Here is a 47,893-nt window from a genome sequence, read left to right on the forward strand (position 1 = left end):
GTGCGTGCGGTCGTGGATCAGGTCCCACATGACAAAAGTTTCCTGCGTCAACTGCTGGTCATCGAGCAGGGCCGCAGCTTCTTCCGGCAGGTCCAGCGAGGTGATGTCGGCCGCGGCGCGGACCACCGTGCGGAACCGGGCCGCCTCGCGGTCGGCGAAGATGGCGCCCCAGGTGAAGGCGGGGGTTTCCCGCACGGCCACGGTCTCCGGGAAGAGCACGGCCGAGTTGGTGTCGTAGCCGGCCGTGAAGTCCAGGAAGCGGATGGGCACGAACAGCTTGTTGGAGTAGGAGCCCGATTCCAGTTCGCCGATGAAGTCCGGCCAGATGACCTCGATCAGCACGGCTTCGACCAACCGGTCGCTGCTGCCGTTCTGCGTGTACATCGGGAAGACCACCAGGTGCCGCAGGCCGTTGATCCGGTGCTGCTGCGGCTGGAACGCCAGCAGCGAGTCCAGGAAGTCCGGGACGCCGAATCCGCCGTCGCGCCAGCGGCGGAAGTCCACCACCAGTTTCTCCAGGTAGTCGGCGTCGTGTTCGAACAGCGGGGCCAGCTGGCCGATGGCGTCGATGATCACGTCCGTGTGCCCGGCGGCAGCGGGTTTGTTGCCGTCGTCCGGTACCGAGCCGTCGTGGACCTGGAGTCCGCGCAGTGCGGTGGCCGCCTCTTTCAGGCGCAGCCATGCCGGGTGCTGCGCCGGGTTGCCGTGCACGGCGGCACTGGAGTTGCTGCGGGTGGGGGTGATGGTCATCGTCGCCTCGCCTTTCCGTCGGGCCGGGTCTCCCGGCGCCTCACGTCGAATATGCAGCGAGCGTAGCAAGGCAACAGCACTACTTATGTCAAAAGCGGCCGGAGGTTAGGAAGTGTAATGCTCAGCCCCTCGGCGGGCGGGAATGATTAAGCCCGGCTCGTGCTGGCCGGGCTTGAATCAGATGAAACGTGGAAGCGCCGAAGGCGCCCGGGGAGGCGCGGTACGAAAAGCTACTGCGTGTCCTTCAGCGTCAGTGACACCGAGTTGATGCAGTAGCGCTGATCCGTGGGGGTCCCGTAGCCCTCGCCCTCGAACACGTGCCCGAGGTGCGAGTCGCAGCTGGCGCAGCGGACTTCGATCCGCTCCATCCCCATAGTCGAATCCCGCAGGTAGCGCACCGTGCCCTCGGCCAGCGGCGACCAGAAGGACGGCCAGCCGCAGTGGGAGTCGAACTTCTCCTTGCTGGTGAACAATTCGGCTCCGCAGGCGCGGCAGCTGTAGACCCCCTCGGTATGGGTGTCCCAGTATTCGCCGGTGTAGGGCCGCTCCGTGCCGGCCTCGCGGAGCACATGGTATTCCTCCGGGCTCAGCTCCTGCCGCCATTCATCATCGGTCTTGGTCACCGGGAACTGTCCGGCCTCTGTGTTGCTCATAGTCTCTCCAACGTTCACGAGTCGCCAATGTATCCCGAGCCCGAGTACAGGTGCAGGACCGGAATGCCCAGCTTGTCCTGTGCCCGGTTGGCCCAGTCGGTATGGAAGGTATCGGAAATGGAATGCGGCCGGGTGATGACAACGGCCCGGTCGGCGGGATGTTCCGCGACGTACTTGACCAGGGCGGACACGCCGTCGTCCTCGACGATGTCCACGGTGGCGTTGAAGCCCGCTTCCGCCAGCAGCCTGGCGGAGATGCGCCTGGCTTCGTCGGCCTCGTGCCGGGCCTCTTCCGGAGTCGGCTGGCCGTGCGCCAGCTCGCGGAATGCGGTGCCGACCTCCAGCAGGCTCAGCCGCTCGACGAAATCGAGCAGCAGGTTCCGCTTGGTGTCCTCCGGAATCAGCACCCGGAAGGTGGTCTGCCCGGCGGCGGTCTGCTCGCCGGCCAGCCAGCCGAAATTCTGCAGGTCGGCGTCGTTGAGCGGTTCCTCGGTCAGCACGACGATGGTTTCGGTCATGCGCCCAGCCTAATCAGCAGCACAAGCGGGGGACAACAACGCGGCGCGCCGACGGCCGCGCCGGTTAGCGGTCGGCACCGGCACCGGCAAGAATGGACCCATGGCTGTGTTCGAACGCTCAGACCGGTCCGGCCGGAACACCTCCGCCGGCGACGGCCAGCTGCCCCGTGCCCGCTGGCTGCTGCTCGGTGCCTTGGCAGGAGCCGGAGCCGGATCGGTGCTGGCCGGAGCGACGTCGGGACTGGCCTCCTATTTCGCCCGCCAGGTGCTCACCCCGGTCCGCGAGCACGTCCAGGACCTGGAAATCCTGGCCGTGGTCGGAACCGGCCCGCAGCAGGAAATCATCCTGCCGGCCACCCCGGACACCACGGCGCCGGGCGTCTACAGCGTCTATTTCGACGGCGGACGATCCGTGGCGCGGGTGGGCGAGGTGACGTCCTACTCGCCGCGGGAAGGCACGGTCCAGCGCAGGGTCGAGCAGGTGTATGCCGGCGACCTCGCCGCCGCCACGCGCGGCTGGTGGGGCGGTGCGGCCTACCCGGACCCGGCCGCCGTCGGGCTGGCCAACGAGGAAGTCGACATCGAGGTGGAAGGCGGCATTGCGCCGGCCTGGCTGGTCCGCGCCGAGGCGGAGGCGAAAACCTGGGCCATCATGGTGCACGGCCGGGGTGCGTCCCGGGCAGAGGGCATCCGCGCCGTCCGGTCGGTCCGCGGGCTGGGCATGGCGTCGCTGCTGATCTCCTACCGGAACGACGGCGAAGCCCCCTCCGCCCCGGACCGCCGCTACGGGCTGGGCATGACCGAATGGCGCGACGTCGAGGCGGCGATCGGGTTCGCCCTGGCGAACGGGGCGGAGGATGTGGTGCTGTTCGGCTGGTCGATGGGCGGGGCGATCAGCCTGCAGGCAGCCGACCAGTCCCGCTACCGGAGCCGGATCCGTGCGCTGGTGCTGGACGCCCCGGTGATTGACTGGACCGACGTGCTGGCCCACCAGGCGAAGCTGAACCGGATACCGGATGCCGTGGGGCAGTTCTCGCAGTGGCTGATCTCGAACAAGGCCGGACGGCTGCTGACCGGCCTCGCCGCCCCGCTGGACCTGAAGATGATGAACTGGGTGGCCCGGGCCGACGAGCTGCAGGTGCCGACGCTGATCGTGCACAGCGAGGAGGACGACTTCGTGCCGCACGGCCCGTCGGCGGCGCTGGCCGAGAAGAACCCGCTGGTCACGTTCGAGCCCTTCAGCGGGGCCGGTCACACCCGCGAATGGAACGTGGACCCCGAACGCTGGGAGCGCGTCGTCACGTCCTGGTTGACGCGGGTGCTCCGTCCGGTCGGCTAGGGCCCTCATCCGGCCTTCAGCGGGGAAAAGGACGCGCCCCTCCGCTCGGCCAGGTCCTTATCCGGCCTTCAGCGGGGCGAAGGACGCGCCCGTCAGCGCGGCCAGGTGCGCCGGGGCGATCTCGATATCCAGCCCGCGGCGGCCGCCCGAGACCAGGATGGCGCCGAAGTCCCGGGCGGTGGAATCCAGCACCGTGGGGCTGGCGTGTTTCTGCCCCAGCGGCGATATCCCGCCCAGCACATACCCGGTGCGCCGCCGGGCTACCTGCGGGTCTGCCATGGCTGCGCGCTTCCCGCCCAACGCTGCGGCCAGTTTCTTCAGGTCCAGGCTGGAACTGACCGGCACGACGGCGACCGTCAGCGATTCGTCCACGACGGCCATCAGGGTCTTGAATACGCGGGCGGGATCCATCCCCAGCGCCTCCGCGGCCTCAAGGCCGAAGCTGGGCGCCGCGGGGTCGTGGGCATAGGTGTGCAGCACGTGCGGAACCCCCGCCCGCTGCAGCAGCGTGGTGGCGGGGGTTCCGGCGGATGGTTTGTGCCTGGCCACCGTCAGGCCGAGGCGGCGCGCAGTTGCCGTGCCTCGGTGATCAGGCGCTTGATGCGGTACAGCATGGCGGACATGCCGCGGATCCGCAGCGGGGTGATGGCACGGGTCAGGCCCAGGTGCTCGGCGATATCGTCGGGAACGGCCAGGATCTGCTCTGCCGGCAGCCCGTTGAGCCCCTCGTGCAGCACGGAGGCGAAGCCACGCGTGGTGGGGGCTTCCGGCGGAGCCGAAAAGTAGATCTGCACGTCCTGGTCCGGGTCGTCGCCCAGCTCCAGGGTCAGGAAGAGAGGAGACTGGCATTCCACCACCTGCTCCAGCAGTTCCGGATGCCCGGCGAAGCGTTCCGGCAGCTCGGGCAGCTCCCGGGAGAACTCCAGCAGCAGCTGCAGCCGCTCGGCCTCGCTGACCGCCTGGAAGTCGTCGATGATTTCTGCCAGCGGTTCGGGAATCGCCTGCTCGGTCACGGTCATACTTGCGCTCTCTCTTGCAGTTTCGGGCTCGTTACGTCAACGTTGCGTGCCCGCCGGCTATTCCTCAGCGGGCCGAGGCGGGGATTTCGCCGGGCTCGGCGCCCCTGACGATCGGCACGCGCACGGCATTGCCCCATTCCGTCCACGAGCCGTCGTAGTTGCGGACCGTGTCGAAGCCCAGCAGGTACTTGAGCACGAACCACGTGTGGCTGGACCGCTCGCCGATCCGGCAGTACGCCACCACGTCGTCGCCCGGCTTCAGCCCGGCCTCGTCCAGGTAGATGGCCTCGAGCTCTTCGCGGGAACGGAACGTCCCGTCCTCGGCCGCCGCCCGCGCCCACGGCACGGACGCCGCCGTCGGAATGTGGCCCCCGCGCAGGGCCCCTTCCTCGGGGTAGGCGGGCATGGTGGTGCGCACGCCGGTGTATTCCTCCGGGGAGCGGACGTCCACCAGCGGCTTGCCGAAGTGGTCCAGCACGTCGGTGAGGAAGGCCCGGATGGGCGCGTCGTTGCGCTCGACGACGGGGTAGTCAACCGCCTCGGGCCGCGGCACCTCGGTGGTCAGCTCCCTGCCCTCCGCGATCCACTTGTCACGGCCGCCGTCCAACAACCGCACGTCTTCGTGGCCAAACAGGGTGAAGACCCAGAGCGCGTAGGCCGCCCACCAGTTGCTCTTGTCCCCGTAGAGCACCACGGTGGTGTCCCGGCTGATGCCCTTGGAACCGAGCAGCGCGGCGAAGCCCTCGCCGTCCACGTAGTCGCGGGTGTCCGGATCATTCAGGTCGGTGTGCCAGTCGATCTTCACCGCGCCCGGAATATGGCCGGTCTCGTACAGCAGGATGTCTTCGTCGGACTCCACGACCACCAGCCCGTCCGCGCCCAGGTTTTCAGCCAGCCACTGCGTGGAGACCAGGCGGTCGGGGTTGGCGTAGGCGGCAAACTTCTCGTTGTGCTCGGCGGCAATGGGCATGGCAAACCTTTCCTTGACGTGCAGCTTTCCATAGCGTGCAGACGGCCGTGCAAAACGGCCGGGGACTTCTGTTTAGCCTAACCACCGGAGCAGGCAAAAGCTTCCGGGGCCTCACCCCGCGTCACATCGTGGCCGGGCGGAGCGCCTGGGCCCGCAGGGAGGAGCGCCTGGGTGCGCCGGCCGGAGCACCGTGGCCCGCCGGCCCCGCTGTGGCCTGGCTTACACCGGCTGCCGCCGGCGGGCGGGGTAGCGTATCGTTTTGCTGGCGGCATTCCGGCCGCTGTGCATTCTCCGAGCCCATGTCAGGAAGGCAGCGGTTAGCCTACGTGCCCCAGATTGAACAGCTTTCACGCCGGACGCCGAAGGTGTCCGTGGACGAACTGCTGGCGGGCCTGCACCCGTCGCCGCGCTTCGGCGAAGTATCCTTCGCCAGCTACCGCCCGGACCCGGCCCAGCCGTCCCAGAGCGAGGCCGTGACTGCGCTGCAGCGTTTTGCGGTTGTGGTCGACCGGCCCAAGCCCAAGGGCTTGAAGAAGCTGTTTGGCGGCGGCAAGCCGGAGGGCCACTCCGGCATTTACCTCGACGGCGGGTTCGGCGTGGGCAAGACCCACCTGCTCGCCTCGCTGTGGCACGCCGTCGACGGCCCGAAGGCCTTCGGCACCTTTGTGGAGTACACCAACCTGGTCGGCGCCTTGTCGTTCCGCAAAACCGTGGAAGCGCTCAGCAGCTACCGCCTCGTGTGCATCGACGAGTTTGAACTGGATGATCCCGGTGACACCGTGCTGATGTCGCGGCTGATGCGCGAGCTCGCCGACGCCGGGGTCAAGCTTGCGGCAACCTCCAACACCCTGCCGGGTTCGCTGGGGGAGGGACGCTTTGCCGCCGTCGATTTCCAACGGGAAATCCAGGTGCTGTCCGACCAGTTCGAGGTCATCCGGGTGGACGGCGAGGATTACCGGCACCGGGGGCTTCCGGCCGCCCCCGAGCCGCTCAGCGACCACGAACTTAAGCGGCGGCTGCATGACTTCGATGGCAAGGTGGTGGCCGCCGACGAATTCTCCGATCTCGTCAACCACCTGGCCGGGGTGCATCCCAGCCGGTACAAGCAGTTTCTCGACGGCGTGGACGCGGTGGCCTGGCATAACGTGCACACGATCACCGAGCAGGCCGTGGCCCTGCGGTTCGTGGTGCTGGCCGACCGGCTCTACGACAAGGACGTGCCGATCATCGCCAGCGGCGTGCCGTTCGATGAGCTTTTCACCCCGGAAATGATGTCCGGCGGCTACATGAAGAAGTATTTCCGGGCGGTATCCCGCCTGACCGCGCTGGCCCGCGAGGGCCAGGCCGGCGAACCAGCGGCCTAGCTCCCGCAGCCGGGCGCGCACATGCCGCCACTGTGCAGGAGTAATGCCCTGCGCCTGATGACGATACGACCGGGCAACCGACGCGACCGACGCGGTGTTCAACTACGCGACCCCGCCGAATGGCCGAGACCGGGCGCCCCTACTCCGTGATGCCAAGCATGGTGCAGATGTTCGGCATGCTGTTGGCCGTGCACAGCCGGTACGTTCCGGGGCGAATGCTGTCCGGAATGATGAGGGTGTCTGGGCCAGGTCCCTCGACGCCAATATCCTTCCAGGTTTGGCCCTTGGGGTCGTTCGCAGGCCACCATGTTGGGGAACCAGAGCCGCCGTCGTCATCGGTCGTGGCAATGAGGTAGTAGCGGACAAGCCAGCTGTTGCCGTCCTGTTCTTCCAGAACCCAGGGGATTCCCCGGGAAGTTTCCTCGGGGAATCGGACCTTGATGGTCTGCCCTGGTTTAGTAGGAGAAGGCGAGACTTTGAGCAGTTCGGGATGCATCTGCGCGTCTGGATCGTTCACCCCTGCCGTGCCGGCTGGTTCTTGGACGGCGGTTCCTCCGGATGTTGAACTTCCACAGCCGGACAACGCCAGCAGTACGACAACCCCAGTCGTCAGTTTGGCTGTCGCATGCATGACCGCCCCTTGTTTGATGTACAACGGTCTGCGTCACGGTAGCGGCGGAACAGCATGGAGAGGAAGGGTGGGACGCTGCGAAGCATAACTTCATGTTGATGCGGCCAGATGACCAGGGCCTGGCCGAGGCAGTCGATTTCTTGGGGACAGAGGATGTGGAGGATCTGGAGCTTGGTGAGAAGTAGGTGCAGGAGGCACTGTGCGGTTCTGTGCCGGTCCTATGGTGGGACACTTACCTGACCGAGCTGGAGCGGACGAGGAATCAAAATCTCGAAAGGGAATTCATGAGATCCAATCAGCCCCGGCCAGATAACCCCTGGCCGCAGGACATGGTCATCTCTGTAAAAGTCGCGCCGAACCACCTATCGCTCCTGCTCTTCATCCGTAGCGTTTGGAATATTGCCCCGGATGTCGCCATTCCCGAGTTGAACCCGGCACCGAAGCCCGGTGCCTCGCGACTGCCTGCCACTGCAGACAGGACTGAGTGGGGCGCCCGTTGGCAGCAGGCTTGGGAACGAGCTTGGGCCTGGTACGACACGGGGGACCAGAAGAACCAGCATCCAACGCCGGAAATCCGCTCCGATCAGGAGAGACACGTGGCCTTCCCGCCGGGCTGGACTACCGAATACGGCTGGGATGGCGTGGACATCGACGGCTTCAACCATTGGCAAATCCAGCTGCAGCCCAACCACATGCTCCCTGTTGAACTACACCCCGAACGCCGCTGTCTGCCGGCTCTGATTGCCGCTTGGAAAACAGGTTTGGACACCGTCCTGGTCATGCCTTATCAGGGGGACTACGCCAAGCGCATCAGCCCAAGGCATCTCGTCGTCTCGGCGCAGACCCATGACGATCCCGAGAGCTACACTCGCGCCTTGGCCTCCAGGCTCCCACCCGGTTAGCTATCAGTTGCCGAGCAGCGGCGCAGGAATGGGACGGGCTGACGGGTCCGCCGGACCGCAAGGCACGCACGGGCGAATAAGCGGCCTCACGACAAAGGGTGCCGGCTCGCCTCCCGGCGGTCCGGCACCCTCCTTGGCGTGCCCAGGACTAGGCGGACGGAGTGTTCCCGTCGGACGGTGCCTGGCCATCCCTGTCACCGAACGTGTCGACGAAACGGGATGCCTTGGCCTGCAGGCCGCCTACCTGCTTGGAATACTTACCGCCGGTCTTGGCGTCGATGTAGTCACCGGTGCTGCCGACGGCACCCTTGATCTTGCCAGAGTGTTCTCCCACGAGACCGGCTGCCTTGTCCTTGAGTCCTCCGGCCTTGCCCTTGAGCTCGTCAAATACAGACACAGCCACCTCCTTTCCGACGGGGGGCCTTTCGCCCCTGCACATCCATCGTAGGCACCGCGCCGCGGGCGCTCAACGGAGTAGACGGCTTAAACAAGGAGGGCTCCCGCCGGGGGAGCCGTGGAGTGGTGGGCGATACTGGGATCGAACCAGTGACCTCTTCCGTGTCAGGGAAGCGCGCTACCGCTGCGCCAATCGCCCCGGTGTGCCCGAGGCGGGCCGCTGGAGAAAACGCTGAAAAAGAGAGCGGACGACGGGATTCGAACCCGCGACATCCACCTTGGCAAGGTGGTGCTCTAGCCAGCTGAGCTACGTCCGCGCGAAACGGTTTCCGGATCACTCCGGACTGCGTTCCAGTGGGCGATACTGGGATCGAACCAGTGACCTCTTCCGTGTCAGGGAAGCGCGCTACCGCTGCGCCAATCGCCCGTGATCTCTCACGAGATGTTTGCTGTGTCGCCGCAAACGAGGTGGGGACGGGATTCGAACCCGCGTATACGGCTTTGCAGGCCGCTGCCTCGCCTCTCGGCCACCCCACCGTGCCTATTCGCAGTTGCGCTAGGACCGGCCAGCGACGCTGGCACGTTACAGTGACTTGCGAGCGGACGACGGGATTCGAACCCGCGACATCCACCTTGGCAAGGTGGTGCTCTAGCCAGCTGAGCTACGTCCGCAAAAGTTTTCCATCACTTTTTCCGCGATCCTTCATCGAACGGCTCGCGGCGTCGCTGTGATTTCCAACGAGTAAAAACTCTATAGGACGATTCCCGCTTCGTCCAATCGACGCTGTGGCGGGTGAAACGACGCGGGCCGGTCGGCCCGGAGGCTATCGACGCGGCGGCGGGCCCGCCGACCCGTTCCGTGGCCCACCCGCGGTCCCGTTCCTCGCCCGCCCCAAAGACCACACAGGTAACAACTGCCCAGGCGCAGTGGCCGGGCGATTTTTGTTTCAGCGCCTCGGTGGGCTAGCATTTCTAGACGTTGCAGGAAGCGCCCGGCGCATCCGGCAGCAAGCCCGGGCGATTGGCGCAGTGGTAGCGCGCTTCGTTCACACCGAAGAGGTCACTGGTTCGAACCCAGTATCGCCCACCACGGAAAACATCCCCGGCCAGGCAGCATCGCCTGGCCGGGGATGTTTCGTTAACGGGCGCGGGGCCGGCCGCCGTCGCGCCGGCCCTGTGCCTTGCGGACCGGAACGGTCAGTGGAACCTGAGAAGATTTCCTTATGACTGCACCACTTCTTGCGCATGCCACCGCCAACGGCCGCATGTACGCGCGCTCCACCTCGGAGCCGCCGTCGGTTCCCTCCATCACCACCGTGATCGCGCAGGAGCCGACCACGCTGGACGGTTGGTTCGCCCACATGGCAGCCACCTCCCTGGCCTCCGATGCCAGGCTGGCCGAGGCCGCCGGAGACCCGGGGCGGCTGCGGTCGCTGGCGAAGGAAGCGACCCTGGCCGCCGACCGCTACCGGGATGCCGCCGCGCTGCGCGGGGACCGCGTCCACGCTTACTGCGAACAGGTGGCACTGCGGGCGCTGGACAGGGAGCACGACGTTGCGGGTGCCCGGGAGGCGCTCAAGGCCAACGGCGAAGAGGCTTTCGCCGCCAGGTTCGACGAATGGTGGCAGCTCTACGGGGTGGAGCCGATAGCCCCGGAGATCACCGTCTGGAACCAGGAAGTCGGATACGCCGGCACCCTGGATCTCGTGGCCCGGATTGCGGGGCGCACCTGCCTGATTGACTTCAAGACCAAGGGCACGGACCGCAACGGTCAGGTCAAGGCGCTCAACGACAAGGTGGTCATGCAGTTGGTGGCCGGCATGAAGGCACAGGAGTCGCTGGTCGACGCCGCGACGGGGAGCTGGGAGCCGTGGGCGCACGGTGACGATCCGCTGCTGCTGGGCGTGGCGATCGGTGAGACGGAAGTCCGGCCGATGCGCGCCAACCCCGAGGTGCTTCGATGGCACTGGTACCGCTTCTGCTCGCTGCGCCGGGCGTGGGAAACGCATCTGCAGGTAGCCGAGGCGGGCCGGGCGCTGCTGCCGATAGCGCCGCCCCCTGCGGCGGCCCTGCAGGCGGTCCAGCAGGCCCACTAAACTGGATCGGAACCCAACGGCAGCGTACTGAAGCGGCAACAGTGAGGACAAGAACTACATGGCGATCCTGAGCATCCGGATTATCGGCGACCCCGTGCTGCGGACCAAGGCGGAAACGGTCACCGCGTTCGGGCCGGAGCTGGCCAAGCTGGTGGCGGACATGGACGAAACCATGGAGGACGTCGACGGCGCCGGGCTGGCCGCCCCGCAGGTTGGCGTGAGCCTGCGCGTCTTCACCTTCCGCGTGGACGGCCGGCGCGGCCACGTGGTCAACCCGGTGCTCGAGCTCAGCGACGACTTCCAGGACGACGTCGCCGAAGGATGCCTGTCGATCCCCGCGCTCGGCTACCCGGTGCGCCGGCGCCGCTGGACACGAGTCACCGGCCAGGACCTGCACGGCAACCCGGTCGAGTACGAGGGCGAAGGGATGCTGGCCCGCTGTTTCCAGCATGAGGCCGACCACCTGGACGGAATCCTCTACATCGACCACCTCACCGGCGAGAACCGGAAGAACGCGCTGCGCTCCATCCGCAACGCGGGATACAACGGAGTGGCCGGCGAGACCCAGGCCCAGCGCGCGGCCCACGTCGGCTCCGGCTTCAGCCGCGGGCCCGCCCCGGCGGGCACGGGTTCCTTCGGGCAGCCGCTGGCATGACGGAAGGCGGCAGGCGCTTGCGGGTCCTCTTCGCCGGCACTCCCGGCGTGGCCGTGCCCTCCCTCGACCGGCTCGTCGGGGATGGCTTCGAGATCGTTGCCGTGCTCACCCGGGAGGACGCGCCGGTAGGGCGTAAACGCGTCCTGACCGCCTCGCCGGTGGCGGCCCGCGCCGCGGAACTCGGCGTGCCGGTGATCCGGGCCAACCGGATCGGATCGGCCGCGGCCGATGCCATCCGGGCAGCCGCCCCGGATGTGGCGGCCATCGTGGCCTACGGCGGCCTCGTCCCGGAGGCCGCGCTCGGCATACCCGAACACGGCTGGATCAACCTGCACTTCTCACTCCTGCCCGCGTGGCGCGGCGCCGCGCCGGTGCAGCACGCCATCATCAACGGCGACGACGTCGTCGGCGCCTCCACCTTCCAACTGGAGAAGGGGCTGGATACGGGCCCGGTGTACGGCACCCTGACCGAGGCGTTGCGCCCCGCGGACACCAGCGGCGAGGTGCTGGAGCGGCTCTCCCACAGCGGCGCCGTGCTGCTGTCGCAAACCCTGGCGGCCGTTGGCGCGGGCACAGCAGTGGCGGTGGCGCAGTCCGGCGACGTCAGCCTCGCGCCCAAGCTGTCCCTGGAGGACGGTCACATTGATTGGCGGCAGCCGGCGCTGGCCATCCGCCGCCGCATCAACGGCGTCACTCCCGAACCCGGTGCCTGGACCATGCTCGACGGGCAGCGCTTCAAGCTGGGCCCGGTACGCCTGCGGCCGGAGCACCGCGGGCTGCCGCCCGGGGCCGTGAGGCTGTCCGGCGGCTCGTCGGCCTCGGCGCTCGTGGGCACCGGTTCCCATGCCGTGGAGCTGGACAGGGTCCAGCCGGCGGGCAAGAAAATGATGGATGCAGCAGATTGGGCCCGCGGGCTCGGACAGCGTGAGGACGTGCACTTCGAATGAGCGGCCGGAATGAAGGCAGCCGGAACAGCGGACGCCAAGGCGGCGGCGGCCAGGGGGCCGGCCGCCGTGATGCTGCGGGGCGGGAGCGAAACCGCGGCGGCACCAGGCAGTACTCCCGGTCGGCTCCGTCGCAGCGGACGCGGGCGGCCGACCCGGCCCGGCTGGCGGCCTTCGAGGTGCTCCGCGCGGTGGAACGGGACGACGCGTACGCGAACCTGGTGCTGCCTGCGAGCATCCGCAAACACCGGCTGGACAAGCGCGACGCCGGCTTCGCCACCGAGCTGGCCTACGGCGCCCTCCGCGGTTTGGGCACATACGATGCCATCCTGGCCCGCTGCGTGGACCGGCCGCTTGACCAGCTGGACCCCGCGATCCTCGATGCGCTCCGGCTCGGTGCCCACCAGCTGCTGGCCATGCGGGTGCCGGCCCACGCCGCCCTGGACCAGACCGTCGGCCTGGCCCGCGCGGTGATCGGCGCTGGCCCCGGCTCGCTGATCAACGCCGTCCTGCGCAAGGTCACCGCCCGGGACCTGCACGGCTGGACCGCCGAGCTGACCGCCGGTGAGACCGACCCGGTCAAGGCGGCGGCTCTGGAACACAGCCATCCGGAATGGGTCGTGCGGGCACTGCGGCAGTCCCTGGCGGGGCACGGACGCCGCGTGGACGAATTGGAAGACCTGCTGGCGGCCGACAACGCCGCGCCGGTCGTAAATCTGGTGGCGCTGCCCGGGCTGGGCTCGCTGGACGAGGCGATCGACGCCGGCGCGGAGCCCGGGGAACTGGTCGCGGGTTCCGCCCTGTATGCGGGCGGAGACCTCGGCCGGCTGGCCAGCGTGCGGGCCGGAACCACCCGTGTCCAGGACGCCGGATCCCAACTCGTGGCGCTGGCCCTGGCCGCCGCCGCGCCGGTGACGCCGGGCGAGCGCTGGCTGGATCTGTGCGCCGGTCCCGGCGGCAAGGCCGCCCTGCTGGGCGCGCTGGCCGCCGAGCGGGGCGCCACGCTGCTGGCAAACGAGGTGGCCGAACACCGTGCCGAGCTGGTCCGGAAGGCCCTGGCGCCGGTACCGGCCGGGGTGTGGGAGATCCGCACCGGCGACGGCCGCGACGTGGGCGAGCTGTATGCCGGACAGTTCGACCGGATCATGGTGGACGCGCCCTGCACCGGGTTGGGGGCCCTGCGCCGCCGCCCGGAGTCGCGGTGGCGCCGGAAGCCCTCCGACGTGGCCCAGTTGGGGCCGCTGCAGCGCGAACTGCTCGGCGCGGCCGTGGCCGCCGCAAAGCCGGGGGGCCTGATCGCCTACGTGACGTGCTCCCCGCACCCGGCGGAGACGACGGCGGTGGTCGCCGACCTGCTGCGCCGGAATCCCGGGCTGGAACTGCTGGACACCTCCTCCGTCCTCGACGGGGTCAGCCTCCCCGGGCATTTGGAAGCAGGACAACCCGGCGGCGACGCCGTGGGCCGGGCCGGCGGGACGACGGCGCAGCTGTGGCCGCACCGGCACGGCACCGATGCCATGTTCATGGCGCTGCTCCGCCGAACCAACTAGGCCAACACCGGTTCCGACATCCCTCGACACACAGACAGGCAGGCAAGCAACCGATGGCACAGTGCTGCATCAACCCCAGCATCCTCTCGGCCGATTTCGTCAACCTCGAAGCCGAACTGCGGCGCATCAGTACCGCCGATGCCGTGCACGTGGACGTGATGGACAACCATTTCGTGCCGAACCTGACCATCGGGCTGCCGGTGGTGCAGCGGATCCGGGAAGTCAGCACCCTGCCCCTGGACGCGCACCTGATGATCGCCGACCCGGACCGCTGGGCGCCGGCGTATGCCGAGGCGGGGATCGAATCCGTGACCTTCCATGTGGAAGCGGCGGCGGCCCCGGTCCGGCTGGCCAGGGAGCTGAGGTCCCGCGGGGCCAAGGCGGGCATGGCGCTGAAGCCGGCCACCGCCGTCGAGCCTTATCTGGATTTGCTCCCGGAGATGGACCTCCTGCTGATCATGACGGTCGAGCCGGGCTTCGGCGGGCAGTCTTTCCTGGACGTGACCCTGCCCAAGATCCGCAAGGCCGCGCGCGCCGTGGCAGGTTCGGGGCTCCCGGTTGCGATCCAGGTGGACGGGGGCGTCACCGAAGAGACCATCGTGCGGGCCGCCGAGGCCGGCGCCACCGTCTTCGTGGCCGGATCCGCCGTGTACGGCAAGGACGATCCGGAGCAGGCCATCGCCTCGCTGCGGGCCGCGGCCGGCCGGCAACCCCAATCCTGAGGCTCCTGTGACCGGTGTTACAGGTTGTGACGGAATGGAACGTGCCACAAGGCAGTTGTGAGAGCATAGTTACGCAAACACAAACGTGCTCCGGGGTCGGTGTAAGTCCGAACCGGCGGTTATAGTCCGCGACCCGCTGCCGAGAGTTCCGCCCGGAACTTCACGCAGCGGTTGAACCGGTGAAATTCCGGTACCGACAGTTAAAGTCTGGATGGGAGAAGCACGTACAGGTGGCAGCCATGGGGCCACCGGGTACGGTCGATGACCGCGACCCGGAGACCCCGAAGCTTCCGCTCTGTCGTTCCCCGGAGCCGCCGCGGCTCGAAAGGAACGGCATGGATTTTCTGCGGTGGCTCTTTGAAGCCCAGATTCCCGTAGCCGGCAGCGCTCTGCTGCTGCGCGAAGTTCTGGGCAACGTCTTCGGCCTGCTCAGCGCGCTCGGCGGAATGCGCCGGAAGGTGTGGGCCTGGCCCGTCGGCATCATCGGCAACGTGCTGCTGCTGACCGTATTCCTCGGGTCGCTCTTCGGCTCCGCCAATACCGCCAACCTCCTGGGCCAGGCCGGCCGGCAGGTCATGTTCATCGCCGTGGCCGTCTACGGCTGGATGCGTTGGCGCTCCGCACGCAGCGGCGAGGGCCACGCCATCACCCCGCAGTGGGCCGGCGGCAAGGCGCGCCTGGGCCTGGTCGCCGCCTTGCTCCTGGGCACCGTCGCCCTGACCCCGATCTTCGCGGCCCTCGGCTCCTACGAGCCGGTCTGGGCCGATGCCTGGACCTTCGTCGGTTCATTGCTGGCCACCTACGGCATGGCACGCGGCTGGGTCGAATTCTGGCTGATCTGGGTGGCCGTCGACATTGTGGGCGTGCCGCTGCTGTTTAGCGCCGGCTACTACGCCAGCGCCTTTATGTACCTCTTCTACGGAGGCTTCACGCTGGTTGGATTCTTCGTCTGGTGGCGGGCCAACGCGCAGGCCAAGCCCGGCGTCGAAACCCTGCATCCCGATCCGCGCATCGGGCGCCCGGCCGGCGAGCAGGTGCAGGCGTGATGGGCCAGGCGGCAGTCGGCACGGCCAGGGATTTCGCGCCGGCCGAGCAGCGCGCCATGGAGCTTGCGCTGGATGCCGCGCGGCAGGGCGTGCGCGGAGCAAACCCCCTCGTGGGCGCCGCCATCATCGCCCCGCGGGGCGAGGTGGTCAGCATCGGTTACCACCGGGGCGCCGGCACACCCCACGCCGAAGTCGATGCGCTGGCGAACGTGTCCCCGGAGCGCGCCGCGGACCTGGCGGACTGCACCATGCTGGTGACCCTGGAGCCGTGCAACCACCGCGGCCGCACCGGCCCCTGTTCCGGCGCCATCCTGGACGCGGGCATCGGCTCGCTGGTCTACGCCACGGCCGACCCCACCGAGGCGGCCGCCGGCGGGGCGCAGCGGCTGGCCGAGTCCGGCGTCGCCGTGCGCACGGGACTGCTGCGGGAGCAGGCGCTGGACCTGAACCATCGCTGGTTCGAGGCCCGGCGGGAAGCGCGGCCGTTCACCACCCTGCACGTCGCGCAGACCGTGGACGGCCTGATTGCCGCGGCAGACGGCACCAGCCAATGGATCACCGGGGAAGAGGCGCGGGCGGACAGCCACGGCATCCGCGCCCGCGCGGACGCCATCATCGCCGGCAACGGAACCATCGCGGCCGACAACCCGAGGCTCACCGCCCGCGACCGGGCCGGACACGAAACTCCGGGCCAGCCGCTGCGCGTGGTGATGGGGCGCCGAAAGGTCGCGGCAGACGCCGCGGTCCGCGGCACCGATGGCCGCTTCCTGCAACTGGCGACCCACGACCCGGCCGAAGTCCTGGCCGAACTGGCACGGCGCGGCATCGGCCACGCGATGATCGAGGGCGGAGCTACCGTCGCCTCGGCTTTCCTTCGCGCCGACCTGGTCGACGAACTCGTGCTCTACCTGGCACCCCTGATGCTCGGCGCCGGCACCCGTGCGGTGGCCGACCTCGGCATCGGGACGCTGTCCGAGGCCGGCCGCTGGCGTTGGGACACGGCCGGCGGCAGCACCCGAATCCTGGGCGCGGACCTGCGCCTGCACCTGGAACCCCTGCCGTCCCACGGCACTCAGAAAGGCAAATGAATGTTTACCGGAATCATCGCGGAACAAGGGCGCGTTGAATCGCTGGACCTGAGTCCGGCCACTGACAGCGCAGTGCTGACCTTCACCGCCCCCGAAACGGCTGCCGGGCTCGGGCTCGGCGGATCGATCGCCGTCAACGGCGTGTGCCTGACCGCAGTCGCGCTGGACGGCAGCCGGGTCAGCGTGGACGTGATGGGGGAGACCCTCACACGCACCACCACCGGTTCGCTCCGTCCGGGGCAGCCGGTCAACCTGGAACGCTGCGTCCCGGCCGGCGGACGGCTGGACGGACATGTGGTTCAGGGGCACGTGGACGGTGTCGGCACGCTGGCCGAACGCGAGGACCTGGGCGACTGGGAGCGGCTGCGCTTCACCGTTCCCGTGGAGCTGGCCCGTTACATCGCGGAGAAGGGCTCCATCGCCGTCGACGGCGTCTCGCTGACGGTCACGAACGTCAGCGATGCCGGTGCCGCGACGCAGTTCTTCGAAGTCGGCCTGATTCCCACCACGCTGGCCGACACCGGCCTGGGCGCGAAACAGCCCGGCGACAGCGTCAACCTGGAAGTGGACGTCCTCGCCAAGTACGCCGAACGGCTCCTGGCCTTCACCACCGGAGCCAGGGCATGAGCGCCGCGGTGGAGCCGCGGATCGCGCTCGACACGATCGAAGCCGCTGTGGCGGCGGTCGCCGCCGGCCGCCCCGTCGTCGTCGTTGATGACGAGGACCGGGAAAACGAAGGCGACATCATCTTTGCCGCCGACGCCGCGACCCCCGAACTGATGGGCTGGACCATCCGCTATACCTCGGGCGTCATCTGCGTGCCACTGCCGGCGGCGCGAGCCGACGAACTGGGGCTGCCGCCCATGGTCGAAGTCAACCAGGATGCCAAGGGAACGGCCTACACGGTTTCCTGCGACGCGGCCGACGGCGTGACCACCGGCATCAGTTCCGCCGACCGTGCGCGCACCGCCGTGGTGCTGGCGGCGGCGGACAGCACTGCCGCCGACCTGACCCGGCCCGGGCATGTCTTCCCGCTGCGGGCGGTCGACGGCGGCGTGCTCGCGCGGCGCGGACACACCGAAGCCGCCGTGGACCTGTGCCGGCTGGGCGGGCGTGCGCCGGTGGGCGTCATCGCGGAACTGGTGCACGATGAAGGGGACATGATGCGCCTGCCGGCGCTGCGCGCCTTTGCCGACGAGCACGGCTGCCCGCTGGTTTCGATCGAGGACCTCGCGAACCACCTGGCCGGGAACGCGGACACCGCCGGCCTGCCGAAGGCGGCGAACCATGGACGGTAAGGACATCCGCGAAAAGACTCCGGCCGCCACGGTCGAGGGCGGGCCCGCGGTCCAGCTGCCCACGGCCTTCGGCAGCTTCACCGCCCAGGCGTGGACCGATGCCGCCACCGGCGTGGAGCACCTGAGCATCACCTCGCAGGTCAGTCCGGCGGCCGAACCTCTGGTCCGGCTGCACTCCGAATGCCTGACCGGCGACGTGTTCGCCTCCTACCGCTGCGACTGCGGCGAGCAATTGGAGCAGGCGCTGGCCATGATCGGAGAGCACGGCGGGACGGTCCTGTACCTGCGCGGCCAGGAGGGGCGCGGCATCGGGCTGGCCAACAAGATGCGGGCCTACGCGCTGCAGGAAGCCGGCGCCGATACGGTGGAGGCCAACGAGCAGCTGGGCCTGCCCGTGGACGCGCGGGACTACTCCGCCGCCGCCGCCATCCTGCGGGCGATGGGCATCGGCGCCATCCGGCTGCTGAGCAACAATCCGGCCAAGAGCAGCATGCTGGCGGCGCTGGGCATCGATGTGGTCGAGATGGTGGCCGCGGAGGTTCCCTTCCGGGAGCAGAACCGCCGCTACCTGGAGACCAAGCGGGACCGCATGGACCACCGGCTGGCCGTCCTGCAGACAACGCCCGTGCAGCAGAGCTGACGCCTGCGCCAGGCAAGCACCCACCAACAACCACCGACGAGAGTTTCACGAAGGAAGAACATGAGCGGACACGGAGCACCCACCATCGACATCACCGGCCTGCAGGCGGAGACCGGCGCGCTAAAGCTCGCCATAGTCGCCGCCAGTTGGCACACCGAGATCATGGACGGGCTGGTCGACGGCGCGCTGCGGGCGGCAACCGAGGCGGGCATCGGGGAACCGGCCCTGGTCCGGGTGCCGGGGGCTTTCGAGCTGCCCGTCGCCGCCGCCCGGCTGGCGCCCCACTATGACGCCGTGGTGGCGCTCGGCGTCGTGATCCGCGGCGGGACGCCGCACTTCGAGTACGTCTGCCAGGCCGCCACCGAGGGCCTGACCAGCGTCAGCGTGCAGACCGGCACCCCGGTGGGATTCGGGGTGCTTACCTGCGACACCGAGCAGCAAGGCCTGGACCGCGCCGGTTTGGCGGGCTCCAGCGAGGACAAGGGCCACGAAGCGGTGACCGCCGCCCTGGCGACCGCGGCCACGCTCCGAGGCCTCGGCGTCTAAGGCGGGCAGCGGCACGGCGCGGCGTCCGAGGCGGACCGTCGCGCGGCGCCGCATCTGAAACGGACCGCCGCGCGGCGCCGGAGGCATTCGTCACAATGGGAACGGCGGTTTGCCGCCCCCACGCGCTCCTGACGTAGTCTAAAGGGCGTGAAATCCTTCGAATCCCTGTTTGCGGAACTGAGCGAAAAGGCGCAGCAGCGCCCGGAGGGCTCCCGTACGGTAGCCGAGCTGGATTCCGGCATCCACGGAATCGGGAAGAAGGTCGTCGAAGAGGCCGCCGAAGTCTGGATGGCAGCCGAACACGAATCCGACGAAGCCGCCGCCGAGGAAATCTCCCAGCTCCTCTACCACCTGCAGGTCCTGATGATCGCCAAGGGCCTGCGGCTGGAAGACGTCTACAAGCATCTGTAGCGGGACGCCGCCCCTGCGCGGCGCCCGCCCAGACCCAGGCCTGTTCCACACTTGCGAGGCCCTGCTGCGGCCGAGACGATCCCAGAAAGACCCCCACATGCTGCGTGTAGCTGTTCCCAACAAAGGTTCCCTGTCCGAAGCCGCCTCCGCCATGCTGGGCGAGGCCGGCTACCTCCAGCGCCGCGACAGCCGCGAACTGGTCATGACCGATGCCGACAACGACATTGAGTTTTTTTTCCTCCGCCCGCGCGACATCGCCGTCTACGTAGGCTCCGGCACCCTTGACGTCGGCATCACCGGACGTGACCTGTTTCTGGACGCACAGGTGGACGCCGTCGAGCTGATGAACCTCGGCTTCGCGGCGTCCACGTTCCGGTTCGCCGGTCCGCTCGGCGAGTTCACCAGTGCCGCGCAACTGAACGGCAAGCGCCTGGCCACCAGCTATGACGGGCTGCTGCGCAGCTACCTGGCCGAGCACGGGATCGACGCCTCCGTCGTCCGGCTGGACGGCGCGGTGGAGTCCTCCGTGCGCCTCGGCGTTGCCGACGCGATTGCAGACGTCGTGGAGACCGGCAACACGCTCCGGGCCGCCGGGATGGAAATCTTCGGGGACCCCATCCTGAAGTCCGAGGCCGTGCTGATCGGCCGCGCGGGGGAGACCCCGGCCAATGGGCTGGACGTGCTGATGCGCCGGCTGCGCGGCGTGATTGTTGCCCGCGAGTACGTCATGATGGACTACGACATCCGCAAGGACCTCGTGGACGCCGCCGCGGCGCTGACCCCGGGGCTGGAGTCACCGACCATCTCGCCGCTGCGCGATACCGGCTGGGTGGCCGTGCGCTCGATGGTCCGCCGCACGCAGACCAACCGCATCATGGACGAGCTCTACGATCTCGGTGCCCGGGCCATCCTGGTCAGCACCATCCACGCCTGCCGCATCTGACTGCCCCGGAGTAAGCCATGACTGTTGCCATCCGTGTGATCCCCTGCCTGGACGTCGACGCCGGACGCGTAGTCAAGGGAATTAATTTCGAAGGCCTGCGCGACGCCGGTGACCCGGTGGAACTGGCGCACCGGTACGACCGTGCCGGAGCCGACGAGTTGACCTTTCTGGACGTCACCGCCTCCTCCGGCAACCGCGAAACGACGTTCGACGTCGTGGCCCGCACCGCGGAGGAAGTCTTCATCCCGCTGACCGTGGGCGGCGGCGTGCGCGAGGTCGCCGACGTCGACAAACTGCTGCGCTTCGGGGCGGACAAGGCCGCCATCAACACCGCCGCGGTCGCCCGGCCCGATGTGATCGACGAAATCACCCGCCATTTCGGTTCCCAGGTGCTGGTGCTCTCGCTGGATGCCCGCCGGACCGATGACCCCTCGGTGGCCTCCGGATTCGAAGTCACCACGCACGGCGGCCGCAAGGGCACGGGGATCGACGCGGTGCAGTGGGCCCGCGAGGCGGCCGACCGGGGAGTGGGGGAGTTGTTGCTCAACTCCATCGATGCTGACGGAACGAAGGACGGGTTCGACCTGGAGATGATCCGGGCCGTACGGGCGGCGGTGAAGGTCCCGCTGATTGCTTCCGGCGGTGCCGGGAAGCCCGCGCATTTCCCCCCGGCCGTCGCCGCGGGGGCGGACGCGGTGCTGGCCGCCTCGGTCTTCCATTTCGGGCCCGACGACGCCATCGCGCAGGTCAAGCAGGCGATCCGGGACGCGGGCTACCCGGTCCGGTGAGTCCCGGAGCCGGGGAAGCGGAAGGGTCAGAGGCCGATTTCGGCGCTGTCCAGCAGGGCCACGGCATCGGCCTGGCCCTCGAAGGTGACCAGCGCATGCCTGGTCCGGCCGGACGCATGCATCAGCAGTTCGCCCGGTTCTCCGCCGATGGCCACCGAGACGGGTGCCCGCTTGGCCACGTGCCGCGGGCCGTCCGGACGCACGAGCACGATGCCCAGGTCCACTCCCCGGTACAGCAAGGCCGCCCGCTTAACCAGTTCGTCCCACAGTGCCGCCGAATAGTCCTCGTCCAGCGCCCGCGGCGCCCAGCGGTCGGTGGCCCGGCGGATGTCTTCGGTGTGGACGAAGAATTCCACCAGGTTGGCCACCGTGTCCACGGCCGGCACCCTGAACGGGGACCAGGCCGGCGGGCCCGCGCGGAAGGCTTCCACCAGCTTGGCGTAGCCGGCCGGTTCCCGGGCTGTGTCCGCCACCTTGCGGGTGGCCTCGTCCGAAACCCTGGCCAGCGGCTTAAAGGCCAGGCCGAGGGCGGCACCCACTCGATGTTCACGGATGTACAGGTGGGCGGCCAGTTCGGCGGTCTTCCACCCCTCGCACAGGGTGGGTGAGTCCGGCCCGGCAGCCAGCAAGGTCTCGGCCAGGACTTCACGGGACGGATTTACGTAATGCATCACTCTGAACCTAGCACGAAGGAGGCGCTTGCGGGCCGATAAATGTGTACGTGCGCCCGCGCCCGCGCGGGCGGGAGCCTCCGGGACTTGGCACTAGACTTGTAGGGATGCCTTCCGAGTCTGATTCCCCCACAACAGTGCCGTCCGGGGCCGGCGCAACGGCCCTCGACCCAGCCGTCGCCGACCGGCTCAAGCGCGACTCCGCCGGCCTGGTCGCCGCGATCGTCCAGCAGTTCGACTCCGGTGAGGTGCTGATGCTGGGCTGGATGGATGACGAGGCGCTGCACCGCACCTTGACCAGCGGCCGCGTGACCTTCTACTCGCGCTCGCGCCGGGAGTACTGGCGCAAGGGCGACACCTCCGGCCACGTGCAGTTCGTCAAGTCGGTGGCCCTGGACTGCGACGGCGACGCCCTGTTGGTCCGGGTAGACCAGGTCGGCGCCGCCTGCCACACCGGCACCCGCACCTGCTTTGACGGCCGGGGGCTCGACGCCGTCGCCGGCCACAGCGCCGACCCGGACGCCAGCCAAGGAGCATCCGGCACCTGAACCGGCCCCCTGACCACCGCAGTATCAGCCACTGAAGCGAAAGACAGATAACGCATGCAGGACCTTGGCGTCATCAGCCCCAGCCTGGAGGAATTCCGCGCGCTTGCCCGCGACCGCAGGGTCATCCCGGTCTCCATCAAGGTGCTCGCCGATGACCAGACCCCCATTTCCATCTACCGCAGGCTGGCCGATTCCCGGCCGGGAACCTTCCTGTTGGAGTCGGCCGCCGTCGGCGGAGTCTGGTCCCGCTATTCCTTCATTGGTGCCAACTCGCGCGCCACGCTCACGACCAGGGACGGGCAGGCGCACTGGCTGGGGGAGCCGCCGGTGGGCGTGCCGCGCACCGGCAACCCGGTGGAGGCCCTGCGCGGCACGGTGGAGGCGCTGCGGACCGAACGGTTCGACTCGCTCCCGCCGCTGACGTCCGGGCTGGTGGGATTCGTCGGCTGGGAGGCCGTGCGGCACTGGGAGAAGCTGACGTCCCCGCCGGAAGACGACCTGAACCTGCCGGAACTGGCCATGAACCTTGTCACCGACCTCGCCGTGCACGACAACGCCGAAGGCACGGTCACGCTGATCGCCAACGCCATCAACTTCGACAACCGCGACGAGCGCGTGGACGAGGCATGGCTGGACGCCGTGAAACGCGCCAAACACCTGCTGGCGCAGCTCGCTGAACCGCTCGCGCAGCAGGTGTCGGTGCTGGAAGACGCCGCCCTGGAAACAGCCGACCTGATGAACAGCGTGACCCACCGCTGGGCCCGGGAGAAGTATTTGGCGGCCGTGGACCGCGGCAAGGAAGCAATCGTCGACGGCGAAGTGTTCCAGGTGGTGATCTCGCGCCGGTTCGAGGCCGAATGTTCGGCCGAGGCCCTCGACGTCTACCGTGTGCTGCGGAACCTGAACCCCAGCCCCTACATGTACCTGTTCAGCCTGGAAGACGCCGACGGCGTGGGCTACTCGATCGTGGGGTCCTCCCCGGAGGCACTGGTCACGCTGACCGGCGACGAGGTCATCACCCACCCGATCGCCGGATCCAGGCCCCGCGGGCACAGCGTGGAGCATGACAAGGAACTGGCGGAGGAGCTGCTGGCCGACCAGAAGGAACGCGCGGAGCACCTGATGCTCGTGGACCTGGCCCGCAACGACATCTCCAAGGTCTGCACGCCCGGCAGCGTCGACGTCACGCAGTTCATGGAGGTGGAGAAATTCAGCCACATCATGCATCTGGTCTCCACCGTGGTCGGCCGTCTGTCGCCGGACAAGAGCGCCTACGACGTGCTGGCCGCGACGTTCCCGGCGGGCACGCTCTCCGGTGCGCCCAAACCCCGCGCCCTGAGGCTGTTGGACGAACTGGAACCGCACCGCCGCGGCATCTACGGCGGCGTGGTGGGCTACCTGGACTTTGCCGGGGACATGGACATGGCCATCGCCATCCGCTCGGCGCTGCTGCGCGGCGGCGTCGCCTACGTCCAGTCCGGCGGCGGGATCGTGGCCGACTCCCAGCCGGAGGCCGAGGCGCTGGAGACCGTGAACAAGGCGGCGGCGCCGCTGCGGGCAGTGACCCTGGCATCGCGGCTCCACCCGGCCAACCCGGCACACGTACCGGTCAAGGGGCAGCAATGAGCGAAGAGAACACCTCCCCGGCCCGGGACGCGGCACCGGCGCCACGGCCTGCCGCCGCGCGTTGGCGGCGCAAGGGCACGGTGGTGCTCGCCGCCGTCGTGATGTCGCTGGCCGCCTTTGGCACCACGACGCAAACCTGGCTCACGGCCCGGTTCCCGGGGACCCGGGTGCAGACCCCCGACGTGAGCGTGCCCGGCAGCGACGCCGCTACCGCGGTGACGGCCCTGGCGCTGGTGGCACTGGCCGCCGCCTTGGCCGCTTCCATCGCCGGCCGGATCGCCCGCATCGTGATCGCCGTGCTGCTGGCCGCGGCCGGCATCGGCATCTGTGCCGCAAGCCTCACGGTGATCGCCAACCCGGCCGGGGCCGCTTCGGCGGCGATCGGGGAGGCGACCGGGCAGATCGGGGGAGAGGCCGCCGTCGGCATCACGGTCTTCCCGTACCTGGGCGCCGCCGCCGGTGTCCTGCTGTTGCTGACGGCCGTCTGGCTGCTGGCGGCCGGGCGTTCCTGGGCCGCGTCGAAGAAGTACGTGCCGGCAACCGAGCGGCAGGCCGACGGCATGCCGTCCGACCGGGCCGGCAGCGTGGATGAAATCGACAGCTGGGACCAGCTCAGCCGGGGCAACGACCCGACCGACTGAACCGCCGGCCGCCCGGCACCGGGCAGCGGGGCCGCCGGCAGCCGTGTCACACTGGCCTGCCGGGCCCGCAAACAATGGCAGAATGAAGTAGCAGAACCGTTTTTAGAGGGAGATACACCATGGGCAACCAGGCCACCGCCACCGAAACCGCGATGAAGACGGATCCGGCAGGCAGCATCCACGACGAGGTCATCGGCCACGGCAACAGCCCCGCCGCCTGGACCTGCGTGCTCATCATGATCTTGGGCTCCATCGTGGGAGGCATCGGCTTCGCCATGGCCTCGTCCCCGGTCTTCTGGGCCGGCGTGGCAATCATGTTCATTGGCCTGATCGTCGGCTGGATCATGAAGAAGGTCGGCTACGGCGTGGACGGCAGCAAGATCCAGGGCAGCGGACACTGAACGTGACCGTTCTCGACGACATCATCGTTGGAGTCCGCGAAGACCTCGAGTCCCGGCGCGCCCAGGTTCCGTTGGCGCAGATCCAGCGGCTGGCCGCGGCCGCGCCGGCCCCGCGTGATGCTTACGCGGCCCTGGGCGGCAACGATTCGCCGCGAACCGCGCTCAAGGTGATCGCCGAGGTCAAGCGCAAGAGCCCCTCCAAAGGCGACCTGGCGTCCATCGCCGATCCCGCCGAACTGGCCGCCGGTTACGAACGCGGCGGTGCCGCCGTGATCAGCGTGTTGACGGAGCAGCGCCGGTTCAACGGCTCGCTGGCCGACTTCGACGCGGTGCGCGCCGCGGTGGACGTTCCGCTGCTGCGCAAGGACTTCAACGTCGACGAATACCAGATCTTCGAGGCACGCGCCCACGGCGCCGACCTGGTGCTGCTGATCGTCGCCGCACTGGACGACGAACGGCTGAAGGCCTTGCTGGCGCTGACCCACGAACTGGGCATGGAGGCCCTGGTGGAGACGCATACCGCCGAAGAAATCGACCGCGCCGTCGCCGTGGACGCACGCATCATCGGCGTGAACGTCCGCAACCTGAAGACCCTGGATGTGGACCGCTCGGTGTTCGCCGGATTGGCGGGCCGGATCCCCACCGGCGCCGTGGTGGTGGCCGAATCCGGAGTCCGCGGAGTGGACGACGTGCGCGACTACGCCACGCAGGGCGCCGACGCCGTCCTGGTGGGCGAGGCGCTGGTCATCACGGGCGATCCGGAAGCCGCCGTCGCCGAATTCGGCGCGGCGGGCGCCGAGGCCATTGCCGCGCGCGGCTGAACCAACGCGCCACACAACTTAAGAATCCCCAGGGGCAGGCAGGCCGGTTGCGGCTGGCCGTCCTGCCTCCAGTAACAGACAGGACGGCCATGACGCAGAGCCCCGATACCCCGGCGGAGCCCGGAAACACCCAGGAACCGGCCGATGCCTTCCTGGCCGGCGGCAGCCTCCGCCATGCCCCCGGCCCGTATTTCGGTGCCTTCGGCGGGCGCTGGATGCCGGAATCCCTGATTGCTGCGCTGGACGAACTGGAAGACACCTTCGACAAGGCCAAGGCAGACCCGGAGTTCATTGCCCAGGTCGCCGAGCTGAACAAGAACTATTCGGGCCGGCCCTCGCTGCTGACCGAAGCCAAGCGCTTCTCCCGGCATGCCGGCGGCGCCCGGATCTTCCTCAAGCGCGAGGACCTGAACCATACCGGCTCCCACAAGATCAACAACGTGCTGGGCCAGGCCCTGCTGGCCCAGCGGATGGGCAAGACGCGCATCATTGCGGAGACCGGTGCCGGCCAGCACGGCGTGGCCAGCGCCACCGCCGCCGCACTGCTCGGCATGGAGTGCGTGGTCTACATGGGTGCCGAGGACACGCGCCGGCAGGCCCTGAACGTGGCCCGGATGGAGCTGCTCGGAGCCACCGTCGTGCCCGTCACCGCCGGGTCGCAGACGCTCAAGGACGCCATCAACGAGGCCCTGCGCGACTGGGTGGCCAACGTGCACAACACCCACTACCTGCTGGGCACCGCCGCCGGCGCCCACCCCTTCCCGGCGCTCGTCCGCTATTTCCACGAAGTCATCGGCGAGGAAGCCCGCGCGCAGATCCTGGACCAGACCGGCCGGCTTCCGGACGCCGTCTGCGCCTGCATCGGGGGCGGTTCGAACGCCATCGGCATCTTCCACGGCTTCCTCGACGACCGGAACGTCGCGCTGTACGGCTTTGAGGCCGGCGGCGACGGCGTCGACACCGGCCGCCATGCCGCAACCATCACGCTGGGCCGGCCCGGCGTGCTGCACGGCGCGCGCTCCTACCTCATGCAGGATGAAGACGGCCAGACCATCGAGTCGCATTCGATCTCGGCCGGGCTGGACTATCCCGGTGTCGGGCCCGAGCATTCCTACCTGTCGGACATCGGCCGGGCCAGCTACGAGCCGGTCACCGACAGCGAGGCGATGGACGCTTTCCGGCTGCTCTGCCGCACCGAGGGCATCATCCCGGCCATCGAGTCGTCGCACGCCCTGGCCGGGGCGCTGCGGGTGGGCAAGCGCCTGACCGAGGGCAAGGATCATCCGCAGGACGTCATCATCGTCGTGAATCTTTCCGGCCGGGGCGACAAGGACGTCGCCACCGCGGCGGAGTGGTTCGGCCTGCTGCCGGACGAATCGCCCGAGGCCGAAATCGGCTCCGAAGGAGAGCAGCTGTGAACAATACCGCCACCGCCAGCAAATCGGCCGCGGCCATCGACCGGGCCCTGGCCGACGGCCGGACCGCCCTGATCGGCTATCTGCCGGCCGGCTACCCCGACGTCCAGACCACCATCGACGCCGCCGTTGCGCTGGCGGAGAACGGCGTCGACGTCATTGAGATCGGCATCCCGTACTCCGACCCGGTGATGGACGGCGCCGTCATCCAGGCCGCCACCGTGCAGGCGCTGAAGGACGGCTTCCGGGTCAGCCAGGTGTTCGACATCGTCGCCGGCATCACCGCCCGCTGCGACGCCGCCGTGCTGGTGATGACGTACTGGAATCCGGTGCTGCGGATGGGCGTAGACGAGTTCTCCCGCCGGCTGGCCGAGGCCGGCGGCGCCGGGCTGATCACCCCGGACCTGATTCCGGACGAGGCGGCCGAATGGTTCGAAGCTTCGGACAAGTACGGGCTGGACCGCGTGTTCCTGGTCGCCCCGTCCTCCTCCCCGGAGCGGATGGCGATGACGGTCAAGGCCAGCCGCGGTTTTGTCTACGCGGTGTCGATCATGGGCGTCACCGGCGCCCGCGAGAGCGTTTCCGGCGCCGCCGAGCGCGTGGTCCGGTCGGCGCACGAGGCCGGAGCCGAACGGGTCTGCGTCGGCCTGGGCGTCTCCAGCCCCGAGCACGTGCGCGAGATCGGCGCGTATGCCGAGGGCGCCATCGTGGGCACCGCGCTGGTGGCCGAACTCGGCAACGCCGGCGTGCCGGCACTGGGCAAGCTCGCGGCGCGGCTAAGCGAAGGCACAGCCCGGGCCTGACAGAATAACCGGTGGCCAGCGGTTTGCCGCGGGCCGCGCCCGACCCGCAACTTTCGGCCAAGAGGACTCACCTGGTGTACAGCACGACTATCGCAACGGCCGTACCGGCCTCCATCCCCAGCCCCGGCTGGTCCGGATTCAGCATCGGCCCGCTCACCATCCATGCGTACGCGCTGTGCATCCTGCTGGGCATCGTCGCGGCCATCTGGCTCACCCACCGCCGTTGGAAGGCCCGCGGCGGGCCGGAAGAATTCATCTGGGACGTGGCCATCTGGGCCATCCCGTTCGGCATCGTCGGCGGCCGTCTCTACCACGTGTTCTCCTCGCCCGACGCCTACTTCGGGCCGAACGGCGACCTCGGCCTGATCCCGCAGATCTGGCGCGGCGGGCTCGGAATCTGGGGAGCGGTGGCACTGGGCCTGGTCGGTGCCTGGATCGGCTGCCGCCGGGCCGGCTTCAAGCTGCCGGCCTTCATGGATGCCGCCGCACCCGGCGTGCTGCTGGCACAGGCGATCGGCCGCTGGGGCAACTGGTTTAACCAGGAACTCTTCGGCGCCCCCACCACGCTGCCCTGGGGCCTGGAGATCGACGCCGACAACCCCAACTTCCCGGCCGACGCGGAACCGGGCACGCTGTTCCACCCCACCTTCCTCTATGAGTCCCTGTGGAACCTGGCGGGCGTGGCGCTGCTGCTGCTCCTGGACCGGCGCTTCAAGTTCCGCCGCGGCATGCTGTTCTGGCTGTACGTCGCGTTCTATACCCTCGGCCGGGTTTGGATCGAAATGCTGCGCATCGACGATGCCGAAATGATCACGATCTTCGGCATCACCCAGCGGTTGAACGTCTGGACGTCGCTGCTGCTGCTGGTCGCCGCCGTCGTGATCTTCATCGTGCTGGCGCGCCGTCCGCGGACCGTGGAGACCGACTCCCTGTACCTGCCGGGCCGTGAGCCCTCGGCAGTCGCGGAAGGGGCCGAATCCGGGCAGGCCGCGGCTCGGCAGGAGAACGCCTCCAAGCACGACGGCGGATCCCGCGCCGGCGGGGCAGGATCCTCCGTGATCGCGGGGGAGAAGGCCGAAACCGCTGCGGGGACGTCCGACGCGAAGGCCGGGGAGCCTGCCGCGGACGAAGATCCTTCAGCCGAGGCCGCCGCCAAGCCCGCGGATGCTGCCAACCCCGCGGATGCTGCCAACCCCGCGGATGCTGCCAAGCCCGTCGATGCGGCCAATGCCCCCAAAGCCGCCGATGCCGCGGCCGGGAACGACCCGCTCAGGACGGACAACAACCGCAGCCAGAACTAGTTTCCCCGCGCAGCCGCCGGAACGCAGCAATCTGACGTTCCGGCGGCTTCGTGCGCTCCGGGCTGCCGCCGGCAATCCGAAAAGCGGTCGGTAAAAAACCGGAAAAGCCTGTGTTGCGGGGTCCCCGCCGTGCTATCGTCGCTCTACCGCAGAACAGACTCGCTCCGCGGCCGGTCCGCCCTCACCGTCGGGCCGAACCATCAGTACGCACCTCCCGGACCACCAACCGGGCGCAGGCATGCGGCGTACCGACCACACTGACGTGGATTCTCCGCCGGACAGGCGCACCACCCAGTGCGGTCCCGGCGGCCGTGGCCGATCGACCGCACAGTTCATCCTGGCGGCCCCATCCGACCCCTGGACACCGAATGCGCTGTGCGGGGTGAGCTGGCCACAGAATCCATGGATCACGGGCCTGCTTGCTCGAGCGGGCCCGGGCGGGGCCAGCGCCGTCCCCTTCTCACCTACATCCAGGAGAAGGAAGTTCAGATGACTCCTCCGTTCAAGGGGTCGAGTACCCCGCGCAGCCTCGGCGGCGGACACGAACGCCGGCACACCACGGTGCCCTCGCCGTTCAGTCGTTTCGCCGCCTACCCGGAAAAAACCGGTCTGTACGACCCCGCCCACGAAAAGGACGCCTGCGGCCTGGCGGTGATTGCCACCCTCCGGGGCGGGCCGGGCCACCACATCGTCGACGCGGCGCTGACGGCGCTGCGTAATCTGGAACACCGCGGCGCGGTCGGCGCCGACGAAGGAACCGGCGACGGCGCCGGGTTGCTCACCCAGATCCCCGATGAATTCTTCCGCGCGGTGGTGGGCTTCGAACTGCCGGCGGCCGGCCGGTATGCCGCCGGAACCGCGTTCCTGCCCAGTGACGAGTCTGAGGCGGCGGTAGCGCGGGACGGCGTGGAGGCCATCGCCGCCTCCGAAGGCCTCACAGTCATCGGCTGGCGCGACGTCCCGGTAGTGGCCGAACTGGTCGGCGCCATGGCGCGGTCCTGCATGCCCCACTTTGCCCAAGTGTTCCTGGGCCTCGACCCGGCCGCTGCCGGCAGCAGCGATGTGGATGCCCGCGTTTTCCGCGTCCGCAAGCGCGCCCAAAACAAGTTCGGCGTGTATTTCCCGTCGCTGTCGTCCAAGACCATCGTCTACAAGGGAATGCTGACCACCGCGCAGCTGGAACCCTTCTACCCGGACCTCTCCGACCCTCGCTTCAAGACGAAACTGGGTATCGTCCACTCCCGCTTCTCCACCAACACGTTCCCCTCGTGGCCGCTGGCCCAGCCGTTCCGCACCATCGCGCACAACGGCGAGATCAATACGGTCAAGGGCAACCGCAACTGGATGCGGGCCCGCCAGTCGCAGCTGAAGGGCCCCCTGCTGGGCGACACGCCGGAAGAGCTGTTCCCCATTTGCACGCCCGGCGCCTCCGACTCCGCCTCTTTTGACGAAGTCGCCGAATTGCTGATGCTCGCGGGCCGCCCGATTACGCAAGCGATCATGATGATGATTCCGGAGGCGTGGGAGAACCACGCCACGATGGACCCTGAGCGCCGTGCCTTCTACCAGTACCACTCGATGCTGATGGAGCCGTGGGACGGCCCCGCGGCCGTTTCCTTCACCGACGGCCGGCTCGTTGGGGCCGTGCTCGACCGCAACGGCCTGCGCCCGGCCCGCTACTGGGTCACCGAGGACGGGTTGGTCGTGCTGGCCTCGGAGGTCGGGGTCGTCAACATCGATCCCGCCACGGTGGTCAGGAAGGGCCGGGTCTCACCGGGAAAGATGTTTTTGGTGGATACCGAGGCCGGCCGGCTGGTCGAGGACGAGGAGATCAAGGCCGACGTCGCGGCCGCCAACCCGTGGGGCGAATGGCTCAAGGACAACATGATCCGGCTGGAGGACCTGCCGGAACGCGAGCACGTGGTGCACACCGCCGCGTCGGTCAACCTCCGCCAGCGGACCTTCGGCTACACGCAGGAAGAGCTGCGGATCCTGCTGGGCCCAATGGCCCGCACCGGCGCCGAACCGCTGGGGGCCATGGGCACCGACACCCCGATCGCGGTGTTGTCCAAGCGCCCTCGGCTGCTGTTCGACTACTTCGTGCAGTCTTTCGCCCAGGTGACCAACCCTCCGCTGGACGCCATCCGCGAAGAACTCGTGACCTCGCTGCGTTCGTCGATCGGCCCCGACGGCAACCTGCTGGCGACCGGCCAGGTTCGCACCACCCAGGTGGCGCTGAACTTCCCCGTGATCAACAACGACGAACTGGCCAAGATCGCCGCGATGGAAGACGAGGAGGGCAGCCGCCTCGCACTGAAGGTGAGTGGCCTCTACCGGCCGGACGGCGGCGCCGCCGAATTGGCCGCCCGGCTGCAGGAGATCTGCGAAAAGGTCTCCGGCGCCGTCAACCGCGGCGTGAAGTTCATCGTGCTCTCGGACCGGGACTCGAATGCCCAATGGGCGCCCATCCCGTCGCTGCTGCTGACCAGCGCCGTGCACCACCACCTGCTCAAGAGTGCCAACCGGACCAAGATCTCGCTGCTGGTGGAAGCCGGCGACGTGCGTGAGGTCCACCACGTGGCCGCCCTCATCGGGTACGGCGCTTCCGCCGTCAATCCGTATTTGGCGATGGAAAGCTGCGAGGAACTGGTGCGCAACGGCGACCTCCAGGGCGTCACCGCGGCCCAGGCCGTGCAGAACCTGATCAAGGGCCTGGGCAAGGGCGTCCTGAAGATCATGTCCAAGATGGGCATTTCCACCGTCCCCTCCTACTGCGGTGCCCAGACGTTCGAAGCGATCGGGCTCGCCCAATCCCTGGTCGACCAGTACTTTGCCGGCACCCAGTCGCAGCTCGGCGGCGTGGGCCTGGACGTCATCGCCGCCGAGGCCGCGGCGCGTCACGCCCAGGCCTACCCCGCCGACGGGATCGAAGACCCCCACCGGTCCCTCGAGAACGGCGGCGAGTATCAGTGGCGCCGTGAAGGACCGCCGCACCTGTTCAACCCGGAAACGGTGTTCCGGCTGCAGCATGCCACCCGTGAACGGCGCTACGACGTGTTCAAGGCGTACACCCGCGGCGTGGACGACCAGGCGAAGGACCTGATGACGCTCCGCGGCCTGTTGAAGTTCAAGGCCGGCGCCCGCCCGCCCGTGCCGCTGGAGGAGGTCGAACCGGTCTCCAGCATCGTCAAGCGGTTCTCCACGGGGGCCATGAGCTACGGCTCCATCTCGCAGGAGGCGCACGAAACGCTCGCCATCGCCATGAACCGGCTGGGCGGGAAATCGAACACCGGCGAGGGCGGCGAGGACGTGGACCGGCTGCTGGACCCGGAGCGCCGTTCGGCGATCAAGCAGGTGGCCTCCGGCCGGTTCGGCGTCACCAGCCTGTACCTGACCAACGCGGAGGACCTCCAGATCAAAATGGCCCAGGGAGCCAAACCCGGCGAGGGCGGCCAACTGATGAGCCAGAAGGTTTACCCGTGGGTGGCCCGGACCAGGCATTCGACACCGGGCGTGGGCCTGATCTCGCCGCCGCCGCACCACGACATCTACTCGATCGAGGACCTGGCGCAGCTGATCTACGACCTGAAGCGCTCCAACCCCTCGGCGCGCGTGCATGTGAAGCTGGTGTCCGAGGTCGGGATCGGCACCGTGGCGGCCGGCGTGACCAAGGCGAAGGCCGACGTCGTCCTCGTCTCGGGGCACGACGGCGGCACCGGGGCGAGCCCGCTGAACTCGCTCAAACATGCCGGAGCGCCCTGGGAACTGGGGCTGGCCGAGACGCAGCAGACGCTGATGCTCAACGGGCTGCGGGACCGGGTGGTCGTGCAGGTGGACGGGCAGCTGAAGAGCGGCCGCGACGTGGTGATCGCGGCGCTGCTGGGCGGCGAGGAGTTCGGCTTCGCGACGGCGCCGCTGGTGGTCTCCGGCTGCATCATGATGCGCGTCTGCCACCTGGACACCTGCCCCGTGGGGGTTGCCACGCAGAACCCGGAACTCCGCCGCCGGTTCACCGGCAAGCCCGAGTTCGTGGTGAACTTCTTCGAGTTCATTGCGGAGGAAGTGCGCGAACTGCTGGCCGGACTGGGCTTCCGCAGCCTGGCCGAGGCCATCGGCCACGCGGAGCTGTTGGACACCCGCGAAGCACTCGACCACTGGAAGGCCGACGGCCTGGACCTGTCACCGATCCTGCGCGGCTACGGCACCGATTCCGACATCCCGCTGCGCAACATGACCACGCAGAACCACGAACTGGACAAGCACTTCGACAACCAGCTGATCGCCATGAGCTCGGACGCGCTGACCAACCGCGAACCGGTGCGGATCAGCCTGGACGTGATCAACACCGACCGGGCCGTGGGCACGATGCTCGGCCACGAAGTGACCAGGCGTTTCGGCATCGAAACCCTGGCGGACGACACCATCGACGTGACGCTGACCGGACAGGCCGGGCAGTCGCTGGGCGCCTTCCTGCCCGCCGGCATCACCCTGCGGCTGCTCGGCGACTCGAACGACTACGTCGGCAAGGGGCTCTCCGGCGGACGGATTATCGTCCGGCCGGACCGGGCCAACACGTTCGCGTCCGAACGCAACGTGATTGCGGGCAACGTCATCGGTTACGGCGCCACCAGCGGCGAGATGTTCCTGCGCGGCCAGGTGGGCGAGCGGTTCCTGGTCCGGAACTCGGGCGCCACCGCCGTCGTCGAAGGAATCGGCGACCACGGCTGCGAGTACATGACCGGGGGACTGGCCCTGGTCCTGGGCCGGACCGGCCGCAACTTCGGCGCCGGCATGTCCGGCGGCGTGGCCTACGTGCTGGACCTGGACCCCGGCATGCTGAACACGCAGAGCACCGGCAACGGCGAATTGCAGCTGCTGCGGCCGGACCCGGCGGACGAAGGGACCATCGCCACCCTGTTGAAGAAACATGCGGAGGAGACCGGTTCCCGGCTCGCCGGGCGCCTGCTCGAGGACCTCGAAGGGACCCTGGCCCGCATCACCAAGGTGCTGCCGCGCGACTACGCGGCGGTGCTGCAAGCCCGGGCGAACGCCGAAGCCGAAGGGCTCGACCCCGACGGCGACGTTGTCTGGACCCGAATCCTGGAGGTAACCGGTGGCTGACCCACGCGGATTTATGAAAGTTCGAGAACGCCAGACCCAGCCCCGCCGTCCTGTTCCCGTGCGGATCATGGACTGGAAGGAAGTCTACGAGGCGCAGGAGAAGGGCGTGCTCCGCAGCCAGGCCGGCCGCTGCATGGACTGCGGCATCCCGTTCTGCCACCAGGGCTGCCCGCTGGCGAACCTGATCCCGGAGTGGAACGACCTGACCTGGCGCGGCAAGGACCAGGAGGCGATCGAGCGGCTGCACGCCACCAACAACTTCCCCGAATTCACCGGCCGGCTGTGCCCGGCGCCGTGCGAGGCGGCCTGCGTGCTGGGCATCAACCAGCCGGCGGTGACCATCAAGCAGGTGGAAGTCTCCGTCATCGAGGAAGCCTTCGACCAGGGCTGGGTGACTCCGCACGCGCCGGAGCGGCTGACCGGTCACACGATCGCCATCGTCGGATCCGGCCCCGCGGGGCTGGCCACGGCGCAGCAGCTGACGCGGGCCGGCCACACCGTGGCGGTGTACGAGCGCGACGACAAGGTGGGCGGTTTGCTGCGTTACGGCATTCCCGACTTCAAGATGGAGAAGCACTACCTGGACCGCCGGCTGGAGCAGATGCGGGCCGAGGGCACGCGGTTCCGCACCGGCATCGAGGCGGGCAAGGACATCAGCTGGGATCAGCTGCGCCGACGCTACGACGCCGTGGTGATCGCGACCGGTGCCACCGTGCCACGGGACCTGCCGATCCCCGGGCGCGGGCTGTCCGGCGTGCACTTCGCCATGGACTACCTGGTGCAGGCCAACCGGGTGGTGGCCGGCGAGGCGGTCCCGGACCAGATCGACGCCCGGGGCAAGCACGTGGTGATCCTGGGCGGCGGCGACACCGGCGCGGACTGCCTCGGCACCGCGCACCGGCAGCAGGCGTCCTCGGTTACTACCCTGGCCATCGGCAAGCAGCCGCCGGCACAGCGTGCTTCGCACCAGCCGTGGCCGACATTCCCCACGCTGTTCGAAGTGGCCAGCGCCCACGAGGAAGGCGGCGAGCGGACCTACCTCGCCTCCACCGTGGAGTTCGTGGGCGAGAACGGCGTGCTCACCGCACTGAAGGTCGCCGAGACCGAGTTCGTGGACGGCAGGCGGGTGCCCAAGCCCGGCACGGAGCGGGAGATCCCGGCGGACCTGGTGTTCCTGTCCCTGGGCTTCACCGGTCCGGAGCATGCCGGGATCGACGCGCAGGTCAACGCGTCCTTCGACGAGCGCGGGAACGTCGCCCGCGACGGCGGCTACATGACCGGCGCCGGGGGCATCTTCGTGGCCGGCGACGCCGGGCGCGGACAGTCCTTGATCGTGTGGGCGATCGCCGAGGGGCGCGCCTGCGCCGCCGCCGTCGACCGGTGGCTGACCGGTACCACGCGGCTGCCTGCACCGGTGGCCCCGCAAGACCGTGCGATCGCGGTGCTGCCCTAGCGGCGGCCCGCCTGCGCGATGGCCGCATTCTGATTAGGGTAGGTATATGAGACGCGCAAAAATCGTTGCAACCTTCGGCCCAGCCATCGCCAGTTATGAGAGCACCTTGGCCGTCCTCCAGGCGGGCGTGGACGTGGCCCGAATGAACATGAGCCACGGCGACTACCGCGTGCATCAGCAGACCTACGACAACGTCCGCAAGGCGTCGGCCGAACTGTCCAAGCCGGTGGGCATCTTCGCCGACCTGCAGGGCCCCAAGATCCGCCTGGGGCGCTTCGTGAACGGCCCCCACCACCTCGCGGTGGGGGACCGCTTCACGATCACCACGGAGGACGTGGAGGGAACCGCCGAGCAATGCTCAACCACGCACAAGGGCCTGCCGGGCGACGTCAACGTGGGCGACTCCCTGCTGATCGACGACGGCAAGGTGGCGCTGAAGGCCATCGAGGTCGACGACGTCAAGGTGGTCACGGAAGTCACCGTGGCGGGTGCGGTGTCCAATAACAAGGGCATCAACCTGCCCGGCGTCGCGGTCAACGTCCCGGCCCTGAGCGAGAAGGACGAGGAAGACCTGCGCTGGGCGCTCAAGACCGGCGTCGACATGGTGGCCCTGTCCTTCGTGCGCAACGCCGGCGACGTCCGGCGGGTCCACGAGATTATGGACGAGGAGGGACGCCGCGCCCCGGTCATCGCCAAGATCGAGAAGCCGCAGGCCGTGGACGCCATCGAAGAGATCATCGACGCGTTCGACGCCATCATGATCGCCCGCGGCGACCTGGGCGTGGAGTTGCCGCTGGAGGACGTGCCGCTGGTGCAGAAGCGCGCCGTCGAACTCGCCCGCCGCTGGGCGAAACCGGTGATCGTGGCCACCCAGGTGCTCGAATCAATGATCGACAACCCGCGGCCCACCCGGGCCGAGGCATCGGACTGCGCCAACGCCGTGCTGGACGGTGCGGACGCGGTCATGCTCTCGGGCGAAACCAGCGTGGGCAAGTACCCGTTGGAGACGGTCCGGACCATGGCCCGGATCATCGAGTCCACCGAGCAGCACGGGCTGGACCGCATCCAGCCGCTGGGCAGCCAGCCGAAGACCCGCGGCGGCGCCATCACCCGGGCGGCCGTACAGATCGCCGACCAGCTCGACGCCAAGTACATCTGTACGTTCACCCAGTCGGGCGACTCGGCCCGCCGGCTCAGCCGGCTGCGCCCGGGGCGGCCGGTCTTCGCGTTCACCCCGCTCCAGTCCACCCTGAACGTGCTGTCGCTGACCTGGGGCATCCAGCCGCTGGTCGTGGAGTTCGTCGAGCACACGGATCATATGACCGCCCAGGTGGACCGGATCCTCTACGAGCGCGGGCTGGTGGAGATTGATGACCTGGTCGTCATCGCCGCCGGTTCGCCCCCGGGCAAGGCCGGTTCCACCAACTCCCTGAAGGTGCACCGGGTAGGCGACCTGGCGGATGCCGGCGAGCTGCTGGACGGCCAGCCGCACCCCCGGCCCGAGCGGGTCGGCCCCTGGCCGACGTCGTAGGCGAAGGGCCGGCGCAGTCCGCGGACAACAGAACGGCCTCCGGATCATTCCGGAGGCCGTTCCCGTAGTCTAGTTTCGCCAACTGGGTTGGCCGTTCGCGTTGCCTTAGTTCACCTGGTTGATGATGGTCTCGGCGACTTCGCGCATGCTCAGCCGGCGGTCCATCGACGTCTTCTGGATCCAGCGGAACGCTTCCGGCTCGGTCAGGCCCATCTTGGTGATGAGCAGGCTCTTGGCCCGCTCCACCAGCTTCCGGGTCTCGAACTGCTCCTGCAGGTCGGACACCTCGGACTCCAGGGCGGCGATCTCTTCGTGGCGGGAGAGCGCGATCTCGATGGCCGGGATCAGGTCCGCCGGCGTGAAGGGCTTCACCACGTACGCCATGGCACCGGCGTCGCGGGCGCGCTCCACGAGCTCTTTCTGGCTGAACGCGGTCAGCAGCACCACCGGGGCGATGCGTGCCTTGACGATCTGCTCCGCGGCCGAGATGCCGTCCATCACGGGCATCTTCACATCCATGAGGACCAGGTCCGGCTTTAGTTCCTGGGCGAGTTCCACGGCCTTTTCGCCGTTGTCGGCTTCGCCAACGACGTCGTAGCCCTCGCCCCTCAAAATTTCGACGATATCCAGGCGGATCAGTGTCTCGTCCTCCGCGACGACGACGCGGCGAGCGGGGACAGACTCGGTTTGTTCAGACACTGGCGCTCCTAGAGTGTTGCGTTGCCATTGGCATGGCGTCGGTTCCGTGAAATAGCCTATCGGCATGTAGAGTAGATTCGCGCACCGGGCAGCATGACGGTTTTCACAGTTGGAGACCGGCTTCGCGACCGATGCAGGCCCGAGTGGCGGAATGGCAGACGCACCGCACTCAAAATGCGGCGGGGAAACTCGTGTGGGTTCGAATCCCACCTCGGGCACGTTTTTACTGTGCGGAGGCATGTAGGTCTCTGGTAGTGGACAAATGTTGACTTGTGGGCCCCTTCGGGGGTTGCAGACACCGGCTGTTCCGTTGGCTTTGTGCGCTTCCGGTTTTTGGTCAGTGGGTTAGGACCCCGGGCGCCCCGGCCAGTCCTTGCCGGCCCATGGGTCGTAGTCGCTGATGAGCTCCTCCTGCGGCGGCCGCTTCGTTACGGGGACGTGCTGCAAGTTCACTCGCACCCTGTACCAGAGCGAGCTTGATCCGCGCATTCCGTCGACGAGCACATCAGCCGGTTGCAGGGCCGGGACGACGTCCGCATGCCGAGTCTTCCACTCATCGAGCGCCGCGTACGCCTCGGGCTTGGTCTTGGTTCGGGCCACTTCAATGAGCGGCATCATCGACTTCCGGCGGCCGGAGCCGTCGCCGCCGCCCGGCGGTTTCTCGGCGGGGCCGAGCTCGGCCGCCAAGGCGAGGAGCCCGTCGAGGGTGCCGACCGCGTCATCGATGCCGGCGTGAGGGTCGCCCACGTCGGCGAAGCGCTCGAGCACCGAGCGCACAGTGAACTGTTCCGGCCGGGCGGAGGTGACCTCGTCCCATGTGAGCGGCGTCGAAACCCGGGCGTCGGGCAGGGGCCGGATCGAGTACGCGGAAGCCACGGTGCGGTCTTTGGCGTTCTGGTTGAAGTCGACGAACACACTCTCGCCGCGCTCCTCCTTCCACCACCGTGCGGTGGCGAGGCCGGGAGCGCGGTTTTCGACCTCGCGAGCGAGGGTCTCTGCGGCGAGCCGCACGTGGCGGTACGACCATTGAGGCGCGATGCGCACAAGGATGTGGAGTCCCCGCGACCCACTCGTCTTCGGCCAACCCACCAGTCCCACGTCGTTGAGCACTTCCCGTGCGACGCAGGCGACGTCGACGATCTGCGACCAGTCGACTCCCGGCATCGGATCGAGGTCGACCCGCAGCTCGTCGGGGTGCTCGAGGTCCTCGGCGCGCACGGGGTGCGGGTTGAGGTCCAGGCATCCAAGATTCACGACCCACGCTAGGCCCGCAGCATCCCTAAGGACGGCCTCTTCGGCTGATGTCCCCGACGCATAGTGCAGCGTTGTCGTGTGGATGAAGTCAGGGTGGTTTTCAGGCACGCGCTTCTGAAAGAATGGCTCAGCATCGATGCCCTTCGGGAAGCGCTTGAGCACCATTGGGCGGCCGCCGGCGCCGCGCAGTGCACCATCCGCGACGGCAAGGTAGTAGCGAACCAGGTCGAGCTTCGTCAGCCCGGGTTGTGGGAACACCACCTTGTCCGGACTCGAGATGCGAACCTCGCTGCCGGCAATGTTAAGGATCTCGGCTGGGGCCTTCGACGGGTTCATTCCGCCACGCTAGCAACGATCGGATGTCCCAACCAGACCAGCTGCGCGGCAGCCCGGCCTGGTCTTGTTTGCACAGGGATGCGGTCCAACCCTTGCCGGTGTACCCCTTCTGGGTGTCGAATCTGTTAACAGCACGCGGGTGTGCGGGGACGAGGCTGCCTACGACGCCAGGAGGCGCTCATGTCGGGGAAATCGGCCAACGGGTTGGCGAAGGGTTCTGGACGGAGCGCGGATCTGCGCCGGGCGGAGGTCTCCGCCGCGGCAACGGTGTCCCGGCCGGAGCAGATCCGCAACGTGGCGTTGGTGGGCCACTCCGGTGCCGGGAAGACGATGCTCGCGGAGGCACTCTTGCTGGCGGCGGGGGCCACGAACCGGATGGGTTCGATCGTCGACGGCACCACCGTCAGCGACTCGGATCCCTCCGAGATCCGCCAGCAGCGTTCCGTCGTGCTCTCCGTCCTTCCCGTGATGTTCGACGACGTCAAAATCAACCTCTTGGACACTCCGGGCTATTCGGACTTCACCGGCGAGCTGCGGGCCGGTCTTCGTGCCGCCGACGCCGCCCTGTTCGTCGTGTCCGCCGTGGACGGGATCGATGCCGCGACCACCGCGCTGTGGGGCGAATGCGAGAGCGTCGGGATGCCGAGGGCGGTGGCCATCAGCCGGCTGGACCACCCGCGGGCCGACTTCGAAGCGGCGCTGGCCGGCTGCCGCCGCGCCTTCGGCGAGTCCGTGCAGCCGCTGTACCTGCCGGTGCGGAGCGGGGCGGACCTGACGGGGCTGCACGCACTGCTGTCCGGCACCGTATCGGACTACAGTGCCGGGGAACGCAAGCCCCACGTCCGTCCCGCGGACGCCGGGGAGCTCGCGGGAGCCGAGGAGGCCCGCAGCGCCCTGATCGAAGGCATCATCGCCGAGAGCGAGGACGAGTCCCTGATGGACCGCTATCTCGGCGGCGAGGAAATCGGCCTCGATGTGCTGTTCTCCGATCTGGAGACCGCCGTCGCGCGCGGATTCTTCTACCCGGTGCTGGCCACCTCCTCGGAAACCGGGCTGGGGATCGCGGAACTGCTGGACATGCTCCAGCGCGCATTCCCGTCCCCGCTCGAGCGCCCGCTGCCGGCGGTGACGGGACTCTACGGTTCGCGCAGCACCCCGCTGCGCTGCGATCCCGAGGGAGCGCTCGCCGGCGAAGTGATCCGCACGACCACGGACCCGTTCCTAGGCCGGGTCTCCCTGGTCCGGATCTTTTCGGGCACCCTGCGGGACGACTCCGCCATCCACGTGTCCGGACACGGGCTCGCCGACCGGGGCCACGCCGACCACGACAGCGACGAACGGGTAACGCATCTGCACGCCCCGCTCGCCTCGACCCTGCGGTCGGTGTCCTGGTGCATCGCCGGCGACATCTGCGCGTTGACGAAGATCGGCACCGCCGAGACCGGGGACACGGTGTCGTCGCGGGAGCAGCCGATGCTCATCCAACCGTGGGAGATGCCGGAACCGCTGTTGCCCGTCGCGGTGGAGGCTGCCACGCGCAACGACGAGGCCGCCCTGGCGAAAAGCCTGGCCAAGGTGGCCGCGGGCGACCCGACCCTGCGGGTGGAGCGGCATGTGGAGACCCACCAATTGATCCTGTGGTGCATGGGCGAGTCGCACGCCGAGGTGGTGCTCGACCGGCTGCGCGGGCAGGGCGTGAATGTGCAAACGGTCGACGTCGTCACGCCCCTGCGGGAAACGTTCGCGGCCGGGGCCACCGGACGCGGACGCTACGTCAAGCAGTCTGGCGGGCACGGCCAATTCGCCATCTGCGAGATCGAGGTGGAACCGCTTCCGCGGGGCTCCGGATTTGAATTCGTGGACAAGATCGTCGGCGGCATCATCCCGGGGCCCTACATCGCGTCCGTCGAGAAGGGTGTCCGGGCGCAGATGGAAAAAGGCGTCTCCGCCGGGTTCCCCGTCGTCGACATCCGCGTGACGCTGGTCGGCGGCAAGACCCACAGCGTCGATTCCTCCGACGCGGCCTTCCAATCCGCGGGTGCCCTGGCCTTGCGGGAAGCCGCTGCGGCGGCGCGCATCCAGTTGCTGGAGCCGGTCTCCGCCGTGACGATCACGGTGCCCGACGACTACGTGGGAAGTGTGATGAGCGACCTGTCCGCCCGGCGCGGACGCCTGACCGGATCGGATTCGGCCGGCGGGGACCTCACCGAAATCAGTGCCGAAGTCCCGGACCAGGAATTGCTGCGCTACGCCATCGATCTTCGTGCCCTGACCGGCGGCACCGGGCGTTTCCGGCGCGCCTACCTGCGGCACGACCCGGTTCCTTCGGCAGCGGCGAGCGGGGTGGGGCAACGGTAAGGTCTTCGGTTGGAACGGGCCGGTCACCCGCCGGAGCGGAGGACGCGGGCGAGTTTCCCCAGGGCGTCCGTCCAGCCGGCCCGGTGCAGGTCGAGACGTTCCTCGGTGGCGAACCCGCCCTGCCGGAGGGCGAGGCGGGTGCCGCCCTCCGAGGGTTCGAGCGAGAGCGTGACGACGGTTTCGCGGTCATCGGGCGCGGGCTCCTCCCACCGGAAGGTGTAGGCGAGGCGGCGTGGAGGGACGATTTCGAGAAACTCGCCGGCGAGGTGGAAGGGCGGGCCGTCGGGTGGTTTCATCGTCAGCCGGTAGGTGCCGCCCGGCCTGGCGTCGAGCACGGCCTCGGGTGTTGTGAAACCTTCGGGACCCCACCATGTGGCCAACTCACCCGCCTCCGTCAGCATGCGGAAAACCATGTCGCTCGGCGCGGCCAGGACCACCTTCAGCTCCAGCACGAAACCGCCGGGTTGCTCGTTCATCGGACGCGGCCCCTTTCGGCACGGACCCGCAGCCGGAGGCGCGCGGACCCCTTGCCCGACCATCGTAGTCCAGCGGTCCGGCCCCCGGGCAGGAGCCCTGCATGGGGGTCGAACCGGTCATGGACATCCCCTGATGCCGGTGGGAGCATGGCTGTATTCGCGCCCCGGCCGCACGGCCGCGGCGGGAGGCAGCGGCTGGAGGAATCATGCCAGGGCCCGATCTAGAACTTGTTGCCGAGCGTTACCACCGCGCGCTGGACGCGTTCGTCCAGGGAAACCCCGATTTGGCGAAGGACCTGTTTTCGCGGCAGGAGGAGGTCACGCTTGCCAATCCGCTGGGTCCGCCTGCCCGTGGCTGGGCGGAGGTCGAGGCGGCCATGGACCGGGCGGTATCGCATTTCAGGGAGGGCGAGCCGATCCGGTTTGAACGGATTTCGACCTACGTCGCGACGGAGCTGGCCTACATCGTCGAAATAGAGCGGACCCGGGTGAAGGTCAGCGTGTCCGATGCGGCGTCCCCAATCTCGCTGCGGGTCACGACGATATTCCGGCTGGAGGACAGCACGTGGAAGATCATCCACCGTCACGCCGATCCCATCACCTCCCCGCGGACCATCGACTCGATCGTCGAACAGTAGCCGGCAGCCGGCCGGCGGCAGGCGCCGCGGGCCCTCGACTCCATCGTCGGGCACTGGCCGGCAGCCGGCCGGCGGTCAGGCGCCGCTGACCCTCGAGCGGAGGAATTCGGCAGCAGGGCCGGCGAGCGATGCCCCAATCTCCGCCGCCCCTCGTTTCCGGCCCTTGACGTCGAAGGAATGGTCGCCGCCTTCCTGCCAGGCGAGCACGGCATTCGGGCCGATGCGTGCGACGACGGATTCGAGCAGTTCCGGGGTTGCGAAGGTATCGCGGGTGCCCTGCAGGAACAGCATGGGCAGCGTGAGGCCATACAGGTGCTCGTCGCGCAGCTTGTCCGGTTTCCCCGGCGGGTGCAGCGGATAGCCCAAGTACACGAGGCCGGCGGCCGGCATTCCCTCCGCCACGGCCATCGAGGCCATGCGGCCGCCGAAGGATTTGCCGGCCGCCCACAGCGGTTCACCTTCGGACCGCGCTGCCGCTTCCCGCATGGCCGAACGCCACGCCACGATGGCAGCCGGCGGGCGGTCCGGAAACTTCCCGCCGGCCTCCCGGTAGGGGAAGTTGAAGCGCAAGGTGGCTACGCCGTCGTCGTTCAAGGCGCGGGTGAAACCGGACAGGAACGGGTGGTCCATGCCCGCGCCGGCCCCGTGGGCCACCACCAGCGTGGCGAAGGGGGACTCGGGTCGGGCGTAGACACCGGAGACGGTGGTGTCGCCGACGTCGATGGTCACGGGGGACTCGGTGATAGGCATGCTCCCATCATGCCCTCGCCAGAAGCGAGTGTGTGTGTTTAGGTGTTTCCATGGCCAGCGAACAGACAACGCTGACGGTCGACGGACCGCACGGCGAGCGCGAGGTGCGCATTTCCAGCCCGAGCCGGGTGATGTGGCCCGAACTCGGGATCACCAAACTGGATCTGGCGCGCTACATCGCGGAGGTTGGCGAGGCCTTCGTCCGCGCCAACGGCGACCGGCCGGTGTCGTTGCAACGGTTTTCGAACGGGATCGACGGCGAGCAGTTCTTCTCCAAGAATCCGCCCAAGGGTGCGCCCGAGTTCGTGCGGTCGGTGATGGTGGTGTATCCGAGCGCCCGGTCGCACCCGCAACTGGTCCTCGACGAGCCCGCCGCGGCGGTGTGGGCGGTGCAGATGAACACCGTGGTATTCCACCCGTGGCCCTCGCGCGCGGGGAACTCCGACAACCCGGACCAGCTGCGCATCGACCTGGACCCGCAGCCGGGGACCTCGTTCGACGACGCCATCCCGGTGGCGATCGAACTGCGGTCGGTGCTGGCGGAGGCCGGACTCAACGCGTTCATCAAGACCTCCGGAAACCGCGGGCTGCACATGTTCGCGCCGATCGAGCCGACGCACGAATTCCTGGACGTGCGCCACGCCGTCATCGCCGCGGCGCGGGAGATCGAGCGGCGGATGCCGAAACAGGTGACGACGTCGTGGTGGAAGGAGGAGCGCGGGGAGCGGATCTTCGTGGACTTCAACCAGGCCAACCGCGACCGGACCATGGCGGGTGCCTACAGCCCGCGGGCCCTGCCGAACGCGGCGGTGTCCTGCCCCATCGCATGGGACGAACTCGAAACGGCCGACCCGAAGAACTTCACGATCTCCACGGTTCCGGACAGGTTGAAGACAACCGGCGACCCGTGGGCCCGCATGCATGATGAGCCGGGCAAGATCGACGTCCTGCTCCAGTGGTGGGAACGCGACCTCGCCGCGGGCTTGGGGGAGATGCCCTTCCCGCCCGACTATCCGAAGATGCCGGGCGAGCCGCCGCGGGTGCAGCCCAGCCGGGCGCGCAAAAAGGACTAGCGGCCCGCCAACCTGATGGAGACCGCCCTCGGCGACTGCCGCCCCTGGCCCCTATTCGAACCTAGACGGGTCGCCGGCCCCGTAACGGACCACTTCCGCAGTGCCACCGGAATAGTCGACGACCGTGGAGGGCTCGGACCCGCAGTCGCCGCCATCCACCACGGCGTCCACCACGTGGTCGAGCCGGTCCTTGATCTCCCAGCCCTGGGTCAGCGGTTCCTCCTCGTCCGGCAGCAGCAGCGTGCTGGAGAGCAGCGGCTCGCCCAGCTCCGCCAGGATCGCCTGCGCGACGTTGTTCGCCGGAATGCGGACGCCCACGGTCTTCTTCTTCGGATGCATCAGCCGGCGGGGAACCTCCGCGGTGGCCGGCAGAATGAAGGTGTAGCTTCCCGGCGTCACGGCCTTGATGCTGCGGAAAACCTTGTTGTCGACATGCACGAACTGGCCCAGCTGGGCAAAGTCCTTGCAGACCAAGGTGAAGTGGTGCTTGTTGTCGAGCCGGCGAATGGTCCGGATCCGTTCCAGGGCGTCCTTGTTGCCCAGCTGCGCACCGAAGGCATAACAAGAGTCGGTCGGGTACACGATCAGCGCGTCCGACCGGACAAGGTCAACAATCTGGCCGATCGACCGCGGCTGGGGATCCTGGGGGTGTACGTCGAAGTATCTCGCCATTCCCCGAGCTTACGGCCACGGGCGCGGTTGATGCATGAGCGGAGCATCCTGTCCGGGCGTCGGTCTCAGGAAGGGACCGACTGGTCCATCCACCACTCGCTGAAGTGGGTTGCCCGGCCTTCGCCGTTCAACCGGATCACCCACAGATTGCTGTAGGTGCGTCCGTCCCGGTAGGCAGTCGTTCCCTCCACCACGGAGACGTCGTCGGTCACGGCGACTTCGTGCCACTCGAAGGTCGCCGCGCCGGGCTCATCCTTGCGGGCCAGCCACTGCTGGACGATGCTGTCCCGGCCACGCCACGGGTCCGTCCACGGCTCCGGCCGGTACTCGGCGTCGTCGGTAAACAGGGCTCCGATCTGATCCGGGTCATTGGTTTCCCACGCCTGCCGGTAAGCGGTGATCCATGCCGCCGTCTTCCCCTCCATCCCACCGTTGTACAGTGGCGGCCGCAGGCCGACAACCCCGGCATCCCCACCGGCCGCGTGCGGACCGATAACCCCGTCTTTCCCGCGGGCCGCATGCCACGCTTCCGCTGGTTGAACCCGCTGGCTAGCATGGGGCCCATGGCCCGGACTATCTACTACGTCGGCAGCTCGGTGGATGGGTATATCGCCGACCGCAGCAACAAGCTCGACTGGCTCACGCAATTCAACGACGCCGCCGGCGTCCAGGACAGCTTCGAAACCTTCATGCAGCGCATAGGGTCCATCGTCATGGGCTCAGAGACGTACAAGTTCGTGCTGGAAGAGGCACCGGAGGCATGGCCCTACGGCTCAACACCCACCTGGGTTTTCACGCATCACGAACTGCCAGGCATCCCCGGAGCAGACATCACGTTTGTGCGAGGTGACGTGGGTATCTTCCACGACGACATCTGCGCCGACGCCGGCGAGAAAGATGTGTGGCTGGTCGGCGGCGGTCAACTTGCCGCGCAGTATGCGTCGGCCGGCCTGCTGGACGAACTCATCCTGACGTTGGTACCGGTAATGCTGGGCGGAGGACAACCGCTGCTACCCGTTACCAGCACGACGGCGCCGGCCCGGCTGCGCGGCAGCCGCACCTTGGGCGACTTGGTAGAGATGCACTACGACCTAAATCCGGTGGCGGTCTAGCTTCGCGCCTGCGCGGGGCCCCCGCGCGGTCCTCTTTTGCATGGCCACTGCCTGCTGTCAGGCGTCCGCGGTGCGCCCGCTTAGGTCCCTCAGCCTCCGCAGTCCGCCTTAGTCTTCCGATATTGACCAAGGGGCTCAGGCCTCGCCTTCCTCAATAGCGTCCTCCTGCGTTCCTGCATCGCCTGTGTCCCTGCTCGACTATCCAGACTCACGGCCCGATACCACTCATCCGCGGCTTTCAGCGGGGAATTTCTGCATCGCCCGAAACTGTCAGTGGCGGCGGATAGCCTGTTTTCAGTAGCAGTTGAGCACCATCGTTGGCCGCCGGGTTGTGGGTTTGCCGGCGGCGTCTGCGGATCCGTGCAGGGTTCGTGACCGCTCGTAGTCGAGGCCATGCAGTATGCATGCTGAAGATTGAGACGCTGAGATGTTTGATCCGGCCGTACCCGATCCTCCCGCCGCAGCATCGCCTGCTGCAGGACCTGTCGGAGACCCGTCTGCCCCAGCCCGGTCTGCCGTAACGTCGTCTGCCGCAACCCGGGACGCCGCAGCATCTCCTGCCGAAACCCCGTCTGTCACAACCCCGGCCGCCCCGGTGTCACCTGCCGGCAGCGGTTCGAGGCGGGAGCCCGGACCGGCCTCGGCACCGCTGGATTCTGCCGCTGTTCGCGCTGCGGCCGTTGCCCTCGAGGGCATTGATCTGGGTGCGTCGGAGCGGGAGTTGGTGGAGGAGCTGACGGCGTTGGAGGGTTTGAAGGCTGCCGCCGCGGCCGCGCAGGCCAGGGTGCAGGTCGCGCTGGAGGAATCGGTGCGTGCCCGCCGTGCCTGCGCCGGGATCCCGAAAGACCGGCAGGGCGCCGGGGTGGCCGCCCAGATCGGGTTGGCCCGGCGCGAGTCCCCGCACCGTGCCGCGGTCCTGCTGAA

Annotated in this window: 47 protein-coding genes, 7 tRNA genes, 1 pseudogene and 1 riboswitch (1 of these 56 only partly in view); of the genes and pseudogenes, 35 read left to right on the forward strand and 20 right to left on the reverse strand. The window is 68.5% G+C overall.

Annotated features, from left to right (window positions below; all coding sequences use genetic code 11):
• The 3 genes from AC5RUH_RS06595 to AC5RUH_RS06605 all read right to left on the reverse strand — a co-directional run.
• A protein-coding gene (locus AC5RUH_RS06595) for a DUF6421 family protein (protein WP_494128191.1) crosses the window boundary here: on the reverse strand, window positions 1-750 show its 5' portion. The gene continues 630 nt to the left of window position 1, outside the view; only the first 750 of its 1,380 coding nucleotides appear in the window; the start codon lies at window positions 748-750; its stop codon lies off the left edge, out of view.
• 230 nt (window positions 751-980) lie between these two features.
• Window positions 981-1,403 (reverse strand): peptide-methionine (R)-S-oxide reductase MsrB, encoded by a 423-nt coding sequence (gene msrB, locus AC5RUH_RS06600; RefSeq protein WP_494128192.1) that lies wholly within the window; start codon window positions 1,401-1,403, stop codon window positions 981-983.
• Window positions 1,404-1,417: 14 nt separating this feature from the next.
• Entirely contained in the window at window positions 1,418-1,921 is a 504-nt protein-coding gene (locus AC5RUH_RS06605) for a hypothetical protein (protein ID WP_494013866.1), read from the reverse strand.
• 100 nt (window positions 1,922-2,021) lie between these two features.
• On the opposite strand from AC5RUH_RS06605, the gene AC5RUH_RS06610 reads away from it, so the two are divergent.
• Window positions 2,022-3,260, forward strand: coding sequence for an alpha/beta hydrolase family protein (locus AC5RUH_RS06610; protein ID WP_494128193.1), 1,239 nt, complete (start codon window positions 2,022-2,024; stop codon window positions 3,258-3,260).
• Between the two features lie 57 nt (window positions 3,261-3,317).
• Here the strand turns inward: AC5RUH_RS06610 and ybaK are convergent, their stop codons facing one another.
• The 3 genes from ybaK to AC5RUH_RS06625 all read right to left on the reverse strand — a co-directional run bounded on the left by ybaK (window position 3,318) and on the right by AC5RUH_RS06625 (window position 5,249).
• Window positions 3,318-3,809 carry a Cys-tRNA(Pro) deacylase gene (gene ybaK, locus AC5RUH_RS06615; protein ID WP_494128194.1) on the reverse strand — a complete coding sequence of 164 codons (492 nt, stop codon included), beginning with the start codon at window positions 3,807-3,809 and terminating at the stop codon, window positions 3,318-3,320.
• A gap of 2 nt (window positions 3,810-3,811) precedes the next feature.
• Window positions 3,812-4,273, reverse strand: coding sequence for a SufE family protein (locus AC5RUH_RS06620; protein WP_494128195.1), 462 nt, complete (start codon window positions 4,271-4,273; stop codon window positions 3,812-3,814).
• Between the two features lie 70 nt (window positions 4,274-4,343).
• Window positions 4,344-5,249, reverse strand: a complete 906-nt coding sequence (locus tag AC5RUH_RS06625; RefSeq protein WP_494128196.1) for a sulfurtransferase — start codon at window positions 5,247-5,249, stop codon at window positions 4,344-4,346.
• A 326-nt stretch (window positions 5,250-5,575) separates the two neighbouring features.
• Here AC5RUH_RS06625 and zapE point away from each other — a divergent pair, with 326 nt between their 5' ends.
• Window positions 5,576-6,613 (forward strand): cell division protein ZapE, encoded by a 1,038-nt coding sequence (zapE, locus tag AC5RUH_RS06630; protein WP_493999572.1) that lies wholly within the window; start codon window positions 5,576-5,578, stop codon window positions 6,611-6,613.
• A gap of 139 nt (window positions 6,614-6,752) precedes the next feature.
• Here the strand turns inward: zapE and AC5RUH_RS06635 are convergent, their stop codons facing one another.
• Window positions 6,753-7,244 (reverse strand): hypothetical protein, encoded by a 492-nt coding sequence (locus AC5RUH_RS06635; RefSeq protein ID WP_494128197.1) that lies wholly within the window; start codon window positions 7,242-7,244, stop codon window positions 6,753-6,755.
• 185 nt (window positions 7,245-7,429) lie between these two features.
• Here AC5RUH_RS06635 and AC5RUH_RS06640 point away from each other — a divergent pair, with 185 nt between their 5' ends.
• Window positions 7,430-8,146 carry a hypothetical protein gene (locus tag AC5RUH_RS06640; RefSeq protein ID WP_494128198.1) on the forward strand — a complete coding sequence of 239 codons (717 nt, stop codon included), beginning with the start codon at window positions 7,430-7,432 and terminating at the stop codon, window positions 8,144-8,146.
• Window positions 8,147-8,294: 148 nt separating this feature from the next.
• Here AC5RUH_RS06640 and AC5RUH_RS06645 read toward each other — a convergent pair whose 3' ends face one another.
• The 6 genes from AC5RUH_RS06645 to AC5RUH_RS06670 all read right to left on the reverse strand — a co-directional run bounded on the left by AC5RUH_RS06645 (window position 8,295) and on the right by AC5RUH_RS06670 (window position 9,214).
• On the reverse strand, window positions 8,295-8,543 hold the full coding sequence (locus tag AC5RUH_RS06645; RefSeq protein ID WP_494013873.1) for an antitoxin: 249 nt from the start codon (window positions 8,541-8,543) through the stop codon (window positions 8,295-8,297).
• Between the two features lie 123 nt (window positions 8,544-8,666).
• Window positions 8,667-8,741: transfer RNA gene (locus AC5RUH_RS06650), tRNA-Val, on the reverse strand.
• Window positions 8,742-8,785: 44 nt separating this feature from the next.
• A tRNA-Gly gene (locus tag AC5RUH_RS06655) sits at window positions 8,786-8,859 on the reverse strand.
• Between the two features lie 38 nt (window positions 8,860-8,897).
• Window positions 8,898-8,969, reverse strand: a tRNA-Val gene (locus AC5RUH_RS06660).
• A gap of 39 nt (window positions 8,970-9,008) precedes the next feature.
• A tRNA-Cys gene (locus tag AC5RUH_RS06665) sits at window positions 9,009-9,079 on the reverse strand.
• Window positions 9,080-9,140: 61 nt separating this feature from the next.
• Window positions 9,141-9,214: transfer RNA gene (locus tag AC5RUH_RS06670), tRNA-Gly, on the reverse strand.
• Window positions 9,215-9,557: 343 nt separating this feature from the next.
• Here AC5RUH_RS06670 and AC5RUH_RS06675 point away from each other — a divergent pair.
• The 15 genes from AC5RUH_RS06675 to hisF all read left to right on the forward strand — a co-directional run bounded on the left by AC5RUH_RS06675 (window position 9,558) and on the right by hisF (window position 21,269).
• Window positions 9,558-9,632 (forward strand) — tRNA-Val (locus AC5RUH_RS06675).
• 133 nt (window positions 9,633-9,765) lie between these two features.
• Entirely contained in the window at window positions 9,766-10,638 is an 873-nt protein-coding gene (locus tag AC5RUH_RS06680; protein ID WP_493999576.1) for a cytochrome, read from the forward strand.
• 58 nt (window positions 10,639-10,696) lie between these two features.
• Window positions 10,697-11,293: a peptide deformylase gene (gene def / locus AC5RUH_RS06685; RefSeq protein ID WP_494074541.1), complete on the forward strand. Its 597-nt coding sequence runs from the start codon at window positions 10,697-10,699 to the stop codon at window positions 11,291-11,293.
• Window positions 11,294-11,310: 17 nt separating this feature from the next.
• Entirely contained in the window at window positions 11,311-12,240 is a 930-nt protein-coding gene (gene fmt, locus AC5RUH_RS06690; RefSeq protein ID WP_494074545.1) for a methionyl-tRNA formyltransferase, read from the forward strand.
• Window positions 12,237-13,787, forward strand: coding sequence for an RsmB/NOP family class I SAM-dependent RNA methyltransferase (locus AC5RUH_RS06695; protein WP_494128199.1), 1,551 nt, complete (start codon window positions 12,237-12,239; stop codon window positions 13,785-13,787). Before fmt ends, AC5RUH_RS06695 begins: the two co-directional genes overlap by 4 nt.
• 53 nt (window positions 13,788-13,840) lie before the next feature.
• On the forward strand, window positions 13,841-14,509 hold the full coding sequence (gene rpe, locus AC5RUH_RS06700; protein ID WP_494128200.1) for a ribulose-phosphate 3-epimerase: 669 nt from the start codon (window positions 13,841-13,843) through the stop codon (window positions 14,507-14,509).
• An 81-nt stretch (window positions 14,510-14,590) separates the two neighbouring features.
• Window positions 14,591-14,737, forward strand: a riboswitch (FMN riboswitch).
• Window positions 14,738-14,844: 107 nt separating this feature from the next.
• Window positions 14,845-15,555: a nicotinamide riboside transporter PnuC gene (pnuC, locus tag AC5RUH_RS06705; protein ID WP_494128201.1), complete on the forward strand. Its 711-nt coding sequence runs from the start codon at window positions 14,845-14,847 to the stop codon at window positions 15,553-15,555.
• Complete coding sequence (gene ribD, locus AC5RUH_RS06710; RefSeq protein WP_494128202.1) at window positions 15,555-16,643, forward strand: bifunctional diaminohydroxyphosphoribosylaminopyrimidine deaminase/5-amino-6-(5-phosphoribosylamino)uracil reductase RibD; 1,089 nt, start codon at window positions 15,555-15,557, stop codon at window positions 16,641-16,643. The genes pnuC and ribD overlap by 1 nt, the downstream gene beginning before the upstream one ends.
• Window positions 16,644-17,270, forward strand: a complete 627-nt coding sequence (locus tag AC5RUH_RS06715; protein WP_493999582.1) for a riboflavin synthase — start codon at window positions 16,644-16,646, stop codon at window positions 17,268-17,270.
• Entirely contained in the window at window positions 17,267-17,941 is a 675-nt protein-coding gene (gene ribB, locus AC5RUH_RS06720) for a 3,4-dihydroxy-2-butanone-4-phosphate synthase (protein WP_493999583.1), read from the forward strand. The genes AC5RUH_RS06715 and ribB overlap by 4 nt, the downstream gene beginning before the upstream one ends.
• Window positions 17,931-18,581 carry a GTP cyclohydrolase II gene (ribA, locus tag AC5RUH_RS06725; RefSeq protein ID WP_493999584.1) on the forward strand — a complete coding sequence of 217 codons (651 nt, stop codon included), beginning with the start codon at window positions 17,931-17,933 and terminating at the stop codon, window positions 18,579-18,581. Before ribB ends, ribA begins: the two co-directional genes overlap by 11 nt.
• Before the next feature lie 60 nt (window positions 18,582-18,641).
• On the forward strand, window positions 18,642-19,127 hold the full coding sequence (gene ribH, locus AC5RUH_RS06730; RefSeq protein WP_493999585.1) for a 6,7-dimethyl-8-ribityllumazine synthase: 486 nt from the start codon (window positions 18,642-18,644) through the stop codon (window positions 19,125-19,127).
• A gap of 147 nt (window positions 19,128-19,274) precedes the next feature.
• Window positions 19,275-19,538, forward strand: a complete 264-nt coding sequence (locus tag AC5RUH_RS06735; RefSeq protein WP_493977843.1) for a phosphoribosyl-ATP diphosphatase — start codon at window positions 19,275-19,277, stop codon at window positions 19,536-19,538.
• A gap of 97 nt (window positions 19,539-19,635) precedes the next feature.
• The gene (gene hisG, locus AC5RUH_RS06740) at window positions 19,636-20,481 is read left to right on the forward strand and encodes an ATP phosphoribosyltransferase (RefSeq protein ID WP_493999586.1); all 846 of its coding nucleotides are present in this window, start codon (window positions 19,636-19,638) and stop codon (window positions 20,479-20,481) included.
• A gap of 17 nt (window positions 20,482-20,498) precedes the next feature.
• Window positions 20,499-21,269, forward strand: coding sequence for an imidazole glycerol phosphate synthase subunit HisF (gene hisF / locus AC5RUH_RS06745; RefSeq protein WP_493999587.1), 771 nt, complete (start codon window positions 20,499-20,501; stop codon window positions 21,267-21,269).
• 26 nt (window positions 21,270-21,295) lie between these two features.
• Here hisF and AC5RUH_RS06750 read toward each other — a convergent pair whose 3' ends face one another.
• Entirely contained in the window at window positions 21,296-21,940 is a 645-nt protein-coding gene (locus AC5RUH_RS06750) for a TIGR03085 family metal-binding protein (RefSeq protein ID WP_493999588.1), read from the reverse strand.
• A 107-nt stretch (window positions 21,941-22,047) separates the two neighbouring features.
• On the opposite strand from AC5RUH_RS06750, the gene hisI reads away from it, so the two are divergent.
• The 11 genes from hisI (at window position 22,048) to pyk (ending at window position 37,601) form a co-directional block, all read left to right on the forward strand.
• Entirely contained in the window at window positions 22,048-22,488 is a 441-nt protein-coding gene (gene hisI, locus AC5RUH_RS06755; protein WP_494025850.1) for a phosphoribosyl-AMP cyclohydrolase, read from the forward strand.
• Between the two features lie 54 nt (window positions 22,489-22,542).
• A complete protein-coding gene (locus AC5RUH_RS06760; protein WP_494023172.1) occupies window positions 22,543-24,114 on the forward strand; it encodes an anthranilate synthase component I in 1,572 nt (523 codons plus the stop codon).
• Window positions 24,111-24,755, forward strand: a complete 645-nt coding sequence (locus AC5RUH_RS06765) for a Trp biosynthesis-associated membrane protein (protein WP_494023171.1) — start codon at window positions 24,111-24,113, stop codon at window positions 24,753-24,755. Before AC5RUH_RS06760 ends, AC5RUH_RS06765 begins: the two co-directional genes overlap by 4 nt.
• Before the next feature lie 119 nt (window positions 24,756-24,874).
• Complete coding sequence (locus tag AC5RUH_RS06770; protein ID WP_493999592.1) at window positions 24,875-25,156, forward strand: HGxxPAAW family protein; 282 nt, start codon at window positions 24,875-24,877, stop codon at window positions 25,154-25,156.
• 2 nt (window positions 25,157-25,158) lie between these two features.
• Window positions 25,159-25,977, forward strand: coding sequence for an indole-3-glycerol phosphate synthase TrpC (gene trpC, locus AC5RUH_RS06775; protein WP_494128203.1), 819 nt, complete (start codon window positions 25,159-25,161; stop codon window positions 25,975-25,977).
• Window positions 25,978-26,066: 89 nt separating this feature from the next.
• Complete coding sequence (trpB, locus tag AC5RUH_RS06780) at window positions 26,067-27,395, forward strand: tryptophan synthase subunit beta (protein ID WP_494023169.1); 1,329 nt, start codon at window positions 26,067-26,069, stop codon at window positions 27,393-27,395.
• Window positions 27,392-28,195 carry a tryptophan synthase subunit alpha gene (gene trpA / locus AC5RUH_RS06785; RefSeq protein WP_494025854.1) on the forward strand — a complete coding sequence of 268 codons (804 nt, stop codon included), beginning with the start codon at window positions 27,392-27,394 and terminating at the stop codon, window positions 28,193-28,195. Before trpB ends, trpA begins: the two co-directional genes overlap by 4 nt.
• A gap of 74 nt (window positions 28,196-28,269) precedes the next feature.
• Window positions 28,270-29,496, forward strand: a complete 1,227-nt coding sequence (gene lgt, locus AC5RUH_RS06790) for a prolipoprotein diacylglyceryl transferase (protein WP_494128204.1) — start codon at window positions 28,270-28,272, stop codon at window positions 29,494-29,496.
• 489 nt (window positions 29,497-29,985) lie between these two features.
• Entirely contained in the window at window positions 29,986-34,617 is a 4,632-nt protein-coding gene (gene gltB / locus AC5RUH_RS06795) for a glutamate synthase large subunit (RefSeq protein WP_494128205.1), read from the forward strand.
• A complete protein-coding gene (locus AC5RUH_RS06800) occupies window positions 34,610-36,070 on the forward strand; it encodes a glutamate synthase subunit beta (RefSeq protein WP_494128206.1) in 1,461 nt (486 codons plus the stop codon). The genes gltB and AC5RUH_RS06800 overlap by 8 nt, the downstream gene beginning before the upstream one ends.
• A gap of 46 nt (window positions 36,071-36,116) precedes the next feature.
• Entirely contained in the window at window positions 36,117-37,601 is a 1,485-nt protein-coding gene (gene pyk / locus AC5RUH_RS06805) for a pyruvate kinase (RefSeq protein ID WP_494023165.1), read from the forward strand.
• A 105-nt stretch (window positions 37,602-37,706) separates the two neighbouring features.
• Here the strand turns inward: pyk and AC5RUH_RS06810 are convergent, their stop codons facing one another.
• Complete coding sequence (locus AC5RUH_RS06810) at window positions 37,707-38,300, reverse strand: ANTAR domain-containing response regulator (protein ID WP_493977830.1); 594 nt, start codon at window positions 38,298-38,300, stop codon at window positions 37,707-37,709.
• Window positions 38,301-38,437: 137 nt separating this feature from the next.
• On the opposite strand from AC5RUH_RS06810, the gene AC5RUH_RS06815 reads away from it, so the two are divergent.
• Window positions 38,438-38,518 (forward strand) — tRNA-Leu (locus tag AC5RUH_RS06815).
• A gap of 127 nt (window positions 38,519-38,645) precedes the next feature.
• Here the strand turns inward: AC5RUH_RS06815 and ligD (AC5RUH_RS06820) are convergent.
• Window positions 38,646-39,890 (reverse strand): non-homologous end-joining DNA ligase, encoded by a 1,245-nt coding sequence (gene ligD, locus AC5RUH_RS06820; protein WP_494013890.1) that lies wholly within the window; start codon window positions 39,888-39,890, stop codon window positions 38,646-38,648.
• 180 nt (window positions 39,891-40,070) lie between these two features.
• Here ligD (AC5RUH_RS06820) and AC5RUH_RS06825 point away from each other — a divergent pair, with 180 nt between their 5' ends.
• Entirely contained in the window at window positions 40,071-42,248 is a 2,178-nt protein-coding gene (locus tag AC5RUH_RS06825) for an elongation factor G-like protein EF-G2 (RefSeq protein ID WP_494128207.1), read from the forward strand.
• A 23-nt stretch (window positions 42,249-42,271) separates the two neighbouring features.
• On the opposite strand, the gene AC5RUH_RS06830 is transcribed toward AC5RUH_RS06825, so the two are convergent.
• Window positions 42,272-42,724, reverse strand: coding sequence for an SRPBCC family protein (locus AC5RUH_RS06830; protein ID WP_494128208.1), 453 nt, complete (start codon window positions 42,722-42,724; stop codon window positions 42,272-42,274).
• Window positions 42,725-42,930: 206 nt separating this feature from the next.
• On the opposite strand from AC5RUH_RS06830, the gene AC5RUH_RS06835 reads away from it, so the two are divergent.
• Window positions 42,931-43,362 carry a YybH family protein gene (locus tag AC5RUH_RS06835; protein WP_494128209.1) on the forward strand — a complete coding sequence of 144 codons (432 nt, stop codon included), beginning with the start codon at window positions 42,931-42,933 and terminating at the stop codon, window positions 43,360-43,362.
• A 75-nt stretch (window positions 43,363-43,437) separates the two neighbouring features.
• Here the strand turns inward: AC5RUH_RS06835 and AC5RUH_RS06840 are convergent, their stop codons facing one another.
• Window positions 43,438-44,112: an alpha/beta hydrolase family protein gene (locus tag AC5RUH_RS06840; protein WP_494128210.1), complete on the reverse strand. Its 675-nt coding sequence runs from the start codon at window positions 44,110-44,112 to the stop codon at window positions 43,438-43,440.
• A 50-nt stretch (window positions 44,113-44,162) separates the two neighbouring features.
• On the opposite strand from AC5RUH_RS06840, the gene ligD (AC5RUH_RS06845) reads away from it, so the two are divergent.
• Window positions 44,163-45,185 (forward strand): non-homologous end-joining DNA ligase, encoded by a 1,023-nt coding sequence (ligD, locus tag AC5RUH_RS06845; protein ID WP_494128211.1) that lies wholly within the window; start codon window positions 44,163-44,165, stop codon window positions 45,183-45,185.
• Between the two features lie 51 nt (window positions 45,186-45,236).
• Here ligD (AC5RUH_RS06845) and AC5RUH_RS06850 read toward each other — a convergent pair whose 3' ends face one another.
• Both AC5RUH_RS06850 and AC5RUH_RS06855 read right to left on the reverse strand, forming a co-directional pair.
• Complete coding sequence (locus AC5RUH_RS06850) at window positions 45,237-45,857, reverse strand: L-threonylcarbamoyladenylate synthase (protein WP_494128212.1); 621 nt, start codon at window positions 45,855-45,857, stop codon at window positions 45,237-45,239.
• A gap of 65 nt (window positions 45,858-45,922) precedes the next feature.
• The gene (locus AC5RUH_RS06855) at window positions 45,923-46,282 is read right to left on the reverse strand and encodes a nuclear transport factor 2 family protein (protein ID WP_494128213.1); all 360 of its coding nucleotides are present in this window, start codon (window positions 46,280-46,282) and stop codon (window positions 45,923-45,925) included.
• A 138-nt stretch (window positions 46,283-46,420) separates the two neighbouring features.
• Between AC5RUH_RS06855 and AC5RUH_RS06860 the strand changes: the two genes are divergently transcribed.
• Window positions 46,421-46,969, forward strand: a complete 549-nt coding sequence (locus AC5RUH_RS06860) for a dihydrofolate reductase family protein (RefSeq protein ID WP_494128214.1) — start codon at window positions 46,421-46,423, stop codon at window positions 46,967-46,969.
• A 724-nt stretch (window positions 46,970-47,693) separates the two neighbouring features.
• Window positions 47,694-47,893, forward strand: a pseudogene (locus AC5RUH_RS06865) (HNH endonuclease); the annotation flags it as partial.

Source organism: Arthrobacter sp. Y3223166 (assembly GCF_059090935.1).

Excerpts from the sequence above, each read along its gene's own strand:
- msrB (WP_494128192.1), bottom strand. The coding sequence starts at position 1,403 with ATGAGCAACACAGAGGCCGGACAGTTCCCGGTGACCAAGACCGATGAT.
- AC5RUH_RS06605 (WP_494013866.1), bottom strand. The coding sequence starts at position 1,921 with ATGACCGAAACCATCGTCGTGCTGACCGAGGAACCGCTCAACGACGCC.
- AC5RUH_RS06610 (WP_494128193.1), top strand. The coding sequence starts at position 2,022 with ATGGCTGTGTTCGAACGCTCAGACCGGTCCGGCCGGAACACCTCCGCC.
- AC5RUH_RS06625 (WP_494128196.1), bottom strand. The coding sequence starts at position 5,249 with ATGCCCATTGCCGCCGAGCACAACGAGAAGTTTGCCGCCTACGCCAAC.
- AC5RUH_RS06635 (WP_494128197.1), bottom strand. The coding sequence starts at position 7,244 with ATGCATGCGACAGCCAAACTGACGACTGGGGTTGTCGTACTGCTGGCG.
- AC5RUH_RS06680 (WP_493999576.1), top strand. The coding sequence starts at position 9,766 with ATGACTGCACCACTTCTTGCGCATGCCACCGCCAACGGCCGCATGTAC.
- def (WP_494074541.1), top strand. The coding sequence starts at position 10,697 with ATGGCGATCCTGAGCATCCGGATTATCGGCGACCCCGTGCTGCGGACC.
- AC5RUH_RS06695 (WP_494128199.1), top strand. The coding sequence starts at position 12,237 with ATGAGCGGCCGGAATGAAGGCAGCCGGAACAGCGGACGCCAAGGCGGC.
- rpe (WP_494128200.1), top strand. The coding sequence starts at position 13,841 with ATGGCACAGTGCTGCATCAACCCCAGCATCCTCTCGGCCGATTTCGTC.
- pnuC (WP_494128201.1), top strand. The coding sequence starts at position 14,845 with ATGGATTTTCTGCGGTGGCTCTTTGAAGCCCAGATTCCCGTAGCCGGC.
- ribD (WP_494128202.1), top strand. The coding sequence starts at position 15,555 with ATGGGCCAGGCGGCAGTCGGCACGGCCAGGGATTTCGCGCCGGCCGAG.
- AC5RUH_RS06715 (WP_493999582.1), top strand. The coding sequence starts at position 16,644 with ATGTTTACCGGAATCATCGCGGAACAAGGGCGCGTTGAATCGCTGGAC.
- ribB (WP_493999583.1), top strand. The coding sequence starts at position 17,267 with ATGAGCGCCGCGGTGGAGCCGCGGATCGCGCTCGACACGATCGAAGCC.
- ribA (WP_493999584.1), top strand. The coding sequence starts at position 17,931 with ATGGACGGTAAGGACATCCGCGAAAAGACTCCGGCCGCCACGGTCGAG.
- ribH (WP_493999585.1), top strand. The coding sequence starts at position 18,642 with ATGAGCGGACACGGAGCACCCACCATCGACATCACCGGCCTGCAGGCG.
- hisG (WP_493999586.1), top strand. The coding sequence starts at position 19,636 with ATGCTGCGTGTAGCTGTTCCCAACAAAGGTTCCCTGTCCGAAGCCGCC.
- hisF (WP_493999587.1), top strand. The coding sequence starts at position 20,499 with ATGACTGTTGCCATCCGTGTGATCCCCTGCCTGGACGTCGACGCCGGA.
- AC5RUH_RS06750 (WP_493999588.1), bottom strand. The coding sequence starts at position 21,940 with ATGCATTACGTAAATCCGTCCCGTGAAGTCCTGGCCGAGACCTTGCTG.
- hisI (WP_494025850.1), top strand. The coding sequence starts at position 22,048 with ATGCCTTCCGAGTCTGATTCCCCCACAACAGTGCCGTCCGGGGCCGGC.
- AC5RUH_RS06760 (WP_494023172.1), top strand. The coding sequence starts at position 22,543 with ATGCAGGACCTTGGCGTCATCAGCCCCAGCCTGGAGGAATTCCGCGCG.
- AC5RUH_RS06765 (WP_494023171.1), top strand. The coding sequence starts at position 24,111 with ATGAGCGAAGAGAACACCTCCCCGGCCCGGGACGCGGCACCGGCGCCA.
- AC5RUH_RS06770 (WP_493999592.1), top strand. The coding sequence starts at position 24,875 with ATGGGCAACCAGGCCACCGCCACCGAAACCGCGATGAAGACGGATCCG.
- trpB (WP_494023169.1), top strand. The coding sequence starts at position 26,067 with ATGACGCAGAGCCCCGATACCCCGGCGGAGCCCGGAAACACCCAGGAA.
- gltB (WP_494128205.1), top strand. The coding sequence starts at position 29,986 with ATGACTCCTCCGTTCAAGGGGTCGAGTACCCCGCGCAGCCTCGGCGGC.
- pyk (WP_494023165.1), top strand. The coding sequence starts at position 36,117 with ATGAGACGCGCAAAAATCGTTGCAACCTTCGGCCCAGCCATCGCCAGT.
- ligD (WP_494013890.1), bottom strand. The coding sequence starts at position 39,890 with ATGAACCCGTCGAAGGCCCCAGCCGAGATCCTTAACATTGCCGGCAGC.
- AC5RUH_RS06825 (WP_494128207.1), top strand. The coding sequence starts at position 40,071 with ATGTCGGGGAAATCGGCCAACGGGTTGGCGAAGGGTTCTGGACGGAGC.
- AC5RUH_RS06830 (WP_494128208.1), bottom strand. The coding sequence starts at position 42,724 with ATGAACGAGCAACCCGGCGGTTTCGTGCTGGAGCTGAAGGTGGTCCTG.
- AC5RUH_RS06835 (WP_494128209.1), top strand. The coding sequence starts at position 42,931 with ATGCCAGGGCCCGATCTAGAACTTGTTGCCGAGCGTTACCACCGCGCG.
- AC5RUH_RS06840 (WP_494128210.1), bottom strand. The coding sequence starts at position 44,112 with ATGCCTATCACCGAGTCCCCCGTGACCATCGACGTCGGCGACACCACC.
- ligD (WP_494128211.1), top strand. The coding sequence starts at position 44,163 with ATGGCCAGCGAACAGACAACGCTGACGGTCGACGGACCGCACGGCGAG.
- AC5RUH_RS06850 (WP_494128212.1), bottom strand. The coding sequence starts at position 45,857 with ATGGCGAGATACTTCGACGTACACCCCCAGGATCCCCAGCCGCGGTCG.
- AC5RUH_RS06855 (WP_494128213.1), bottom strand. The coding sequence starts at position 46,282 with ATGGAGGGGAAGACGGCGGCATGGATCACCGCTTACCGGCAGGCGTGG.
- AC5RUH_RS06860 (WP_494128214.1), top strand. The coding sequence starts at position 46,421 with ATGGCCCGGACTATCTACTACGTCGGCAGCTCGGTGGATGGGTATATC.